This is a genomic window from Shewanella benthica KT99 (assembly GCF_000172075.1).
Classification (GTDB): Bacteria; Pseudomonadota; Gammaproteobacteria; order Enterobacterales; family Shewanellaceae; genus Shewanella; species Shewanella benthica_A.
Map to the genome: position 1 here is coordinate 1 of NZ_ABIC01000022.1, position 57,671 is coordinate 57,671.

The window sequence follows — 57,671 nt, forward strand, 5'->3', positions numbered from 1 at the left end:
TAAGTGGTACGCGAGCTGGGTTCAGAACGTCGTGAGACAGTTCGGTCCCTATCTGCCGTGGGCGTTGGATGATTGAAGGAAGCTGCTCCTAGTACGAGAGGACCGGAGTGGACGAACCGCTGGTGTTCGGGTTGTTATGCCAATAGCATTGCCCGGTAGCTACGTTCGGAATCGATAACCGCTGAAAGCATCTAAGCGGGAAGCGAGTCCTAAGATGAGTCATCCCTAGGGATTTAATTCCTCTAAAGAGCCGTTCGAGACTAGGACGTTGATAGGCAGGGTGTGTAAGTGCTGTGAGGCATTGAGCTAACCTGTACTAATGACTCGTGAGGCTTAACCATACAACCCAGATGGGTTTACTCTTGTTAAGAGAGAAGTATGTGGTTAATGAGTGATTACTTTACAAGCACAAAAGAATACCGACTTGATTTAAGTTGAACCAATTATTGCTTTTATTTAAAGCTGTTTAAAAGACTTTTTAAATAGCCAGCTTTCTAAATTCTTTTACCTTTAGCTTTTTGAAAAGCTGAAAGTAATCGCAAAATTAGTCTGGAAACCATAGCATTGTGGCCCCACCTGAATCCATCTCGAACTCAGAAGTGAAACGCAATTGCGCCGATGGTAGTGTGGGGTCTCCCCATGTGAGAGTAGGTCATTTCCAGGCGCTCATTAAGTGAAAAAGCCACCTGAATAAGGTGGCTTTTTTGCGTCTGGGATTTAATAAAGTGTTGGCTGTTTAGCTCGAGCTTATCAGTACAGATATCAGGTGACTTATCCACTTAGGATGGCATGAATGCCTACCCCCGATGTCGCCCCGCCGCTGAGCGGACTCTCCCGCTACGAAACGAAGTTTCTCCGCGTTCAATTAGGGCTGAATACTGCGTATTCAAAGCGCCGTAATTTCACCCCCATGTGTCCACTTCGTGGATCGAGTAGGTCATTTCCAGGCGCTCATTAAGTGAAAAAGCCACCTGAATAAGGTGGCTTTTTTGCGTCTGGGATTTAATAAAGTGTTGGCTGTTTAGCTCGAGCTTATCAGTACAGATATCAGGTGACTTATCCACTTAGGAAGGCATGAATGCCTACCCCCGATGTCGCCCCGCCGCTGAGCGGACTCTCCCGCTACGAAACGAAGTTTCTCCGCGTTCAATTAGGGCTGAATACTGCGTATTCAAAGCGCCGTAATTTCACCCCCATGTGTCCACTTCGTGGATCGAGTAGGTCATTTCCAGGGGGGTAATACCAATCTGGAAAATTAACTGGTCATATTCGCCCAATCCCTAGAACACATTTTTGTCACTCTTTCTGCACTCTCGGTGAAAGTGTTCCAGGCTTCACAAACACTATCAACAATGTCTATTAGGCGACAATTAACTTGTCCGGTTTTGGTCATCTTTAGGCATACATAATTCTTGAGAGATTTATATGCCTGGAAAACCCATAAACCAACTACAGGTTAACCTATATATGTCTTATCGTAATAAACCTAAACAGACTCAATCATCTGCTGCGGCAAAGGCGGGGTTTTCTTCCCGTTCAGCTAGACGAATTGATGCTAGCCAACACAACACCAGCAAATTACCACGTCAATACGCGACCAGAAAAGATCCTCTTAATGGTCTTTTCGAGCAGCATGTTGTGCCGTTGCTTGAAAAAGAACCCTCACTGCAGCCCATTACATTATTCGAAAAACTAGAGGAAATCGCACCGGGGCAATTGGAGCGCTCACAGCTACGCACTTTACAACGCCGAATTAAGACATGGCGCGTCATACACGGGCCTGAGCAAGGCGTCATTTTCAGGCAGAAACATACGCCGGGGGCAATGGGCATTTCTGACTACACTTGGGCCAACGAGCTAAATATAACCCTCGCTGGCAACACATTTAAGCACAAGCTTTATCATTACCGTTTGGTGTTCAGTGGCTGGACCTATGTCGAGGTTGTACTCGGTGGTGAAAGTTTTGAGTCACTGTCATCAGGGCTTCAAAATGCTTTTTGGCAGAGTGGTGGCGTGCCACTCACCCACCGTACAGACAGCTTAAGCGCTGCATTTAAAAACCACACCGAAGCTGAAGTTCTGACAGAACGCTACACCAAGTTATGCACACATTACGGGGTAAAAGCCACTCGAAACAACAAAGGTGTCGCCCATGAAAATGGCGCAATTGAGGGCCCTAATGGCCATCTAAAGCGTAAGATAGAGCAACAACTGTTATTACGCGACAGTCGTGATTTCACTGATTTAAAGCAATACCGAGACTTCATCAATGTCATTGTTGCAAAAATTAACCGTCAATGTCATACCGGTTATCTAGAGGAGTGCGCCTACTTGTCCTCCTTACCCGCTCGTCGAACTCATGACTTTAGTGAGCAATACGTCAAAGTGACATCCAGCAGCACGATTTCAATTAAGCGTGTGACATATTCGGTGCCATCACGACTCATTGGTGTGACATTACTGGCACACATTTTTGATGACCGTGTAGTGCTTTTCTATGGGCATGAACTCACATTAACCTTAGCGCGAATGCATACTCAAGGCGCAACTCGTGGTCGCTCAATAGATTATCATCATCATGTTATCCATGCATTGGCTAAGAAACGTAATGCTTTTAAAGCATCGCAAATCAGGGATGCTCTTATCCCTAAAGGCGGTTTTTGGCCCCGATACGATAGTTGTCCCTATCATCGATAGTCAGCAGCATAGCGTCTCAAGTTATGATGTTCTTCTAGGAGGGCAACATGGCTAGCACTCTCAGTTTACCCCTATTATTAAAAGAGTTACGACTGCCAGCGATAGCAAAGGCGTGGCCCGACATTGCCCTGAAAGCGGTGAAGGAGCAGTGGGAACCCGAGCTATTTCTCGCTCAATTATGTGAAATAGAGGCGACACATCGACAGGAAGTACGCCTAAAACGCTTACTCAAAGAAAGCCAGTTACCGATAGGGAAACAGTTGTCTCAATACGATTTCAGTGAAGTGGTCGGCATTAGCGCAGTTCAAGTTAAACGTAAGGCCAGTGAGTAGAGCTGGTTGAGACAAGGGCATAATATTTTATTATTCGGTGCGAGCGGCCTAGGTAAAACCCACATAGCAGCCGCGCTGGGTTATGCGCTTATTGAGCAATCTGTTCGTGTGAAATTCACGACAGGCACGGCGATGGTGCAGCACTTGCAGAAAGCCCGAGAAGGTTTAGGTCTGGAAGATGCACTTAAAAAACCCGATAAATATGAGCTACTCATTTTGGACGACATCGGTTATGTCAAAAAGAGTGATAGTGAAAGTCAGGTTCTATTTGAGCTCATTGCACATCGTTATGAGCGCAACAGCCTAGTGATCACAACGAACCAGGTGTTTAGTGAGTGGGACAGTATATTTGGAGACAATATGATGACAGTAGCCGTGATTGATCGACTGGTGCATCACGCAGAGATTTATCAACTTGAAGGAGAGAGTTATCGAAGAAAAGAAGCCATGAAAATAAACGGCAAAAGCGGCCAACTTAATTGACGCCTATAGGCCAAGCTAGTTGACGTCTAACATTGAGCGCTACTTGCTCTTTTTTCTATGTAGTCAGCCAGTTGCGCTCGTTGTTTAGTGCTAATAAACCAGTGTGTGGTTTCTCTTGTAAGCCTGCTAGGCCTTCTGTTAAATAGACATGTACCCACTTGTTGACACTGGTTCTACTCACTTTTAAAAATTGAGCAATTTGAGTCTGAGACTTTCCATCTTGAAAATGAGCGAGTGCAAGTAAGCGCATCTTCATTTGAATGGATGTCTGGCTACGAGCAAGAGCATTGAAATCTGTATTTTTAAAATTATCCATGAATACAAATGAAGAAGATATGATGATCACAATTAGATCATATTTTTACTTAGAATGGTATTACATCCTTGTGAGTCAACGAGGAGGATTTATCCGCAGCCGGGTCATTGGAAGGCGCCTTGGTTGCAGGTTAAAATTTTGCGCGAAGTGTGTCTTTTCCAGTTCAGCGACTGCATTGTTTCTCGCTACAAAGCATCTGAAAGGACAAGGCCACCACTAGAATTGGATGGCTGATATTCTTGCTGAGCTTAGAGCCCTATATCTTGAACTTGGCTACCAGTTCGTTGAGTCGAACAGCCATATCTCTCAGGTTGCCACAGTCTAATGATGTTTGCTGGACCGCTTGGCTGCTGGTACTGGAGATATCTGCGATTGCGGTGACATGCGGGCTTATCTCACCAACTACGTTTGATTGTTCCCCCGTGGCCGTGGTGATCTGGATGCTCATTTCGTTCATCACCTCGATATTTTTTGAGATGCTTTGTAGGTGTTCACCAGAAATAGTCGCCTCAGCCTGACTATTATTGCTTAGCTCTGTGCTTCTTTCGATAGCCTCTACCGCATCATGGGTCTTGGCTTGTAGCTTCTCGATAATGCCTTTTATCTCTTCTGTGAAGCCAGAGTCCTGACTTCATCTGCAACTACGGCAAAGCCTCTACCTTGCTCACCCGCTCTAGCGGCTTCGATAGCTGCATTGAGGGCGAGTAGGTTAGTTTGCTCTGACACGGCGCGGATAACTTCCAGCACTGTATCGATTGAATTAGCATCTTCTGCGAGCTGGCTGATGGTTCGGCTGGTGTTGAGTAATTGCTCACTCATGGTAGAAACGCTTGAAATCGTTTTCTGTACCGACCTGTTACCTTGTACGACAGCCTCTGCGGCTGTTTGTGCATTTTCTGCCGCGTTATTTGCGCTGCTGGCAATCTCCTCTGCTGTCATTCCCATTTCGTGAATTGCAGTGGCAATTTGTTCTATTTTACTGACTTGATCTGTGATGTCTCCCTCCATGTGTTTTGCTTGGTTATCTATCCTCTCAACGGCCTCATACAAGTCATGTCCCGTTGCTGATACACTCCTTAGGGTGCTACTCAGGTAGCTGACAAATTTGTTGTAACTCCTGCCATGTCACCTACTTCATCATGCCTAGAGTCATCCAAGCGTAATGTGAGGTCTCCTTCACCGTCTCCTATAGCTGCCAGCATGTTAGCTAGTTCACTGAAGGGGGAGATTAAGCGATTGATTAACCAGGCACTGATGACCATGAATAGGATAGCGATAATTAGCCCCATCACAGCCACAGACTTGGTGGCTCGATTCAAGGCGCCAAAAATCTCATCATGGGGAACTTGTGCGATAAGATACCAGCCAATTTCCGGTAAGTAGCGACTGGCAACTAACATATCTGTGCCGGCATCTTGATATTCTGTGGTTGAAAATGCTTGTTTTTGTAAGAGTGAATCAGAATCAATATACCCCAGATTCTTGATATTTTTGCCAATGTTACCTGTGTCCGGATGCAGCTTTATTATCCCTTGCTCATCAGTAAGGAAGACGATGCCATTAGTGCCTATCTTGTACTGTTTTATGTTGGTAGCTAAGCGCTGGAGTAATACAATAAGTGCAACAGGCTGAAATTTGAATAGTGAGCCAGCTGAAGGCACAATCTAAGCTCTCACACAAAAATTAAGTCCGTTATGAATAAACTCAACGAACAGTACCGACAGCTAACTCAAGAGCCACGATACCAGATTTCAGCCCTTCGTAAAACAGGGATGGGACTGAGAGGCATTGCCAAAGAGATCGGGGTACATTACAGCACTGTTAGTCGGGAGCTGAATAGAAATTCACCCCCTAATGGATACTCAGGTGCTGAGGCTCACCCGCTGAGTGATATACGGAAACGAACATCCTTAAAAGCGAACAAACGTCATAGCCACACAGATGACATCATCCGTGGCTCCGTCATTTTAGGCTGGTCTCCAGAGACTGTTAGTCTGCGAATGACGGTTGAAAGTAAAGTCACAGAGACGCTTAGCCATACGACGATCTACCGACGTATTGAAGAGAATAGGTTGCAAGGTGGTCACCTGTACCGTCAGCTGCCCAGGTTTGGTAAAACACGGTGGAAGGGTGGGAAACGTAATAAAAAAGCGGGAGTTAGGCTAATTCATGATCGAGTCGATATTACAGAGCGGCCTGATATTGTGGATGCGCGGACGCGATTAGGTGATTGGGAAGGAGACACGGTACACGGGCAGAGTGCCCACCTTGTGACACTCGTCGATCGCACAAGCCGCTTTACGCTAGCCAAACGTGTATTTAGCAAAACGAAAGAAGAAGTTGGCGATGCAATGATTGCTCTGCTGAAAACCGCTCACACGGTAAAGACAGTGACGTTAGATAATGGCGGTGAATTTGCAGGTCACGTTCGAGTGTCAAAGGCAACAGGTGCAGATATGTACTTTGCCAAGCCTTATGCCAGTTGGCAACGAGGAACCAATGAGAATACCAATGGTCGGATCAGGCGTTTTTGGCCAAAAAAATTCGATATGGGCAAACTGACAGATGATGAAATTGAAAGAAGGATCTTGCTACTTAATTTCACGCCAAGAAAAGTATTAGGTGGCCTCACTCCATTTGAGGTCTATATGGGACAGGGTGTTGCACTTATTACTTGAATCCAGCGCTAGCCAAGGATAACCCAACCCCAGTTACTGCGCTGGGTCTACCGTCGACTCTCATTAGGTAATTGATGAAGAGGGTTGGGATCTGATTACTTTCATCGATATCTAAACTCAGTTCGTAATCTTTGCCACTGGCCATAAAATTATAAAACCACTGATCCTTTGGATCTGATTTTGAGATGGTCTTAGCTAATCCATTTGCAGAGAAGTAACGTCCACTCTCGGATGAGACTAGAAAGGCTGTTATTGTGTCGAAATTCTGTTTAATATTTTTCAGGTAACGTATGATTTTTTGATGATTATCAGCCTTGTCACCTGAGCGAATCACATCCTGGTAATCGACGTTGTTGGCCATGACTTTTGCAATAGTAATTGGCATCAGCAACTGGGCATCTATGTCGTTAGCGACCTCTCCAAGGACAGCTGGGAGTTCCCTGTCTAAGGTGATCTCTAAGATTATCGAGTGACTGCTACTGAGTGAGTAGACGCTGATGATCAATATAGACAGAACGACAGAGACCAAAGTAGTGGCACTACCTTGCGGCGGATATTCAGTTTCAACATTTCAAGCTCTCCTATGCTGCTATAAGCATATGCTTATATGTTATTTAGACTGGTTTTAATAAAGTGCCGAAGGATTTGGTCCTATTGTTATAACTTTGCTTAATCACTGAATCCTTCATGCAGAAATAGATGTTTGGTTTGGTTAAATTTAGACTCATTGGCAGTGATGAAGTCTATGGCGAGATGGTATTTCTCTAGACGAAATTTTTCTTGTTTAGCGATTTCGTATTCATTCATAACTATGTTCATCGCCTCTTGAGTCCACTCAGGTTCACCGAGGCCAATATCATTATCATCAGGATCGTAGTTAGTCACCATCCAGCTCTGAAGTTGATCTGAGGTTATCTTCTGCTCTCCCCAAGTCTTAATTACATTGAGAAGCTGCTGTTTAGTGATATTTGGTTTAGTCATGAGATTTTCCATTTGTAAAAATATTTAAGAAATGGATAATAACTCAATTCAATCTGAATTCGGGGTAAGAAATTGAACTAAAAGCCCTCTTTGTGATTAGCGGTTTTGAGTAAAATAGATTTAATCACGGGCAGTGCAGATGATAATTTAGTGGATGTGTTTTATGATGTCGATGTTTTTTTGTTGTTTTTATCAACAGTGAGATCTAGAGCGTATAGCCGATTGCAGCCATAAATCCAATATTTAGGTCTGTTATAAATGATGAATTCCACGGTATTAAGCATCATCAGGCTCGCGAGTCGCAGAAAATTACCATGGACTAACCTCGTTTCCCAAGAACTAGTCTGATGGTTCAGTTTCTAATTCCTATATACATAGTTGATGGCTTAACACTCGATCAATAAAGCTATGACTTTCCTGGTACATCTAGCCATTAACGCGTAACACTCGCTCAACCTCTGGATGGCAATAATATGAATGATAGAGTCTCATCAAAACCTGAATTTCCTAAAATTTTTTAAGTAGATCCATATCTCCCTCTATACCTAAGCCTTTCATGGAATACCGAGGGAGTAGACATTAAGGATCAGTATCTCGCTGACAAGTATAGAGACATCCAATCCTATTCTGGCGGTTACTAGCAGCATATTAACAATCGGACTCGGGATTTCGACTATAGCTAAGGTGGTGACAGGAGCGCAAACCAATGTTGCTAGTGCCACCATAGAAATGATGTTAGTGACGCCAATAGCGGCGATCCTATTGTCGCGGTTATTGACATAAAAGTAGGCTCTAAGGATTTTTAGTACCATGATTGACTCCACTGATGATGCCAGTGATACGAGCAAGTTATTTCAATACTTGCTATACTCCGCCCATTATTATTAAGCCAAATTATCATCGATTTCACGGGGTGATATTTAGCTTAATAAACTCGATTTATCTCAGCGGCATATCAGTGATTTATTATTGGTAGTCGCTTTCATGACGAGTTTGTCGTCGTGATAAAAATAGGAATAGACCTTGAGCCAAGTTACCCCCAAAGCAGACACAAATATGTCATTTTCGACATTAACCTTGAAACCTGAGTTAATTGATAACCTTAAGACCATGGGTTATGACTCTATGACAGCCATTCAGGCGCAAAGTTTACCGGCTATCTTGAACGGTGAAGATGTGATTGGCCAAGGAAAAACTGGCTCGGGCAAAACCGCAGCATTCGGCTTAGGTTTATTGAATAAGTTAGATGTGAAGCGTTTTTGCATTCAGTCGCTGGTCTTGTGTCCGACTCGTGAGCTAGCCGATCAGGTAGCTAAAGAGATCCGTACTTTGGCTCGCGGCATTCACAATATCAAGGTGCTGACCTTATGTGGTGGTGTTCCTATGGGGCCGCAGATTGGCTCGCTCGAGCATGGAGCCCATATCATAGTGGGTACGCCGGGTCGTATTATAGATCACCTGTCACGTGAGCTTTTAAACCTGGAAAACGTCAACACCTTAGTGCTTGACGAAGCCGATCGAATGTTGGAAATGGGCTTCTTGCCAGATTTGGATTACATCATGGCCGAGATGCCACGTGAACGTCAGACCTTATTGTTTAGCGCCACATTCCCTAAGCAGATCCAAAAGGTAGCAGAACAGATCATGTTCGAGCCCGTGATGGTCAAGGTGGCATCAACCCATGATAGCAGCAGTATCGAACAGCATTTTTATCAGATCGACAGCAATAAGGATCGCCCAAAAGCGTTGCGCTTATTACTGCTACAGCACCGCCCTGATAGTGCGGTAGTTTTCTGTAATACCAAGCGTGAGACCAAAGAAGTGGCTGCCACATTAGCCAGTGATGGCTTCAGCGTAGTGGCACTCCATGGTGATCTGGAGCAGAGAGACAGAGATATCACCTTGATGCAGTTCGCTAACAAGAGTGCCTCTATCATGGTGGCAACAGATGTCGCCGCTCGCGGCTTGGATATTGAAGCATTGGATATGGTGATTAACTACGAATTAGCCTTCGATACCGAAGTGCATATTCACCGCATAGGTCGTACCGGCCGCGCTGGCAGCAAGGGCATGGCCTTGACCTTCTATACCTATGATGATGACTACAAGATCAAGTTGTTAGAAGAGTATCTGGAGCGTGATATTGTTAGCGAAGGTTTACCACCAGAGAATCTATTAGACACCTTTCCGACTCAGCCTAGGATGGTTACCATACAGATCGAAGGTGGTAAGAAGAACAAGGTTCGTCCCGGGGATATTCTCGGAGCACTAACGGGTGAAGATGGGATTCAGGGCTCAGAAGTTGGCAAGATAAAGATCACCGAATTTCGTTCATATGTAGCCGTTGACCGTAAAGTCGCTAAGCGTGCCCTGCATAAAATAGTCAACGGCAAGCTTAAAGGTCGCATGTATCGTGCATGGGAGATGCGCTAATCTGATAGTTGAGACTAGGTTTCAATTTTTGAAGGGGAGCGATTAAGGTCGCTCTCTTTTTTATTGCCATTAACTCCATCATGCAGGTACCACTCTCTAGCTCTATGAGTAGCGTATTTGTTCATAAGGGGGTGATCTTTACTGCGTTCCCAGGTGATGCCGCCGCGGTTATTTGCCCAGTTTTGCCAGAAGCTATCCAGACTAAGCCATTGTTGGCTCGTTACTTCCCATGCCTTAGATTGATCATTTACTAACATGAGCTGGCCGTTATGTTCGCTTTTTAGTGCTTCTTCTCATCCAGTCTCTTGGGTGAGTTTTTTGGTATCACCTGCTTGGACAGCGGCAGAGCTTCATTAGAAGCCTAGAAAGTGTTGTCCGAAAATATTGAATAAAAATGGTATAAGCGGAGGTGTAACTAATCCGCTCTTTCAAGCGCCGCTATACCTTGGTAAGTCATCTTCAATGGTCGGCATTAAAAGGCATTGCTGATACGGGATATCGGAGGGCACCGCATAAGCAGCCGCCCTCTAGCTGGCCTGTTGAATTTTGTTTCAAACGACCCTTTATATCTTGAACGCTATTGTGACGGTTCGTCTCATCTCAACTTCTGCCAATACTCAGCTATTGATTTAAAAATCATAGCATTTATCTATTGGAAAAGTCGCAATGGATATTCTACCTATGGGAATTACTTTCTGCCCCAGATGCTGCTGTCTGCAGGTTTAGAAGCGCCAGAACTCGCGCTATTGCTAGGGCGGGTTTGAGAGCCAGATCTACGGCGACTGTGACTGGCATTACTATCATTTGGCTGATGACCGCGAGCGGCTTCACCACTGCGTTGACCGTCTTTATGCTCGACCTTGCCTTGACTGCTGCGTGAGTCGCGAGAACGCGAACCCGAGTTGCCGTTACGACCATTACCGCGGTCATTGGCATTGCGTGGACCACGGTTTTGACCATGTTTTCTGTCATTGAGATCGGTTTCGGCTACAACTTGAGTAGGCACAAAACCTTCCACTTCTTTGCGTGGAATATTTTTCTTAATTAAACGTTCAATGTCCCTGAGAAGCTTGCTCTCGTCAGCACTGACTAGCGAGACTGCTTGACCACTGGCACCGGCGCGACCAGTACGGCCGATACGATGAACATAATCCTCAGGCACATTCGGCAGGTCGAAGTTAACCACGTTAGGCAGTTGGTCAATGTCGATACCACGAGCTGCGATGTCGGTTGCGACTAATACGCGAACGAGACCACTCTTGAAGTTCGCCAGCGCCTTTGTGCGTGCGCCTTGGCTCTTATTGCCATGGATAGCGGCTGCAGTGATATCTTTAGCTTCGAGATTTTTGGCGATACGGTTTGCGCCATGCTTAGTGCGGCTAAAGACTAATACCTGTTGCCAGTCATTTTGTTTGATCAGATGGATCAGCGCCGCAGTCTTCTGCTTCTGATCGACCATATAGATATATTGCTCAACGGATTTCGCCGTGGCGTTACGTGGGGTAACAGAGATCTCGACTGGATTGTTCACCAAGCCTTTAGCCAGCTTACGAATATCGTCGGAGAAGGTCGCCGAGAACATCAGGTTCTGACGTTTAGCTGGCAATGCTCTAAGAATTTTTTTGATGTCATGAATGAAGCCCATATCTAACATGCGATCGGCTTCATCGAGGACCAGCACTTCAAGTTGGTTGAAGTTCACCGCTCCTTGGTTATATAGGTCCAGTAAACGACCGGGTGTGGCGACTAATATGTCAACGCCTTTACCTAGCTTAGAAATTTGTGGACCTATGCCTACACCACCGAAAACTACTGCGGATTTAAGTGGCAGGTACTTTCCATAAGTATCGACACTCTCGGCGACTTGAGCTGCAAGCTCACGAGTCGGTGTTAATACCAGGGCGCGTACTTTTTTAGCTTGAGCACGATTGCCTCTGCTTAACAGCTCTAATAGAGGTAGAGTGAAGCCTGCGGTTTTACCTGTGCCAGTCTGGGCTGCTGCCATTACATCCTTGCCTTCGAGCACTGCGGGGATCGCTTGAGCTTGAATTGGCGTAGGTGTCTCATAGCCTTTATTGGCTACGGCTTTTAAAATCGGAGCGGATAAACCCAGGGAGGTAAAACTCATAGATTGGTCTCTTGACGCGGCTAAAACAGCGGCTTTCATGGAGCCAGATGGTCTGGCGGGCGTGCAGCTTACAGGATCCCCACTGAAAGCGCTAATTTATACCCGATATCAGCCCATAGCATAGTCGATTAAATGATGTTGTTTAAACTCTGTACGTGTTAGTCTCGCGCCCTAAACGCTCATCTTGGCTCCGCAACTTGGGCAATTGGTCTTTAGGCTCTATGAAACAGCCGATAATCTCTTATCTTAAAGATGATGAAAATCATTGGGTTGCTAAGCTTGCGTGCGGTCATAATCAGCATGTGAGACATATGCCACCTTGGGTTGTTCGTCCTTGGGTGATCACTGCCGAAGGCAGGGCGTCGATGCTTGGTCATAGGTTAGATTGCAAAAAATGTGATCTGGGTTTGCCTGAAGACGTGAATGAGTAAGTGAGCCGGAAACAAATTTTGTACTTAACGCTCGAGCCATTGGCCGGCGATAAGATTTTATCTGTAGGAAATAAGTAATATGACACAAACCAAAAAGTTCGATTTTCGCATCGTTCAAGACAAGCAAGTTTGGGCGGCCGAGATCACTCGTCGTATGACTGCGCGAAAAACTATCGTCTCAAAGCGTAAAACGGGTTTTGCGACCGAAGCCGAAGCAACTGTCTGGGGTGAGAAGGAGCTTAAATCTTTCCTCGAAAAGCTGATGCTGCGTAACGAGCGTAAGGCTAAGCAACGTGAAGAGCGTACCGAAGCCGCAGCGTCTAAAGAGCAAGCTGCTGATGCATGGCGTGATGCACGAGATGTTGCCGATGGCGAGTCTGTAGACTCAGGCTCTTTCGATGAAGACAGTGACGACTACGCGTCTGACGAGTCGAAGTAACGGGATTCAAACTTGCATATTGTCATGGTTCATTATCATGACTGATGAGAGAAAGGTCGGTGAAGCAGATGCTCACCGACCTTTTTTATATGATTCATTTTTATATAAGTCATTTTAATAAACTCATCGCCATTCACATTTACCTATTGGGTTCGTCAGCTAAATTTGGGCCTTATCTTGAGGCACATTCGCTAAGCACTGGTTCCCTCTTTTTTTGATCTAGCGCAATTTTTGTGAGTCTCTTAACATTTCCAAGCCTGCCAGTTTATTGTGCGAGCTATGCCTGCGATACTGCGTGAAATCTCACTTCCCACTATTTCATTAGAAATACAAATTTGCAGGAGCTGCATGGACAAATCGTTAGAGAAACAACTGACCTCTTGGTTGAGACAGCAGAAAAAAGCCTGTGGCTTCTATCTCAATTTGACTGTGTTGTTAGGCTTATTAACCGGATTTTCATTAATCGTTCAAGCATATCTTCTGTCGACGATACTGCATGGCATTATCATTCTCGAGCTAGACAAGTTTCACTACACTAATGAGTTTATATTCTTACTGGCGCTCATCCCAGTGCGGGCCCTGCTGGCGTTTGCCCGTGAGCGTGCGAGCTTCGAGTCGGGAAAACGACTCAGGTTACAGATCCGTAGTGCGGTTCTGGATAAACTAACCGAACTTGGCCCGGCCTTTATCAAGGGAAAGCCCGTCGGAAGCTGGGCGAGTATCGTGCTGGAGCAAGTCGAAGACCTGCACGACTTTTATGCCCGTTATCTGCCGCAAATTATCTTGGCGGGCTTCATTCCCCTGACCATTCTCATAGTGGTATTCCCGTTAAATTGGGCAGCCGGATTAATCCTGTTGACCACGGCCCCTCTCATTCCCATGTTTATGATCTTAGTCGGTATGGGCGCCGCAGACGCCAATCGTAAAAATTTCAGTGCCTTGGCTAAACTGAGTGGTCACTTCATGGACAGATTAAAGGGCTTGGCGACCCTAAAGCTTTTTAATCGAGGCGACGCCGAAGTCAAAGAGATAGAAACCGCGTCAGAAGAGTTCCGTGAAAGAACCATGTCCGTGCTGAGGATGGCCTTCTTAAGCTCCGCCGTGTTGGAGTTTTTTGCGGCCGTGTCTATCGCAGTTCTGGCGGTCTATTTTGGTTTCAATTATCTGGGGCACCTTAACTTCGGTGATTACGGTGGGGGTATCAGTCTGTTTGTCGGCTTGTTTGTACTCATGCTGGCTCCGGAGTTTTATCAGCCACTGCGCGACATGGGCACTCACTATCATGCTAAGGCCCAAGCCATTGGGGCCGCCGAAGAGTTGATGGCGCTGTTAGAATATAAGCTTGAGCCTGATGCCAGTGAAAGAAAGGCGGGTGGCATTGAATTAGACTGGCGCACTGGAGTCGAGATTATTGCCACAGATTTAACTGTGATGAGTCACGATGGGGGCCAATTAGTGGGTCCATTGAGTTTTCACCTTAAACAAGGCCAGCATGTGGCACTGGTAGGGCCGAGTGGCTCGGGTAAAACTTGTCTACTCAACGCTTTACTTGGCTTTCTGCCTTATCACGGCTCATTAAAAATCAATAATGTTGAGCTCAATGAGTTAGATAAATCTCATTACCGCAGACATCTTGCCTGGCTTGGACAAGATCCTCTGCTATTTCATGGCACTGTGCGTGACAATGTGGCTATGGCAAATCCCGATATGGGGGACGCTGAGGTGGAGGCATTATTGGCTAAGGCCATGGTGTTGGGTTTCGTCAAGGAGCAAGCCTTAGGTTTACAACATCCTATCGGTGAGCAGATGGCTGGAGTCTCTGTCGGTCAGGCCCAGCGCATCGCGTTAGCCAGGGCTTTAGGACAAGGAGCTAGCCTGTTTCTGTTAGATGAACCTACGGCAAGTTTAGATAGCCATAGCGAACAGGCGGTATTAAGTGCGCTGCGAGATGCTATGTCACAATCTTTATGCCTGATGGTGACCCATAGGCTAGATCAGCTCGATCAGATGGACTGTATTTTCGTGCTGGATGAAGGCAAGATCGTTCAGCGAGGTAGCTTAGATGAGTTGAATCGAGAACAAGGACTATTTAGGCAGATGCAACAAGATGAGTGCGAAGTAGTGACTCGTATCGATAAGGAGTCACATTCATGAAAGCCTTATTACCTTTTATCAAATTATTTAAGCATCAGTGGCTGATGATGTTCACCGGTCTAATACTGAGTATTACGACTCTGATGGCTGGTATAGGTTTACTTTCGCTTTCAGGTTGGTTCCTCTCGGCCGCTGCAGTAGCCGGATTAACCGCGGCTACTGCTATGATGTTTAACTATTTTACTCCGGCTGGTGGGGTGAGATTTTTCTCCATTGTCAGAACTGCAAGCCGTTACGGTGAGCGCTTAGCCTCCCATGAAGCCACCTTTAAACTACTGACTCAGTTGCGAACTTGGGCGTGGCGGAAGTTAATGCCCCTCAGTGCCAGCAACATGCAAGGGATAAGGCAGGGGGATCTGCTTAACAGACTCGTCGCCGATATCGATACCTTAGATCATCTCTACCTCAGGTTGATCACGCCTATGGCCGCCTCATTGCTGATGTTAGGGGCTCTCTATCTGTTCGTCTCTTGGTTCGATGCCCATCTGGCGCTGATCTTATGTGGCAGTTTACTCTCAGTATGGCTGGTTTTACCTTGGGTTTTCTATCACCTGGGGCGTAAACCCGGTGTCGAGCTTCTGGAGAGTAAACGTGTCTACCGGGTACAAGTGCTGGAGTTTGTACAGGGACTGGCTGAGATCTCCCTCTTCGGTGCCAATGAGCGCTTTAGGGCCCAGCTTGCCGAGTCTGAAGCTAGGCTTTTAGCCAGCCAGAGTGCGATGGCGACTGTCACAGCCTTGAGCCAGGCTGCACTTATTTTGTGTCATGGTTTAGTCGTCATGGCGATCCTCTATTTGGCATCATCCGGGGTCGGTGAGCATCTGCCACCTGGGCCTATGCTTGCCATGATAGTGTTTATGACTCTGGCCTGCATCGAGATGTTGATGCCAATCGCCGGCGCCTTTCAGCATCTATCTTCTTGTGTCACAGCAGCCGAGCGAGTCAATGAGCTGGTGGAGCAGGAGCCGAGCATAGTATTCAATAATGCCAGCGATATTAGCGTTCACCATGGTGAGCTGACACTCAAAGGGATCTGTTTCTCCTATGATCAAGACGCTCAAGTTGAGACTAAACAAGTGGTGCTTAGAGACATTAACCTGAGTATTAAGCCCGGTGAAAAAGTGGCCCTGCTGGGGCAGACTGGCTGTGGGAAGTCGAGCCTGCTGTCTATGATCACCCGAGAGTGGCAAGCTAGCTCAGGCAGTATCAGGCTCGATGGTGTCGAGATTGATCAATATAGTCAGCAAGCTTTGACCGATGGCATCACCCTTATGAGTCAACGTATCTATCTATTTAGCGGAACATTAAGAAGTAATTTGGCCTTAGCACAGAAACCTGTTGCTGACTTACCGACACGGGCCGAACGCAGAGTCGCACAAGCCGCTAATGATGAGATTCTGATAGGGGTATTAAATAGGGTTGGATTATCCAAGCTGACCCAAGGTGATAAGCCACTGGATATTTGGATTGGTGAGGGGGGCCGGCAGCTCTCTGGCGGTGAGCAACGTCGTATCGGAGTGGCCAGAGCCTTGCTGCGCGATGCGCCGGTATTATTACTCGATGAACCCACCGAAGGATTGGATAAGCGTACCGAGAGAGAGATATTGGCCCTGCTGTTTGAATTTGCTAAGGACAAGACCTTGCTGATGATCAGCCACAGGCTGACAGCGATGCCCCAGATGGATACTATCCATTTGATGGAAAATGGGAAGTTAAGAGCCTCAGGCTGCCATGATGATTTATTAGTGGCTGATGAATACTACGCAAGTCTCAATCATAAACTGAGTTAGTTCAAACTACTGCCAAACCTAGGTTAAGCAGAGATAAAAAATCCACCCTAAGAGGTGGATTTTTTTATCGGTATGATTAGCTAAAGAGCCATTGAAGGATTCAATTAATCCTCACTATCACCCAAGGATAGAAGCGTGGCATTACCCCCTATGGCGGTGATGTTATTGGTACGGGTTTTCTCAGTGATGAAGCGAGTCAAATAGAGTGGTCCACCGGCCTTTGGCCCTGTGCCCGACAGGCCTTGTCCACCGAAAGGTTGTACGCCAACAACTGCGCCAATCTGATTACGATTGATATAGACATTGCCTACCTTGACCTTGTTGGCGATTTCCTGAGCATGACCCTCGTTACGGCTATGGATACCGAGTGTCAGACCGTATCCCGTGCTGTTGATCTCATCGATCACCTTGTTCAGTTCGTTAGCCTTGTAGCGAATCACATGTAAGATAGGACCGAAATGTTCCTTCTCCAGCACCTTGATAGAATCAATCTCTACAGCAGTCGGTGCGACGAAGTAACCCTTCTCTGTACCTGCCGGCAGATCGAGCTGCTTAAGCAGAGTTCCGACCTGTTTGATATGGTCGATATGGGCATTAAGGTTAGCCTGAGCCGTTGCATCTATCACAGGGCCTACATCAGTCTTGATTGAGCTAGGGTCGCCTATGGTTAGCTCATCCATCGCACCTTTCATCACCTCAAGCACTCTGTCTGCGATATCTTCTTGAAGAAAGAGTACCCGCAGCGCCGAACAACGTTGTCCTGCACTGGTAAATGATGAATCAATAATGTCATGGACGACTTGTTCAGGCTGTGATGTCGAGTCGACAACCATGGCATTTTGACCGCCGGTTTCGGCGATAAGAGGGATAATGGCACCTTCACGGTTTGCCAGGGTACGGTTAATCAGCTTGGCCGTTCCCGTAGAACCGGTGAAACAAACGCCACCGATACGCTCATCTGAAGTGATTGCCGCACCGACTGTTGCGCCAGTGCCGGGTAGGAATTGCAGCACATCTTTAGGAATGCCCGCTTCATGTGCCAGTTGAACTGCACGGAAGCCAACGATAGACGTCTGCTCTGCAGGCTTAGCGATAACGGTATTACCCGCAGCTAGGGCTGCGGCTACTTGACCAATAAAGATAGCCAGTGGGAAGTTCCATGGGCTGATACAGATGAAGATACCGCGACCTTGAAGGAACAGCTCATTGAGCTCTCCCGTTGGGCCTGGAAGCAATTCAGGCTGAGCCATCATCTTCTTGGCTTGAACGGCGTAGTAGCGACAGAAATCTACCGCTTCACGAACTTCATCGATTCCATCTTGAATGCTCTTGCCCGCTTCACGGGTACAAAGGACGATGAGTTCTTCACGGTTTTCTTCGAGTAGATCGGCAAGCTTTTGTAGTGCATTAGCACGTACTTCGACTGGTGTATTACACCAGTCGTTAAAGGCCGAGTCTGCGCTGGAAAGGGCCTTCTCTATAGCTTGATCATTAGCGAAAGCTAACTTACCCACGACCTTAGTGGTGTCGAAGGGACTGACGACGTCATGCGTTTCGCCGCTTAATAGCTCGCCATTGACCAGAGGGCCAGCGTTCCAGCTGGTGTCTTTAAATTTCTCGATAGCCGCGAAAAATGGCTTAGATTCAGAGATGATGTTCATATTGAGTCCCTTGGAGTTTTTACGCTCTGCGCCAAAAATATCGGCGGGTTTAACGATCTTATTATTAGACAGGGTTTTATATTTCTGCAGTGTCTTTATCGGGTGAACGACAAGTGACTCGATGGTGACTTTAGGATCGACCAGCTTATGGACAAATGAGGTGTTGGCGCCATTTTCGAGTAAGCGACGTACCAGATAGGGTAGTAGCTCTTTATGTTCACCAATAGGTGCATAGATGCGAATACGTGTTGTTGGGCTTTCGGCGATTAACGTATCGTAGAGCTCCAGTCCCATGCCGTGAAGGCGTTGGAATTCATACAGGCGGTCGCCTGCCATATCCATAATAACGGCAACAGATTGGGCATTGTGTGTGGCAAACTGAGGATAGATGGCGCCTCTAGTCGCGTCTGAAAGAAGGTAACGTGCAGATGCAAGATAAGAAACATCTGTGCCTGCTTTACGAGTAAAGAGGGCGTATCCGCCTTCACCAGCTTGTTGAGCCCACTTTAATTCGCTATCCCAGTATGCGCCTTTAACGAGGCGTACAGGGATCTCATCACCTTGGTCTTTCGCTAGGCGAGTTAGCCAGCAAAGTACAGGGAGGCCACGTTTGGCGTAGCTCTGTACTACTATACCTAACAGGCCCCAGCCCTTAGCGGCATCTGAGTTATAGAGTTTCTGGAACAGCTTTAGCTGAAGCTCGAGTCTGTCCATCTCTTCAGCATCAATGGAGATGCCGACATTTAACTCACGCCCTTGCTTAATTAGCTTGATGAGTGTGTCGTAAAGTTCTGAGAGAACACGATCTTCATTGGCTACTTCATATCTTGGGTGAAGGGCTGATAACTTGATAGAAATAGTGGGTCGGGGCGCTAGGCTCTCATCATAGCTTTGCGCACCAAGCGCAGTGATCGCGGATGAATATTCATCAAAATATTTATCGGCGTCAGTTTTAGTGAGAGCCGCTTCGCCGAGCATGTCGTAACTATGTGTATAGCCCATCTTGCGGTTAGCTTCACTGTTCTTAAGACCATCTTTGATACTGGTACCCAGAACGAACTGCTTGCCCATGATTTTCATTGCTGCAAGCATAGCTTGGCGGATTACAGGTTCACCGACTCGATTGATCAGACGGTTTAGCAGGCTACTGGGTTTGCCGTCGATATTCTTATCGAGAGTGACAATCTTGCCCGTTATCATTAAGCCCCAGGTGGAAGCATTGACTAACGTAGAGTCGCTTTGACTCATATGTTTATCCCATTTCGCACCCGATAGCTTATCCTGGATTAGGGCATCGGCAGTCGCTGCATCTGGGATGCGCAGTAGCGCTTCGGCAAGACACATCAGGATAATACCTTCTTGTGTCTCTAGACTGTATTGTTGCAGAAATGCATCAATACCAACCATTAAACCTTTCTTGTCATATTGGCGAACTTTGGCTACCAAATCGTGAGCTCTTTTAGTAACACGCTGAATATCTTCGTCACTAGAAGACACAAGTTTGATCAGTTCAGATAGATATTCATCTTCATCGACAATGTAGTTATCGGTGATGGCTGTAAACAGCTCATCGAGGTTGGCTGAGTCATAAAGACCAGTCAGAACTTCACTTGCTTTGAACATAGTAATCACTTCCATCTGGGCCAGTTAAGGACAGTTTGCTTGAACAAAATCTTCTCTAATTACGGCTTTGAAGAGCCTTTTAGATAAGAGTATTAAGATGCATCTTATTTTTTGTATACAATCTGGCATCTTTCCGCGGGATAGTATCATCAAAGTGTGACGAGGAACACTATAGCGAGGGTGATCACGGCTAGCGCATTTTAATCCCTGACTCTAACAGGGTTGAGCGATACTCGTCGTCCAACCCTGCCATCTTCTTTTTAGCCACTATACTCGCGCGTTTTGTCTGGTCTTGCTTGAACAAGGTCATTGCTATTTTTCTCATCACATTAAAAGCAAGCGGACCTCGGCCTTTACGGAACCGTGATTCATCTTCTCTGAATGTCATCTCTAACACCCAATGCATACTTTCTACTTGCCAGTGATGTCGCACAGAAGATAACGCCTGCTCTGCATTTAAATCTAATGAGCTAATGTACCAACGTGTTTCAGTGGTCTCTTTACCTGTCGTTTTTTCATGTACGTCTGATGTTACTTTGATAATGCTTTTTAAGCCAACCCACTGATATTTATTATTTAACCAACTTTTATTAACCAGCACTTGCTGACAACGTCTTGTTTCAATTCACCCTGTAGACCAGAATGATGACCTTTAAGCGCTAGAATATAATCAGCCTTTTGCTTAACGATTAGCTTTGCTATCTCTTTTTGACATCCCATAGCATCGAGCGTGATGATGCTGACAACTCCAGGCGCTCACAGTATGAAGTGCAGTTTTGCCGTCAATGGCAATGACATCGCAACCAGTACCTTCTAGGAGAGAAGAAATCCAAGCTTGAAAAGCTTTCTCTATTTCATCCGCTTTTAATCGGCAGATAACACGGGCAATAGTGTCATGCCGAGGAATACCTGCTTTAAAAGGACGATACTGACGAAGCCAATCAAGCTTTAGATGTCCAAAGTTTTCAATATCTTCCCATCCTTCAGAGCCTGACATAACCGCACTTATAGCGAGTAAAATAATCTCTAATAAGTTATGTTTTTTACAACGCTCAATACGAGGATCCGCAATCGAATCAAAATGTTTTAAAAAAGTAGCAGTCATTAACATCACCAAAAAAGAGTATTTGGTGATCTGATCGCTACTTGAGCATAAAGTTCAATTTATAATGATCTTGCCGTGCGAGGGTGATACCAACCCTATCAAATATGTGTCTGAACTGAGCAGATATTTAATGAGGTTGGTATTTATGTGACTCTTGTTTGATCTTGTTCGACCGGATGGTGTGCAAAGTCACTGTCTATGCGGCTTGGCCAAGGTGAAAATTAAAAAGCCAGCATTTGAATGCTGGCTTTTTGGGGAGACTCTTGTGGGGAATAGACTGTTTACCAGCGATTTTTCTGCTTACGTCTGGGTCTGGGGAGATAGACTAAGACGACACCTATCAGTAAACCGATAGCGGCAATAATGCCGCCTTCTTGCCACATCTGGAAACGTTCGTTCTTTTTGATGTTAGCTAGCTTGCTAGTGGCGTGATCACGCTCACTGCTTGCTTTAGTGAGGTCTCGTCGTGCACGGCTAAGATCTGACTTGAGCTGACTGAGTTGCGCATCATTGTTATCGCTGGAACTAAGGGCTTGCGCTAACTCAGACTGGGTCTTATTTAATTCTGCCTGCACTTTGGGGAGCTGTTGACGGAAACTCTTTTGGCGAGTCACCATTTTTTCTTCTACCCAGCCTTCACGGCCCTTATGGTCGATGATCTTAGTGTAGTCGCCTTGGGTCTCGCCCAATAGTGAGATTGCCTGGCCTGCCTCTACACTGCCCAAGATACGGAATTGGGTACCCGGTCCACCATGAAGATAGAGATAAACGTTATCGGATATGTATCCAGGTTGACCTGCGGCCAAAAGGCTTGGAGAGAGTAATAACAGTCCCACTAAAGCAAAGAATCTTAACACTTTGAATTCTCATCAACGAAATATAGCCACATGCTAGGGATTTGCAGGGCGTTTTGCAAGGGCTAGATGCAAGAGATATGTCTGTGAGTGGATGAAGCTTAATTAATGTCAAAAACTGGCTGAAACTAGGAGGGTATGTCGTGAAAATGACGGATAAATAAAATCTTACTTCAGAGGTTGAGGGCTGAGGCATAAAAAAGGGAAGCGCTAGCTTCCCTTATTATTTTTGTCTACAGGCTAAGTTTAATGCCTTAGCTGAAGATGCCTTTTATGGTGAAGAAGAACAGAATTGACAGTGCAGCACCCGCAGGCAGGGTGATAACCCAAGAGATGACAATGTTTCTGACCACACCCATGTTAATCGCTGCGATACCACGGGCCATACCGACACCTAAAACAGCACCGACTAAGGTTTGTGTCGTAGAAATGGGTAGACCGGTACCCGATGCAATCACTACGGTTGAAGCTGCTGCAAGTTCTGCGGCAAAACCACGGCTCGGAGTTAGGTGAGTAATGTTCTTGCCTATGGTCTGCATCACGCGCTTACCGAAGATGGCCAGACCCATGACAATACCTACCGCACCTAGTGGAAGGATCCACCATACGATAGCGGAATCGCTGCCGATCTCGCCACCACTGTTGACGATTGAAACGACCGCAGCTAGTGGACCAATCGCGTTGGCGACATCGTTAGAACCGTGAGCAAATGCCATACAACTCGCGGTGACGACCATCAAGACAGCGAATACTTTCTCGACGTTGCCGAACTGAGTCTGGCGATCGGCCTGGCTGTCCATCTTCAGGCGTCTAATCGCTAATGAGCCGCCTATCCCCACCATAACCGCAATACCCAAGGCTAATGCATATGCCTCGGCTGTACTGAAGTGTAGACCGATATGTTTGAGGCCTTTCTGAATGGTCACCAGAGACATCATAAAGCCTGCCAGCGCCATATAGCAGGGCACGTAACGTTTAGCGTTTTCCAGTGGGTTATCTGTATCGAAGATAAGTTTCTGCACGCTCTGGAATATCATGAAGGCGATAAAGCCGGATATTGCCGGAGTGACGACCCAGGAGCCCACGATAGCAGCAACCTTGGCCCATTCAACAGCGTCTGTGCCCACACCTACCGCGGCAAAACCAACGATGGCGCCTATGATAGAGTGAGTGGTTGATACTGGCCAACCAAGAGCAGATGCTGCTATCAACCAAATGCCTGCGGCTAAGAGCGCCGAGATCATACCGTAGACCAGTAGTTCTGGTGAGTCGACGAAGTAGGCCGTGTCGATGATCCCTTTACGGATCGTGCTCGTTACTTCACCGCCTGCTAGATAAGCACCGGCAAATTCAAAAATCATCGCTATGATGATCGCTTGTTTAATCGTAATAGCGTTAGAACCTACTGAGGTTCCCATCGCATTGGCTACATCATTTGCGCCAATACCCCATGCCATTAAAAAACCACAAGTAGCCGCAATTGCAATCAGCAATGGGCCATTGGTGACTAATACATCAACCATGTTGTTACCTTGATAACTTTGTTATTAGACGCGAGCTAGCATTAGCTCTAAGCGAGAACCGACACGTTCGGCAAGATCTGCCAGGTCGCCGACCCATTCAATTATTTTATAGAGGAACATCACATCGATAGGATTCATATCATTTTCGATAGCGAATAACTGACGACGGATCTTGATTTGAAGAACATCGGTATCCTCTTCGATTTTATCGAGTTTGGCGATCATCTTTGCGACTAAGTCCACTTCACGACCACGGAAACCGGTTTCTAACAGGTCGTCGAGTTCGTTGATTGCTTGTTTGGCCAGAATGACTGCATCGAGGCAGCGGGACAAATAAGCTTTGAAGGGGACTTGAATCGGTTGGGGGATAACTAACTGACGGCCTATGATACGACCTGAGATATCTTTTGCTTTGTTGGCGATCTTATCTTGCTGGATCAGAAGTTCCAGAAGATCGGTTCGCTCGACGGGCATAAACAGACCACCGGGAAGTGTTAGGCGGATCTCACGTTTTAGCGAGTCAGCTTCACGCTCCGTAGCACTGATCTGCTTACGTAGTACTATTGCCTCATCCCAATCTCCGGCAGCAGTTGCGTCAAAAAATGGGATAAGTATCGATGCACATTGGTGCACTTTGTCTATATGCTCTTGTAGAGGCTTAATTGGCGATTTTGCAAACACGCCCAAAATAGAGTTTACTGGCATTGCCGTGTACCTATTTAGGTTATTCCACTGTTGGAAAAAGCGGGCGCATGTTAACCCAAGCGACCGCGTATTGAAACTGTGATTTAAATTAAAACTATTAGTTTTTATTCTAACGAGTTATATCTGAACTGCAAAGCGCAATCCTACGGTTTATTTGTGACAGTTATATTACATTTTGATCGGCAGTTGAAATTTTGATGAATTATTAATGAATTTTTGGTGACGGATTTATTGCGTCGTAAAAAATATAGATCTAAACCTGACCACAGAGCGAGCAATTGGCGAATGAATGCCGAGATAGAACTAAAATTATTTTTCCATTTAGAACAACAACAAGTCTTGATTGAACTGCTTGATAGTCTGCCAGATAGTGAGCAGAAAGCCTGCCGTAAATTGTCGAATGCTTATTTCGATACCCCTGATCTACAGCTGCGACGATGGGACATGGGTCTCAGGGTTCGTGGCTGTAATGGTAAGCGTGAACAGACGATAAAAACCGCAGGGACAGTGATCGGCGGGATCCATTCGCGACCAGAATACAATATTGATATAGATATAAACGAGCCAAAATTAAATTTATTTCCTAAAAATATATGGCCAAATACGGCGAATATTGCAGCAGTGCAATCTCGGCTGGCCTGTTTGTTCGATACGGATTTTGAGAGGCGAACCTGGCATATCTATGTGGATGAGAGCCTAGTAGAAGTCGCCTTAGATATTGGTAAAGTGAGTGTCAGCAGAGAGGGTGAAATAAAATCTGAGCCAATTTGTGAGTTAGAATTCGAGTTGATGGCAGGCAAGACTGGGGCGTTAATTGACCTGGGTCTCAAGGTTGCCGAAACCATTCCCGTGCGCTTAGGCAAGGCGAGCAAGGCTCAAAGAGGCTACCGATTAGCGGCTCAATCGAGTCCTTTGAGTCTGGAGGTGCTAGAGTTTATCGCTTTGGAACCAGGTCAAGACCTCAAGCAGACACTGATTTCTCTTTTAAGCACAGGTCTGGAACGTTGGCAGCAGCTAGAAGCCATGATATTAGAAACAGACGCCTATAGCCTGAAGCAAGAACCTATGCTTTGCTATCGTCTGCGCGCTTGTGTTCGATTGCTTAGATGTACCTTAGGGCAGTTTAATCTACTTAGTGAGAGCCTTGTTGCTAAGTTTGATGCTATTGAGGGCCACTTGGGTTTCGTCGAGACTGGACTGAGTCTGGCCGAAATATTGAGTCAAAATTGTCAGCTTATTGCCAGGCAACCGCAGAAGGCTAAATTAGCCGAGCAGGCCTTGAGCTCACTGCAGCAGTTATCGATTTCGAGTCTTATGCAGAAGATGCTAGCCGATACTGGTTATGGCAGCTTGCAACTTAGCTTAGTCGATCTCTTGTTCGCAATACGAGCAGGAGAGAGTCGAGTCAATTTTAACATTAATGCTAAAACAGATCTTAAGACCTTTGCCGATCAGCTACAGGAATCCTCCTGGCAGAAGATCTTAGCCTTGATGCCATCGGAAGCCGACTTGAGCAGTCGAGAATATAAGTCCTTCGCTCGTGCATTGGATGACAGTATTTTCGTCGGCGTGGCTTATGGCGAGCTTTATACTAAGCAAAGCAGAGATATGTTCAGAGCCCCTTGGCAAGATCTGGTTTTAGGGATCAGAACCTTGGCCGCCTATCGACAGTTGGCTCAGATCGGTGAATCGCTGGATATCGATATCTCGGATTGGCTACAGAGCAAAGAGGAAAGTCTGGTGTTTGCCATGGAGCACTCGAGGCGCTCGGCACTGAGCAATCAGCCGTATTGGCGCTAGGACCGGCTTTAACCGAGATAGAATTATTGATTGAACCTCGATAGATTGAACTTCGGGGCTAAAGCCCCTCTTACAGTAGGACCGGCTTTAGCCGGGAGAGAATTATTGATTGAACCTCGATGGATTGAACCTCGGGGCTAAAGCCCCTCCTACGGCCTAGGATCTTCTTTCCCTTCTCTTATCTCTTCACGCAAGTGATTTATCTCTGCCAACAATAAATTCTGGTTCTGCTCCATGCGATCGATGGCCATTTTCAATTCACACTTTATCTCTTCACTCTGCAGCTCGAGTTTTTCTGACTCATCGGGGGCGATGAAGATAGATGCCATATAACCTGAGATCACCCCGAAGAAGCTGACTCCACAGATGATGACGACTGCACCGATAACATGTCCTGCTGTCGATACCGGGTAGAAGTCACCATAGCCTACGGTGGAGATAGTCACTAATGCCCACCAGATAGCATCTTCTGCCGTATGAATATTCGCATCGGGTACGCCACTCTCGACGATCAACATTAATACCGATGAGAAGGTCAGGATAGTCACCATGGCGACTAGCAGGCTAGCTAAGGTCGCTTGCCTGCGCTGTTTCATCATAGGGATGATCAGCGAGTGTGTCATACGAATGAGGCGGATCACTCGCAATATCTGAAATAGACGGGCTAGCCTCAGGGGTTCTATGGCAGGAATACTGGCAACCAGATCGATCCAATTATGTTGAAAGTATTGAAGTTTGTTTTCGGCTCTAAACAGGTTTAAAAAGAAATAGCTCAGAAATATCATGCAGATACTAAAATCGATTATCAGCAGTAAGCGGCGGGTTTCCTCATCGACTTTGGCAAAAGTGAGCACCAGCACCACGATGACAGACAGAAAAGACAGTACCATCATGGCTAACTGAAAGGGGGTCGGGTGAGTCTCTGTTTCGGGGAACCATCGACTTAATTTTGCCATTTCACATACATCCGTTTTTCATCCTATCGCTAGGTTCGTGATGAGATACTCCATAGGTATCTGACGGAGTGTACTAGTTTTTATCACTAAAGTGGATGAGATCGTCCAGTACACGCTTCTTTATTTCTAACTGGGACTCAGGAGATAGGCCATATTTATTGGCTAGTTGCACATAATCTTCAGGGTTGAGAGACACGGTCAGGCGTGGACGTTTAGGCCGCTTAGTGACAGAAAGTCCTAAGATGGTGCGGATCTGATCCGAAGGACTGAAACCTGAGTCTAGCGCGGCTTTACGAATTGAATACTGAATTTTTTCATCTAAGTCGAACGCCACCTGAGTCGCTTTCGCGGCTTTCTGGTTTTGTAACCATTGCTCCGGAAGCGAATTCTTTTTCTTAGTCATTCGGTATTACCTTAACAATTAAATAGTATCTTGAAACCTAGTTCCTAGGTTCTAGAACCTAGGAACTGTAGAGCTTATTTCCCGGGCCAATAATCTCGAATATCGGCAAGCGGGCGGTACAAGGTTAACATGACATCGGTATCGCCATCGGCATAGACCTCCACATCGACGGCATATTTCTCATCTTCGTCAAGTAGATGATAGGACTCAAATTCATCGCCCGTGTGGCCATCTGCATCCTGTGGCGGCTTCTTACCGCGGTAATCTTCCCGATGGAAGTAACCAAATTTAGCGAAATTGACCTGATGATAATCTTTACCTAGCCACTGAGAAAATTCTGCAACCAGCTCACTCGGTAGCTTTAATGTGGTTAATTGTGCCTGTTCATCTTCTTCGAATATGGTGCCAAACTGGTCGAGATCGAAAATATGCTCAACTATAGAACGGTTGATCTTAATGGAAAAGGCCAGATAAGTTTCATCGTCTTCATCGAGAGACAAGAAAATCGTGTCATTGCCATGCCCCTTGAGTGCCCATTCAGTCTGTTGTTTACGTTGGTATTCATAGGTACTGATGGATTCGACTCTTAGCTGTTGACCTCTAAGTTGTGGCGGCAGGGCAAAGCTATCATCCAGAGAGATCATATCTCCCTTGAGGAGCTTAGAGGGATGATCTAGCTGACGCTGGGGTGCCTCTTTTTTACCAAAAAGACTTTTTAAAAAACTCATCATCACTCCTGATTAGTTAATATATTTCAAGTGGGGTTTCCCCTAGGATAATTCACTGGAGAAACGACTTTGATGGTTAACCTGCTATAGGCTATAAGACAAAAGAGCGCCTTTCTTTATGAAAAGAAAAGCGCTGCATTCTTAGCCAAGGCATGAGAGGCTAGTCGCTAGCTTCATGTGCAATCTAATCGCGATTACTTACGTGCCTTGAGGCGTTCCAATACGGCATTCGCGTTGGACTTCTGCTCACCGATACCGGCTTCTGCTAACTTAGCATGCAGTGACTTATCGCTGTTTTCATCTTCTAAAGCTTCGGATGCTTTCAGGCGGTCATCGAACTGCTGTTGACGGGCCTTGATACGCTCCAGCGAATCTTTAGCATTTAACAGCTTAGAGTTGCTGCCGGCGAAAGAGTTAGTTATCGACGCCGTGGCCTTCTGTACGCTCTCTGTGGTCTTTACCATAGTGAGTTGACGCTGGTAGTCGGTTAACTGACGTTCAGTCTTACGCACCAGGTCTTTAAGACGTGTGGCATGAGAACTGAAGCTGTCGTTAGCGGACTGCTGCTCGGCTAGCTCTTGATCGAGCTGAGCTATTTTCTCGGCAACTTCTAAGGCAAGCGTTTCATTTTCTTGCTGTAGAGCTTGAGTCGCAAAACCTTCATGTTCTGTGACTGAACGCTTCAAGCGGTCGATTTCACGGCTGGCTTGCATCTCTTTTGCCATGACATCAGTCAGTTCACGCTTAGCCTTGGTTAGGTGCTTCTCTGCATCTCGGATCTCCTGTTCGAAGATACGGGTTGAGTTTGCGTCGACTATGGTCTGACCAACTTCGTTGGCGCCGCCACGGAAAGCGGTTAAAATCTTGTTTAGTATGCCCATGATGTGGCTCCTTAAAAATTTAGTGTAAGTAGATAAAAAATTACTTGAGGAAGTTGCTCATCTCATCGATGACTTCCAGGCAGTTATCAGACAGGACTGAAAGCTCCTGTTCGATCTCCAGCATATCCGAGTGCACCGATAGCGCACCATAAATCACGTACTTGTCATCTATTTTTGCGAAAGATGACAATGGCATTGGGATGTTAAGTTCCAACATTGTCTCAAACATTGCCATGCGACTTTCTTGTTTGACTTCGTCTTCACCCCAAAGGTAACTGATACAGAGAACCTGGTTTTCTGTTACCGATACGAATACGGGTATCTCTTCACGACCGACGATATTGACCTGCAATACTTCGACCTCACCATCGATTGGGTAACAATCGAACTGAAGGCCTGTTTGACTCTTGTCAGCAAGATCATTGAGGTGGTTAGCAATATTGTGGATATTCATATTTGTCCTCTTTGACATATTATGTCTGCGATTAAAGATAGCATTGAGACATAATATGTCAAGTGCTATCTTTGAGAAAAATCATAAGTGATAGATTCTTGTTTTTGTAGCAGCTTGCCTGTGATAGTCACCGATAATCAGAATAGTGTCACTCCCTGATTTTCTCTCCAGGCCTGCTGATGGTACTGGTATAACTGCATCGAGCCAATTCTGTTGGCTTGAATCTTGTCTATATCTTGATAGAAGTTCCCTGGAAACTCGAAAGCGCCCTTGATCAGCCCAGGCGTCAACCAGTCATCCGTTATCGACAGCTGTTCGATGTCACTCAGTCTTGCTTTGGCATTTTTGCCAGATGCCGTGGCTATACTCCAGCCCCATTCACCGAAACTCGGTACATTGTGGTGGTACTGGCTAACATCGAAGCCCGCAAGTGCTAAGGTTTTTCCGACTGAAATAAAGGCCTTAGGCGCATGGTAGGGCGAGGTCGATTGTACAGTTAGAGCACCATCTGCATTCAAGAGTTCCTTTAGTTTCTTATAAAAAAGATCTGAGTACAGCTTGTTGAGATCTGGATGGCTTGGGTCAGGCAGGTCGACGATGATGACATCGTATTTTTCACCTTTCCTCAGTAGTTTATCTACGCCATTGAAGGCGTCGTCTACCAAGACTTCGACTCTGGGGTCGTTGAGAGCATCACCATTGAGTTTGAGTAAGGTCTGGCTTAATCGCTTTGGCATATCGGTGTCGTGAGAGGCGAACAGGGCCAGCAGATCTTTATCGAGATCCATCAAGGTGACGTGCTTAGGCTGCCACTTTAATACTTGTTTTAACCCTAATCCATCGCCGCCACCTATGATCAACACCTTGTCGTGGCGAGCTGCTGCTTCCATGGTCGGATGGACCAGAAATGCATGATAGATATGCTCATCGATACTGGAGAACTGTAATCGTCCATTGATATACAAAGAATAGACAGGATCTATGCCACTGCCTCTCAATCTCTCGGTAAAGGTGAGCTGCTGAAAACGGGTCGACTTGGCATAGATAACATTATCTTTATAGAGCAAGTTATTGAAATTTTGTTCCCAGCCGGGACCGTGCCAGGCCAACAAGAGCAAGATACCCGATGCGATAAAATGGCCAACTAATAAGATCTTTACCCACTTTATGCGATCCCAGAACCGCCAGATGAAGATAAAACCTGCCAATAAGTTAAAGCTGGCTGTCAATGCAGCCGCAAGCTGAATATCTATGGCTAGCATGAAGGTCACCCAGATGGCGGCTCCTATGCCCGCACCTACGTAGTCGGCGCCATAGATGGTGCCAGCATTGTGCATCAGGTGCTCATCACACAGAGACTGACGGACACGAGCGATGAGGGGGATTTCCATGCCGATCATCAAGCCGAGCAGTATGCCCCAGAAGTAGGGCAGGTATTCACTCAGGTGCTGTAACAGGCCGATGAAGCCGCCTTCGGGGAGTTGATCCGGCGGTAAGCCTAATGTGCTGGCTATGATCTGAGGCAGTTGTTGGCCGAAGCCGATAACGGCGGCGGTGATTAATATGGCCAGTGAGCCACACAGGGCTACGCTGAGTTCGAGTATGGCAAAACCTGTGAAGGCACAACGTATCTTTCTGGCGGCGAAAGCACCTATGCCCATGGAGACGATCATCAGGCCAATCATGGTATAGATGGCGGCTTCTAATGCTCCCAGGATACGACCTGCATAATGGGACAGTAGATATTCGTAGATTAAACCACAGCCGGCGAGTACGGCCATGATGCCTAGCAGTAAGGTATCGTCAAACCAGCTGAGTTTTCTTTCTTGGTTTGTTGAGTCGGTATTAAGCGCTGTTTCAGTCACTTGTATCTCTTGCATCAAGGAAAATAAAACGGTTAATCAGATGATTAACCGTATTTGTGGAGCAGATAATTAATTTAATACATCAAGCTGGTGAGAATGAGCGCCACGGCGACACTGATGGCTAACTCTACGGTAGCAATACCAATATTGTGTTGCTGCTCCACTTCCTGGGCCAAGTTGATGTTAGCAAGTACTAACTTCTTCACTATCTTTATCAGCACTGTGAGTGCCACTAGCATGATCACCGAGAAGACTAGCCAACCTATGAGGTTGGCTATGTAAGCCTGGGGGTTATAGATGATGAAGTGACTGGCGGCGTTGAAGCTCAGTGCCATGGCTAGCATATAACCGCTATGACGAATCGCCACGGCAGTATGACCCTGAACTAGGGCATCTTGCATGGAAGCGTCTTGATTACGCTTGGCATATCTGTACTCACGAAAACGGGTCAGCAGCACCAACATGAGCTGAGAGATAGCGAAGGCACTGAATATGGCAATAAAGGTATCGACAGTCAGATCTTCCGCCCAGATGAGTACCGCGCGGATGATGATCGCCGTGGCTATTGCGGCGCAGGCATCGACGATGGCAACTGAGATATTGCCTTTAAGGATCTGCTCACCTTTGTTGAACTCATTGAGGGCAATCTTATCGTGAAGATATCGACCTAGCTTGATCAGTATCAGACCAAATAGGCCGTAGGCACTCATGCCTATCGCTTCGGCAGCATAAGAAGTGGCAGCCTCTCCCGAGATAGCACCTGTGAGTACGATACCCAAGCCCGCTATAGCGCCAGCAGTACTGATGCCGAAGGCAAAGTTATCTCTCTCAGCCAGTTCAACACGGCTATCGACCTTAGCGGTCCAGCCTTGTAGGTGACGCATCAAGGTGAGTAGAATAATGGCGATAGTGAGATCGATCACTAAGATGATCGCGAGATCGGTAGTTATGCCGAAGTTTTGAAATAATGTCATGTGAATTCCTTACCTATTTGCCTCGGCGTACACCGCGAGTCGTGCGACTGTTAGAATTGCGGAAGTTACTGTTCTTAGAGTAATTAGAACGGAACTTGCTGCTACTTTTACTGCGAGTACCTGTGGTGCTCGCCTTAGGTGTACTTGTGCTTTGTCTCGATAGGCTGGTTGAGCCTGAGCGTGACTTGGCATAGGGGCTATCGAACTTCTTCCCTTGGGAGTTGAATTGTTTCTTGGTGCGCTCGAAGGTCTTATTCTGTGCACTAGCCTGTTTAGGTGAGGTATATCGGTATCGACCTACATCATTGTAATAGCTGTAGTTTCTTCTTCCAGACCAACGATCGTAACCGATAGGCCCGCGCATCACATTGGAGAACATGGAATACATACCGTACCAGGCCCAGAAGGACGTGCCGCTAGAACCCGTCTGCCAACTGCCATAACCTGGGTTACCCACAAGTTGACTACCTGCACCGAAATCATCGGCTCCGTTGGCCAGGGCTGAGGCCTCACGGCTAATGGAGTTCACTCTGGCTAGCGCGCCATTAGACATGTCGGCGACCACATTGAGTGGGTCCGAGATCATATCGTTATATAGTCTAGAGTCGGCGGCATAATAGATATTCTCGGCTTCGGCTAATTGCTGATCGAGATCTACATAGTTACTGGCATTATTGAGATCTCGATATCGACTCACCAGAGAGGTGTACATGGGGCCTTTGGTGGTCGCATCTTTGGCAAGTTCACCAAATAGTGGTGCCATGTCCGGATTCTGCCTTTCCATAATACTCGTGTACTGCTTGAGTAACATTGCATTACGGATCTGGCCGTTATTGAGCATCTGGCCCAAGGTATCGATTCTCTTGCCGGCTAATTGCTGAAATTGAGCAATCTTGTCGGGCCTGTCATCGCCACAACCGACTAAGGTTAATAGCAATGTTAGGGTGAGAATACGCATAAGCATCGCTGCCATGTTTTCTCCATTATCAGGTGGTGGTACTGAATTATATACTCAGCGCAAGATTCACTACCCAAGGTAGTGCTTGCTTAAGTTATAGTAACCTCTCAACTGAGATTATAAATAGTCATTTTATCTAAGATATCAGTTAGCTGTTCATCTTAGTGCAAGATGATGACTAATATATATCATTCGGGACATAAGCAGATCATTTAAGATATCTATATCACCAAAGACATAATATGTCGACAGCCAAAATTGTTAAGGATTATTATTGCCATGGGAAATATCAGTAACAAGCCCTTGTCTGCCATTATTGTTAAAGTTGCAGATCGTTACTGGCAAAGGCTGAATGAAGTCTGGCCTCAGCGCTCTGAAGAGCTCAGCCAGCAGCAGAGCGGCGAGCTTTATCGCATCATGGGACTCAGTGATTTTATTGCAGAGCAATTATGTCGCCATCCGGATTGGATCTCTCCGCTTTTTAATGGACTGCTCGATAATCTGCAACGTCAAAGTTTCGATAGAGAGGTGCATGAGCTGCTAGAGGCCTGCGTCAGTGAAGATGAAGTTAAGCTTCATCTGCGACGTTATCGAAATCGACAGATGGTGCGTTTAGCTTGGCGGGATTTCTTCGGTTATGTCAGCCTCGAAGACTCATTGTTAGATCTGTCGGCCCTGTCTGAGGCCTTGATCATTGCCGCTCGAGACTGGCTATATACTGATATGTGCAAGCAAGTCGGCACCCCCTGTGACAGTGAAGGCAATCCTCAGCCTTTACTCGTGTTAGGTATGGGTAAGCTGGGGGGGCGTGAGCTTAACTTCTCTTCCGATATCGATCTTATTTTTACCTTTCCTGAGCATGGTGAGACTCAGGGAGGACGCAGAAGCTTAGCTAATCAGCAGTTCTTCATTCGCATGGGCCAACGTCTGGTCAATCTGCTACACCAAGTTACCGTCGATGGTTTCGTCTATCGCGTCGATATGCGTCTGCGCCCCTATGGCGAGAGCGGTCCGTTAGTGGTGAGTTTCAGTGGTCTTGAGGATTATTACCAGGAGCAGGGGCGGGATTGGGAGAGATATGCCATGGTCAAGGCTAGGGCGCTTGGTCCCTGGACAGCATTTTCCGATGAGCTCCATGCCATGTTAAGGCCTTTCGTTTACCGTCGCTATATCGATTTCTCAGTCATCGAATCCCTGCGTAAGATGAAGCAACTGATCACTCAGGAAGTGAGACGCAGACAGCTCGTCGACAATATCAAGTTAGGCGCAGGTGGCATTCGAGAGGTTGAGTTTGTTATTCAGAGTTTTCAACTGATCCGTGGCGGCCGTGAGCCTTCTTTGCGTCAGCAGAGTCTGTTTGCGGCGATAGATACCCTATATAGCTTAGGACAACTCGAGTATCTGGTGGTAGATGAGCTCAAGCAGAGTTATCTACTGTTAAGGCGAGTCGAGAACCTGCTACAGGCAATAGGAGATAAACAGACCCAAACCTTGCCGGATAATGGCTTGGACTGGTATCGACTATGTCACGCTATGGGTATGGCTTCGGAGGCTGAACTCAGGACTCATATCGAGTCGGCCATGAGTAAGATCCACCGTCATTTCAAGGATACCGTTGGCGGGAATGAGCAAGATGAGAACACCGAACTTTGGACCCAAGATCTTTGGAATGTCCAGGAAGATGATCATGCTCAAAGCTTGATAAGTGAACAAGCCATTGAAGATCCCGAGCTCTGGCCCTTGCTTAAGCAATGGCGTGAAACCATAGTTAACCGTAGCATAGGCCCCCGTGGCCGGGATACCTTAGACAAGCTTATGCCTTGGCTATTGCGTGAATTTACCCATTTAGATTCTCCATCCAAGGCTTTTGCGGCAGTTTCTAAGGTGCTGGATCAGATCTTGACTCGCACAACCTATCTAGAACTCCTCTATGAAAATCCCGGGGCCCGTCAACAGTTGGTGAGTCTGTGTCAGGCGAGTCCCTGGATTGCTGAGCAGTTGTCTAAGTTTCCCATGTTACTCGATGAGCTTATCGATCCGACTCAGCTATATGACACCACTTCTCTCGATGATTATGCTAGTGAATTGAGGCAATACTTGCTGCGCGTCCCAGAGGAGGATATGGAGCAGCAGATGGAGGTTCTCAGACAGTTTAAGTTATCACAGCAGTTAAAAATTGCTGCCGCGGATGTCACCGGAGTTTTACCTGTGAGCGAGGTGAGCGATCACCTCACCCTACTTGCCGAGGCCGTTATCGAGCAAGTTGTTACTCAGGCCTGGTTACAAATTACCAGTCGTCACGGGATTCCGACTCACCTCGAAGGCGGTGATATGGGCTTTGCTGTCATAGGTTATGGTAAAGCTGGTGGGCTAGAGCTTGGGTATGGATCGGATCTCGATCTGGTGTTTTTACATAATTATTCTCGTGAGCGATGTCCTGAGCATAGTGAGACAGATGGCGCTCGTCCCATAGAGATAGGGCACTTCTATCTCAAGCTCGCTCAGCGGATTTTGCACCTGTTCTCTACCCGAACCACATCAGGTGAACTCTACGAAGTGGACATGCGTCTACGGCCATCAGGATCATCGGGTTTACTCGTAAGTGAAATAGAAAATTTTGGTTTGTATCAGCAAGAGGAAGCTTGGACCTGGGAGCATCAAGCGCTGGTTAGAGCCAGGTTTATGTTTGGTGCAAATGATCTCTCGAGTCGCTTTAGCCTGATACGTTCTCAGGTTATCGAACAGGCGCGAGATAAGCATACCTTAGCCAAAGAGGTGAGAGATATGCGAGTCAAGATGCGTGAACACCTGTTAAAAGTTGATACTAACATGTTCGATCTTAAGCAGAGTGAAGGGGGCATTGCCGATATCGAATTTATCGCCCAATATCTGGTGCTAGCCTATGCCCATGAACACGAGGAGCTGTCTACCTGGTCTGATAATCTGAGAATTTTTGAAACCTTGGGCGAACTAGAACTCTTACCTCTCATCGATGTTCAGTCACTCATTCAAGCCTACTTATTTTTGCGTGATGAGAGCCATAGGCTGGCCTTGCAACATCTTCCAGCTAAGATACTCAAGACTAAAGCTGAGGAACATGCACACCGGGTGATGGATATCTATCGCCGGGTCTTGCAATAATGCTCATTCATTTAATTTGGCTAAATTTATCATGTTTTCACTTCGCATTTTGCCATGCAATTTGTCGAAATCTAAGGGATGTTAATTTTAACTTATTACTAATATTCTGAAAAATAACTAGTAAATAACTGGCCTGCTCTATGCAACCAAGTTGAATGGTATCCTCTTCAACTTGGGGTGAACGATGAAACTTGATCTCATATATCCATGGATTATCCTGTTAACTCGATGGGTTAGCAGTTTCTTCTTGCTGTTATTCTCTGACAGACATCATCTCTCTAAACTCATTTCGAAACTCTTTTTCCGAGAAGGTGACAAGGTCACTTATCTGAGTGGTTTATTGGTGCTCATTACCTGCCTTCTGGCGGTACAACAGGCGAAAGCGGTGGAGCATAAGACTGAGTATTTACCAGCCAATATTGCTGAAACGGAGTTGATCATCATAGACTCAGCGGTGCATGATCCTTACATGCTTTATCAAGCATTAAAAGCCAAATTTAAGCAACATCTAGGTCAGAATAATAAAACTAAAATTGTCTTCCTCAGGCCTGAGCTGGAGCCCTTGCAGCAGATAAGAAACGCGATTAAAGACACCGCTGATATATCTCAGCTGTCTATCGTCTCCCATGCATCTAACGGCGCGATTTTCCTGGCAGGTAAATGGATAGATAAAGATTATATTAATCAGCATCAAGCTATGATGAGTGAGATAGGATCTAGTTTGAAAAAGGGGGCAGATCTTAAGTTATATGGTTGTAATTTAGCGTCGGGAGTGTCGGGTAAAAGTTTCGTCAACAGGGTGGCCGAACTAACTCAATTGGATGTGGCCGCTTCTACCGATACCACAGGTGGAGTTAAACAGGGTCATAACTGGAAGCTTGAGTATCAGGTGGGAAACATAGATTCTCGTTCGCTTTTTTCTGAAACACTGCCAAGGTCCTACTCATCTGCTTTAGGTTTTTCTCGCTAGTGCATTGGCATGACATTATTTGCAGTTTGCGTTGCAGGCTGATAACACCAAAATATTCTTCCTCATGTTGGGAGCCTTTCGAGTTTTATTATTTTTTTCCGAAATAAACCGTTGAAAAGCTTAGTTCATGAAATGAGCTGGCTCGTCTATTGCTTAATATTTCTTACTGCATATGATTTTTGAGGTGCATGATGAAATCGGTAACTTCGAGTAATAATAGTGACTACAAGCTAGCGCGTGACCTGGCTGTATTAAGTCTCATCAGTACCGGAGAGAAGCTCAGCTGTCGCGGCTTTCCTCAAAGAAAAAATACTCAGAATAAGAGAGAAAAACCTAGATTCACTTTTCCTTATGCTTGGCTCGGGATCTTGTGTTGTCTTTTAGGTGTGACGCTCTTGTGACTTGGGTAGAGGGCAAAAACTTTTGACTGTTCACATTGCCACCCTGGCAGTATATGTAATACCAATTCCATTAAATTTATGATCACTTATTTAATAAAACTGGTATAAGCCTGCCATCAACAATGGCTTCATCACATAAGTAAGCGGACAGCTATTTACCAAGGGACGCACTTCGTTTGTTGGCCTGGATGGCAGCTATGGCAAGGCCTTAATCGGTCATATGCCAGCTCTGGATCAGTGGGCCAATGACTATAATTTGTTTGCCGACCAGGTCGGTGATTTGGGTAATCTTTGGGAGGGCTCAGGGCTACCCGGACGTCTGGATAATGTCATCTATTATTCGACTCCTGAATTCAGTGGTTTCAATATTGCGGCAACCTATAAGTCTGAAGAAGGTGTCGACAACTCTTCCGATGAAATTATCAAGGGTAACTACGTCAATGATAATTTAAAAGTGGGCTTAGCCTACGCCAGTATAGGCCAGGGGGGCATGAGCTCGAATGATCACATCGCGGTGGCGTTCACTCTTGGCGATGACTTCGGCGATTTTACTCTGGGTGGTGGTTACCAAAATGAATCTGACATTTGACATCATCTACAAGTTTGACGTTATTTTAGCAAATTAGTTGGCTCGGCAGAGCTTGAATTTATTTATTGAATAGCCTGATTTTGATTAATCCACTGGGATCGATGCAAGATCTGATGGATAAGATCAATGACAATGTGACCGAGACTGTCAGCATCACAAATATGGCAACGAGTATGACTAGCTGATACTTAATTGCCACCATAGGGTCGCTGCCAGCTAAAATTTGCCCCGTCATCATGCCCGGCAGTGTGACTAAGCCAGTGGTGGTCATAGAGGCGAGAATGGGGGCGAAAGACTGCTTCAATGCCGACTGCATAAAGGGAAAAGCTGCCTGATAGGGGGTAACCCCTAATGCCAGCGCTCCTTCATATTGATCTTTTTGTTCCTCGAAGGCGGAAAACAATCTCTGTAGCGCGACAATATTACCGCTCAAGCAATTTCCCAATAACATGCCAGCCATAGGGATCATATATTGGGCGCTATATAGGGGGGTAGGTTGTAATAGTGCCAGCAGCAAAATGGCGATTAAAGGCGTTACTCCTACTACTAGTCCGGTAATGACGGGGAGATAGAGGCGTCGCTTTGGCAGCTTGGCACTATCGATTATGGCGCTGGCACCGATAAGCAACATTAAGGTAAGCCAAATTAAGTTGAGCGGTAAACTGTTAAGTTCAAACAGGAACTGCAGATAAAGTCCTACAAGGATTAGCTGTACTGTCATGCGTAAAACGGCTGAAATTATCTCCTTGCCGAGCGCTAACTTTAGATATCGGTTGATGAAGAAGGGAATGACCAAGATCAGCATAAACAGGGCGAGTTGAACCCAGGAGATATCAATAGTCGACTGCATATGTAAAGTTAGGGACTTATTGGTGGTTAAGAAGATCAATATCTTCTATGTCGAGCTTCCTAGCAAGGTGTTTCTTGGATTAGATACGTTTATTTGACGATATTTTTTGCATCATCGTCTTGCCTAGATCATTTCATATTTATCATATGCGTCTGGCTCCTAGCGACATTAAACCATAGTTAACTGACAAGGGTCTCCCATCCCGCTAGAATACCCCTCAGATAATTTTTCATCAGAGCCAACTCCATGCATGTACACATCTTAGGCATCTGCGGCACCTTCATGGGGGGCCTTGCACTCCTAGCAAGAGCAACCGGTCACAGGGTGACCGGTTGCGACGCTAATGTTTATCCGCCCATGAGCACTCAGCTCGAAGAGCAAGGTATCGAGCTTATTCAAGGCTTCGATCCCAGTCAGCTTGGAAAAAATGAAGATGATGCGCCGGACTTGGTGGTGATTGGCAACGCTATGAGCCGGGGAAACCCCTGCGTGGAGGCCGTGCTTAATCGCGGTATCCCTTATACCTCAGGGCCACAATTCTTGGCCGAGCATATTCTTAAGGATCGTTGGGTGCTGGCGATATCGGGGACTCATGGCAAGACCTCTACTTCGAGTATGTTGGCGTGGATCTTAGAAGATTGTGGCTATGAACCTGGCTTTCTGATTGGCGGCGTGCCGCAAAACTTCGGCGTGTCTGCGCGTCTGGGCGGCTCAGCGTTTTTCGTGGTGGAAGCCGACGAGTATGACAGTGCCTTTTTCGATAAACGCTCTAAGTTTGTCCATTATCAGCCGCGTACTCTGGTCATCAACAATCTTGAGTTCGATCACGCCGATATTTTCGATGATCTTAAGGCGATCCAACGCCAGTTTCACCATGTGATCCGTACCGTACCTGGAGAGGGTAAGATCATCTGGCCCAAAGACAGCGAGGCGGTGCAGCAAGTGATCGATATGGGCTGTTGGAGTGAGCAAGAGACTTATGCTAGACACAGTGACAGTGACAGCGGCATAGTGAGCGGCAAGGGATCGTCCGCTGCAGACAACCAAGGAACTTGGTCTAGCAAGCTTATTGCCGCTGACGGCCACCAGTTCGAGTTATTCCTCGACGGTGAATCTCAGGGGATCTTAGATTGGAGCTTGATAGGTCAGCACAATGTGGAGAATGCCACCATGGCTATTGCTGCGGCGCGTCATGTGGGCGTTAAGCCTGAATCGGCTATCCAAGCCTTGACTCAATTCGAGCCTCCTAAGCGTCGCATGGAGCTGATTGGTGAGGTAAATGGTATTGAGGTTTATGATGACTTCGCTCATCACCCTACCGCTATCGCTACCACGTTGCAGGGCTGTCGTGCCAAGGTGGGAGAAGCCAAGATAACCATTATCCTGGAGCCACGCTCCAACACCATGAAGAGTGGTGTCCACAAGGATACCTTGGCGGGTTCCATGTCCCTTGCCGACCAGGCTTATCTCTATCAGGCAGACAGTATAGATTGGGATATCGAAGCTGCGATGGCAAAAGCCGAGCTACCCGTATCTGTGCTATATGACATAGATGAGATAGTGGATGCCGTCGCTAGCAAGGCGAAGAGTGGCGACACCATCATCATCATGAGCAATGGCGGTTTCGGTGGATTGCACAAGAAGCTATTAGAGAAGTTGAATGATTCGAGTTTTAAGTCATAAGTTTTAAGTTTAAGTTGAAAAAGCTCACAGGGAATCAAGAGTGTACTGCCAATTGCCCATGCTTTGCTTACCGCTTACCGCTTACCGCTTACAGCTATAACAATTACCATTTATCGAGATTTTATGAGTTACCCAAAAAAACAAAAGTCGATCAGTTTGGCCTGGACGGGGGCCTCGGGGGCACCTTATGGGCTCAAGTTACTCGAGTGCTTGTTAGTCGCCGATTATCAGGTTTTTTTGATGATATCCAGTGCCGCACGCGTGGTGCTGGCCACCGAGGAAGGTGTTCAGTTGAGTGCCAATGGCAAAAAAGCCGAGCAACAGTTGCTTAAATTGTTTGCCGAGAGGGCCGAGTCTTCGCTTAAAGGTTCGCTACATGTGCTGGGTAAGGATGAGTGGTTCTCGCCGCCTGCATCGGGTTCGGCCGCGCCTAAGCAGATGGTGATCTGCCCTTGTAGTACAGGCACTCTAGCGGCAGTAGCCACGGGAATGAGCAATAGTTTGCTCGAACGTGCCGCCGATGTAGTCATTAAAGAACGAGGTCAGCTTATCTTAGTACCTAGGGAAACGCCCTTTAGTTCCATACATTTAGAGCATATGTTATCTCTGTCTAAGTTGGGGGTGACCATAATGCCGGCGGCTCCCGGATTTTATCATGATCCCAAATCGGTGCAAGATCTGGTAAACTTCATGGTCGCCCGAATTCTTGACCATCTGGGCGTCGAGCATGATTTAACAAATCGTTGGGGTTATGATAAATATAGCGCCGAAGATAGTAATAAATAAGACACTTTATAGAGTCAGTTGCAAGCAAAGTTGAGAGAGTTATGAAACACACAATTGAAGAGATGATCTCCGCCAAGGAGATTGAGCTAATACTGAATCAGTTAGCCGAGAAGATTAATGCTCATTATGTTGACAGCGAGCGCCTGTTGATGGTGGGCCTATTGAAAGGTTCTGTGATCTTTATGGCTGATCTCTGTCGTCTCATCAAGGGCCATGTTGAGATCGATTTCATGTCGGTTTCCAGCTATGGCAATGCCATGACTAGCACACGTGAAGTGAAGATCCTCAAGGATGTGCAGTCTGACATCAAGGGGCGTGACGTGCTGATTGTCGAAGATCTTATCGATTCGGGTCACACACTCAATAAGATCCGCGAAATGTTATTACTGCGTGAGCCAAAAAGTCTGGCGCTCTGTACTCTGCTCGATAAGCCCGAGGGCCGCGAGATTGATGTACCGATAGACTTTATCGGTCTTACCATTCCCAATGAGTTCATTGTTGGCTATGGTATCGATTATGCTGAGCAGTACCGTAATTTGCCCTATATTGCTAAAGTGATCCCTGCAGAATAAGTGCTCCAATCGGTTATCGAAGAGAGTGTTATTTTAAAAAACCCGTACTTGGCGGGTTTTTTTGTGCAAGTGTCCCAATATAAGTTCATTCAGTCTCTGAGTATCGATGCAGGTATAATGACTAGCGGCATTTACTGATGACAATAAGTTATACAATAGGACACATTCAGATTTTTCTGCCCAGTGACATAGTGGAATTAGGATATACATGGCGAATACAAAGAATCCCCCGGTTTACGCACTCGAGATCAAAGATCTAAAGAAAACCTATAAAGATGGTGTCGAGGCAGTAAAAGGGATCAGTTTGACGGTGGAAAAGGGAGACTTCTTCGCCCTGCTTGGCCCCAATGGTGCAGGAAAGTCCACCATAATCGGTGTGATTAGCTCACTGGTACAGAAGTCTTCGGGTAAGGTGTCTGTGTTTGAACACGATATCGACAAGGAACTGGAATTGGCCAAGTTGTGTATTGGCCTGGTACCTCAGGAGTTCAACTTTAACCAGTTTGAAAAAGTGCTGCAGATAGTGGTTAATCAGGCCGGCTATTATGGGGTGAAGAAAGATGTCGCCTTGCAACGCGCCGAGAAGTACCTGACTCAGCTGGATCTTTGGCAGAAACGTGATAGTCCGGCTAGAGCCTTGTCTGGTGGCATGAAGCGCCGATTGATGATAGCGCGTGCCTTAATGCATGAACCGCAACTGTTGATCTTAGATGAACCGACTGCGGGGGTCGATATTGAGCTGAGGCGCTCCATGTGGGCCTTCCTCACCGAGCTTAATGAGCAAGGTGTAACCATTATCTTGACCACTCATTACCTCGAAGAGGCCGAAATGTTGTGCCGTAATATCGGTATCATAGACAAGGGGATCTTAGTCGAATGCACCAGCATGAAATCCTTGCTGAGCCGATTAAATATGGAAACTTTCGTGTTGGATCTGGGGGCAGATTTGCGTGTCGAACCGAGTCTTGATGGTATCAAGTGTCGCCTGAGTGACCGCCATACTTTGGAAGTGGACGTGGCCAAGGAGCAGAACCTTAATGGCGTATTTTCTCAGCTCAGCGAGCTGGGCATTGAGGTGTTATCTATGCGTAATAAGGCTAACCGATTGGAGGAGCTGTTTGTGGAGCTGGTGGAGAAGGGATCCATTGAGCCAAACAAGAGTCGTGAGCAGCAGTCTGGTAAAGGAGCTTCAGCCAGTAAAGGAGCGTCATCATGAACATGAGAGCCCTGTATGCTACGGCATTTAAGAGTATTTTGACCAAAGAGATCAATCGTTTTACTCGTATCTGGGTACAAACCTTAGTGCCGCCGGCGATCAGCATGACCTTGTACTTCCTCATCTTCGGTAATCTGGTGGGTAAGCGTATAGGGGAGATGGGCGGTGTTAGTTATATGGAGTTTATCGCTCCCGGTCTGATTATGATGTCGGTGATCACCGCCTCATATTCCAACGTGGCTTCGTCATTTTTTAGCGCCAAGTTTCAGCGAAACCTGGAGGAGTTGATCGTGGCCCCCGTGCCGCACTACGTGATCATTGCCGGTTATGTGGGGGGCGGCGTTGTCCGCGGTCTGTGCGTCGGCACGATCGTGACCTTAGTGGCTATGTTCTTCGTCGATATCAGCCTGCATCATGCGGGTTTAGTGGTGCTGACTGTGTTGCTCACCTCGATCTTGTTTTCACTGGGCGGGTTAATCAACGCTATATTCGCTAATAGCTACGATGATATCAGCATAGTGCCTACCTTCGTGTTGACGCCCTTAACCTATCTCGGTGGCGTGTTCTATTCACTGTCGCTGTTACCCGATTTTTGGCAGGGCGTGTCTAAGCTGAACCCGGTGGTGTACATGATCAACGTATTTCGTTACGGTTTCTTGGGTTATGCGGACATGAGCGTGCCATTCTCCATCGCCGTGATGCTGGGTTTCTGTGTCGGCTTATGGACCTTAGCTTATTATCTGATAAGCCGTGGAATAGGCTTACGTAGTTAAAATCAGCGAGTCATAAGGTATGAGGTCCTAGGCCTCATTTCCTGTTACCTACTGGCCTTCTGCTAGCTTTCTTCTAAATACCTCATTATATCGAATACCTGCTTGACCGTATTTGCGCCTAGCTTAGCCGTGCAGCAGTGGCCTAAGGTACTGGCGTGATGTCTGACACTGCTTAGCACTTGTTTCAGTTCAAGTGGCTCGGTGGCGATTAGCCAGTTTAGATGCGGGTTCAGCTTGCCATTGTCTATGTCCTCTAATTTGAGGCGATAGGTTATCCCCGATGAGTCGAACAACTGGCTCATTGCGTCGATGTGTCCTTGGGCTTCTATCTCCCAGTCTTGTTCATTAGCAAGATAAATTAAATCATCATGGCCAGTATGGATCAATATAGCGGGCCAATGGATCTTGCTATGAATTGTCGAGGTAAGCTGAGTCGTATCTTTCATTTTATCAGTATTGCTTATTTTCTGGTGTAGGCTCGGCCTCTATCTGCATTTTATGGGTCTTGAGAAGCTTTATGCTAGTTTGATTTTTGTTGATTAGGTCGTCAAAATAGCTATTCATCTCTTCGATCGCAGTAAGATATTCTCGGTCACTTTTATCCTTTTTTTCCCAATAGTGCTTACGTTCAATTTTTTGTAATTCACTGGATTTTACGATATCAAAATAACTGAGTTCCTGGTTTAATCGGTAGATTTCGCCATCGAGTCGATGCAGTAATTTCTCCTTCGAGATTGCATGCATACTCATTAGAGCTTGCATAGGGTCGAGTTTATGCTCGCGTTTATCTGAATCTGTTTCTGTGGTGATCCCGAGTGCATACTCTATCTTATACTGACTAAATTCTTTTGGGCATATCATCTGGCTAAAGATCACTTTATTGTCTTTGACGCATTTGTAAATACTATTGGCCTGAGCCGAATTAACCAGAATAATCGATAATAGACAAGCCAGCAAAAGGTAACTGAACCTAAATTGATTGGGGAGGAATTGGGTTATTTTAGTTTGGATCTCTCTTGCCATTAGGCTTAACTTCCTTTGTTATACCATTCCATGTCCCGATCAATAATTTAAGGGCCAAGGTTTAGCTGACTGTTTATTGGGTATACGTCCAAATATCCTTCAGTCGTGCCGTTATTTTAGCATTATTATTTTCATTGATAATGAGAGCAATACTATGACGTAAGTTTTTCGATAAAACCAGCTTTTAAAAGTTGAAATTTGTTCTGCTGAGCCAAGTTTTAGATTAGTTTTTAACAGAAATATTTAAGAATAATCAGGAGGATGTGAGCACAGATATTTACCAAGAAAATTAAAGGGCACCCTTTGATGCCCTGAACTGATGCTACTGCGGGAAGTTCGTTAGCGCTCGAAGCAGAGATTATCGATCAAGCGGGTTGTGCCCATATAGGCTGCGGCAACAATCACTAAGGCTTGTTGTTCTGCACTGACTGGCGATAGGTCGGTGGAGCTGCGCACCTCTAGATAGTCAGGCTTGAAACCTGCCTCTATGAGTTTAGCTAGGGCCTTGGCAATAACGTCTACAATAGCCTGACCAGATTGAATTTCTGCAGACATGGTATCCATTACCTGTTTTAGTGTCGCGGCGCGCACTTTCTGCGACTGATTCAGGTAACCATTGCGAGAACTCATGGCCAGGCCCGACTCTTCACGTATGGTTTCTACGCCTATTATTTCGATAGGCATAGAAAGATCTTCGACCATGGTCTTGATAATCAGAAGCTGCTGAAAGTCTTTTTTGCCAAATAGGGCAACATCGGGTTGGACGATATTAAATAGCTTGCACACTATGGTCGCGACGCCGCGAAAGTGACCCGGACGGCTTACGCCACACAGTTCATCACCGATCTTGGGAACTTCGACATAGGTCTGCTGTTCCATGCCCTTGGGATAGATGATTTTGGGGGTAGGAGTAAACAGCAATTCAGCCCCAGCATCTGTCAGCGCCAGTTGATCGGCGACCAATGTTTTAGGGTAAGCATCGAGATCTTCATTCTGACCGAACTGCATAGGGTTAACGAAAATAGAGGCGACCACATGATCGGCTCGTTTTACCGCTTCTTTGATCAGAGTGATATGGCCTAAGTGCAAGTTGCCCATAGTGGGGACGAAGGCGACGGTTTCGCCCTTTGCGTGCCAGGCACGAACTTGCTCACGTATTTGTGTTATCTCTTGGGTGGTGATCATCTTGATTGGGCCTGTTACTGCTCTAAGATAAGGCCTGCCTGATGGCAATCCTTAGCTATCGTCTTATTCTTAGTTATCAGTATCACCGACTAGAACTTGTGTCATGCCGGCAACGTTGTTTCATTTTTTAGCTAAAGGAACAAAATTGTTGTCTAGCTAAATGTATGCTCACTGCCGGGGAATATTCCTTTCTCGACTTCATCGATATAAGCACGAATGGCCTCACGAATTTCACCGGTCTGCTTAAGATAATTCTTAGAGAAGCGAGGAATATAGCCACTGGAGATCCCGAGTAGGTCATGCATGACCAAGATCTGCCCATCTGTATCGGCGCCAGCACCTATACCTATCACAGGGATCGTCAGGGCTTCACTGATGGCCTTTGCTAATGGCGCCGGAATACACTCGACGACCAATAGCTGAGCGCCGGCGGCTTCTATCGCTTTGGCTTCATCTAAGATGCGCTGAGCATTGTTCGCATCACGCCCCTGGATCTTAAAACCACCGAATACATGTACTGACTGAGGCGTAAGACCCAAGTGAGCACACACTGGAATGCCACGTTCGGTGAGTTTTGTCACTGTTTCTAACAGCCAGTGGCCGCCTTCAACCTTGACCATGTTGGCACCAGCTTGCATCAGAATAGCGGCATTGGTCATTGCCTGTTCTGGAGTGGCATAGCTCATAAAGGGCATGTCGGCAATAAGTAGAGCACGCTTTACTCCGCGACGAACACAGCGAGTGTGATAGGCGATATCTTCGACCGAGACCGGCAGAGTATCATCATGTCCTTGAAGCACCATGCCCATAGAGTCACCTACGAGTAATACATCGACGCCTTCACTGTCGAAGGCGCTGGCAAAACTTGCATCATAGGCCGTGAGTGAAGTGAACTTTTTACCTTCCTGCTTAAACTTGAGCAGGGTAGAGCTAGTTATCTTAGACATAGTGACTTTCTTAAATCTGATTAAAAAACGGTTATGAATTCTTGCTAGAGAGTTGTTATAAGCTAACTCCCATCAGAGTTCAATACTATCTGACTATTTGTTCTAATTCTGCTGCCAAACCCGCATCGATAAGTTCGTTGAGTGCTGTGCCACATGGCAGTGTTAGCTCAGGTGCTATCTCGGCGAGGGGGATAAGCACGAAGCTGCGCTGTTTCATACCATAGTGGGGAACTGTGAGTCTGGGAGTCTCTATGGTCTGATTGTCGTAGAGTAAGAGGTCGAGATCTAAAGTGCGTGGTCCCCAACGTGCTAATCTGACCCGCCCCTGCTCATTCTCTATCTGCTGTAATGCGTCCAATAGCTCGAAGGGATCTAGGCGAGTATGGAAGCAGGCAACGGCATTAACATAATCGGGCTGGACTACATCGCCCATGGGGGCCGAGCGATAGTAAGAGGATATTGTGAGTGCGGGCGTAATATTCGAGTCAGCCAGCTCGAGCAGAGCCTTACAGGCGCTGTCGAGCTGAGATTCGGGCTCTGTCAGGTTTGCCCCGAGAGCAAGATAAACCTTGGCCATTAGCCGGCTGGCTTATCCGTTGATGGGGAGCTAGCTTGATTGTCCGCTGGCTTCTCGGTCGATTGGCTGCTTGACTGCTCGCCTGAGTCAGGTGATGTCCTCTTGGCCGATGGCTTACGACGACGGCGCTGATTCGAGCTACGATTTCGACTGCCATTGTTGACTGAGCGAGCGATGACGCTACGTTGCTCTTCGCCACCTTCGACAAAGCTCTTCCACCAAGCGGCAGATTTAGCCACTGCGCTACCTTCTGCGCTTGCTCTAAGCAATAACAGATCATAGGCTGCGCGGAATTTAGGATGTTCGATAAACTTGAAGGCACGCGTACCTTGGTTACGATCGAACCTTAACTGTAGCTGCCAGATATCTTTCGCCGGGGTACTAAAGCGGCGTGGGATACTGATGGTACTACACTGCTGTTCCATCACGTCGCCCATGGCGGCATAATAAGCATCGTAGAGACTTAAGCCACCCTCTAAGGCGATGTCATCGGCACGTTGGCTGAGAGGGTACCAGAGAATAGCGGCGTAGAAGAATGCTGGAGTGACCGTTTTTTCGGCTTTTACCCGAGCATCGATGCTCTCCATTATGCTCTGCATCATCTTGGCCGCCGGGCCTTCAGGCTCATCGACTAGCAGACTATTGACCAGAGGGAATAGCGGTTCAAACAGGCCAAAGTCACGCATCATGTTGAAGTTGTTCTGTGCTTGGCCATTGAAGAAGAGTTTAAGGATCTCTTCATACATGCGGGCTGCAGGAATATCTTTCAGCAGAGGTGCCAATTCAGAGATAGGTGAAGCTGTGTCTTTCTCTATGGTCATACCAAGCTTAGTAGCGAAGCGCACGGCTCTGAGCATACGCACAGGGTCTTCACGGTAGCGGGTATTGGGATCGCCTATCATTCTGATGGTACGAGACTGAAGGTCTTGTAGGCCACCACCATAACTGTGAATGGAGAAGTCACTGATGTCGTAATAGAGGGCATTGACGGTGAAGTCACGACGCTCGGCATCTTCATCTATGGTGCCGTAGACGTTATCACGCAGCAATCGCCCTTCGGCATTGGTCTTGGAGATCTTTTCACCCGAGTCCACATGATGGCCACGTAGAGTGGCGACTTCGATCACATCACGGCCGAAGACGATATGGGCCAGACGGAAGCGTCTGCCAATGAGTCGACAATTACGGAACAGCCCCTTGATCTCTTCAGGCGTGGCATTGGTGACCACATCAAAATCTTTAGGTTGAAACCCCAGGAGAATATCACGCACGCCGCCACCGACCAGATACGCCTTAAAGCCAGACTTATGTAGGCGATAGAGTACCTTTATGGCATTTTCGCTCATCTGTCTCCGAGAAATAGTGTGATCTTGTCTCGGGACAACCTCCAGACTTAGGCCTGAATTTATCGTTTCTTCAGTCGTCTGTTTGTTATCAAATAACTGTTTACAGAATTTGCTAATACGGCGAAAAATGGGACACCTCGGAATTGCATCAGTGCTGTGCAAAAGTACTATGGGTTACAACAAGGCGGCTATGATACCCCAAATGTAACCTAATGAGTATATTCTTACGTTTGGATGATTTCTGTTTGATTGGGGACTAAGGATAGCTCGAATTGTGCGACGGCTTGAGTGACCATTTTTGCCATTTTCTGCTCCGGGGTTACCTGGGCCTGGCCTAAAAAAGCTAAGGCGGCATTGAAGCTTGCCTGGGGCTGCGCTTTATCTATGGCGGGGGCATGGTTCTGTTTCGAGAGTTTCATGCCTGGCTCTGTGCAGACCAGAGGTAAGTGAAGCCATGTTGGCGGCGTCTGCTCAAACATCTGAAACAGACTTATCTGTCTGCAAGTGGGGATGAGCAAGTCACTGCCTCTTGTCACCTCGGTGATTTGTTGGAGGGCATCGTCCATTACCACTGCCAATTGATAGGCATATAAACCGTCGCTACGCTTGATGATGAAGTCTTCGGTGGCAAAGTCTTTATCTACTTTGATCTCTCCCATCAGCAGATCATTAAACCTGTCAATACCAGCACTATTGCGGATGCGAATGGCGCCGCGGTGGTGTGGCTTAGTGAGTCGACCACAACGTCCATCATAGGTACCGCCCATGGCTTTGATCTGTTTACGGCTGCATTGACAGAAATACGCCTTGTCCTGTGCCATCAACGTGTCTATTTGGCTCTGATAAGCATAGATACGGTCACTTTGATACAAGACATCGCCATCCCAATGAAGTCCGTAAGCCTCTAAGGTGCGTAAGATATCATCTGTTGCCCCAGCTATTTCACGAGGAGGATCGATATCTTCGATACGAACCAGCCATTGGCCGTTTTGTGAGCGGGCACGCAAATAACTGCCCAGAGCGGCAACGAGAGAACCAAGGTGTAGGGGGCCCGAAGGAGAGGGGGCAAATCGGCCAATATATTGTTGGTGATTCAAATCATTTCACCTAAGAAAAAATAACTAAGGCTGAATTATTGAGGGGAGGAATTAGAGCGGGGAGGACCCCCGCTTTATTTGCTTATGCTTACTTAGAGATTTAAGTAAGTAAGTAAGAAAGCAAGATTAACCAGCCATCTGCTTTTCTTTAATCTCGGCAAGTGTTTTACAGTCGATACACTGATCGGCTGTTGGACGGGCTTCTAAACGGCGGATGCCGATTTCGATACCACAAGAATCACAGAAACCAAAATCATCGTCTTCAATCTTTTGCAGTGTTTTCTCGATCTTCTTGATCAATTTACGTTCTCTATCACGAGCTCGAAGTTCGAGACTGAACTCCTCTTCTTGTGCTGCGCGGTCTACAGGGTCTGGAAAATTAGCCGCTTCGTCTTGCATGTGGCTAAGAGTACGATCGACCTCCTCACGCAATTGATTACGCCAAGCATCCAGAATCTTTCTGAAGTGGCTCGACTGATCTGCGTTCATGTATTCCTCACCAGATTTTTTCTGATAAGGTTCTACACCTGCGATAGCGAGCACGCCGAGTTTTTTAGTGCCTTCTGGCATAACGCATCTCCTGTTAATCATTTGCGTTGTAGGGCGCTTGTATTTTAAGGCCGATATCTATATCAGAAACTGATAGAGCAAGCAAACTTTTTATGTTGCAGTAATGATATTCCTTGACTATGTTCCCTATTGTTAATTAATTCAACTTATACTACCGATTTAGAGTTTGACAGGACAGGATTTAATCAAGGAGGAGCAATTTGGCGACATTTCTGCACAATATGCTAATATTTCGACGCCAGATTGATGTGCCTTGGTGAGGAGTCGAGCATATTCCGCATCGATATGCGCGGCCGCCTGTACCGAGTCGATTCCTGTGTGCTGCACCACAAAAAGCAGCACGCCTCTATGGCCTAAAGTGACCATCTCCATCAACTCGCGAAGATGCTTCTGTCCGCGGCTAGTGACAGCGTCGGGAAAGTAGCCTTGGCCCTCCTCTAATAAGGTGCAACTTTTTACCTCTATATAACAGTCTTGCTTAGGACTCGTTGTCGATTCGTCCCGTAACAGAATATCGATACGGCTATTTTCACTGCCGTATTTTACTTCACGCTTAAGATAACTATACCCCTGCAGCTCGGTGATGACACCAGCTCTAATGGCATCCTCTGCCAGCTGATTGGCTCTGCCGGTATTGATGCCGATAAGGTGACCTTGGTCGGACTCGGCCAGCTCCCAGGTGCGTGAGTATTTACGTTTAGGGTTATCCGAGATGGAAAACCAGACTCTTTTACCCTCAAACAGACAGTTTCTCATGGAGCCGGTATTAGGGCAGTGTATGGTGACCTTGCTGCCATCTTCGAGTTCGATATCCGTAAGGAAGCGTTGGTATCTTTTTATTAATTTTCCTTGTTGGAATGAGGGAGTGAATTCCATGAGTTGAGATCCGCTATTATTGGAATAATGGCACAAGGTTATCAGCTTTTAACTGTCGGTATCTGACTCTATGAAGTAAACTTCGTGCAAAATGAAATAAGCAATAGTCTAGGAAGGAACACCCATGACAGATTTAATGAAAGTTATCCTTACCAAAGATGCACCGGCCGCTCATTGGGGTAAGGCTGATGTTACTTTTAGTAATGATCTGGCGACGATTCATCTCCAAGGTGACGATGAGTTGCGTCAGATCCAACAAGCGGCACGTAAACTGCGTAGCCAAGGTTTATCGACCATAGCCCTTGAAGGTGAATTGTGGAATGTGGACTCTCAGTGGGCCTTCTCCCTGGGTTTTACCACGGCTAAATCTGAACCTGAGATTCGTTGGACTGGTGATGATTCGGTTCAAACTGAACTGCAAAACCGCCTTGAGAGTGCTGGTTTTGCGCGCTATTTGATCAATGAAACCCCTGAAAATTTAGCGCCCGTTAAGTTAGCTATTCTAGCAGCCCATTGGTTATCTGAGATCGGCGGCACCAAGGTGACTTACCGTATCATCGAAGGCCAAGAGCTTTTAGAGCAGAAATGGGTAGGTATTCATGCTGTGGGTCGTGGCAGTGAACGTCCACCTGCCATGCTTGAACTCGATTACAACCCGCTAGGAGAAGATGCTCCAGTATCTGTGGCCTTAGTGGGTAAAGGCATTACATTCGACTCCGGCGGCTACAGCATCAAGGCCTCGGAAGGCATGTTGGGAATGAAGTGTGACATGGGCGGCGCATCTACCGTGACCGCGGCGCTCGGTTTGGCGATGAAACAAGGCTTGAACAAGCGTGTGAAGCTGTTCCTTTGCTGCGCCGAGAACCTGATCAGTGGTCATGCCTATAAGCTTGGCGATATCTTGACCTATAAAAATGGTGTTACCGTCGAAGTGGTCAATACCGATGCCGAAGGACGCCTGGTGTTGGCCGATGGCTTACAAGCGGCATCAGCCTCGGGTGCTGAATTGATCATAGATGCAGCGACCTTAACTGGCGCGGCTGTGATGGCGGTCGGGACTAATTACAATGCTATCTTCTCTCCATCGAGTGAAGTGCTTGCTATGGCACAAGCAAAAGCTGCCGAAGTGGGTGAGCGTGTTTGGCCTCTGCCGTTAGATCCTTGGCATCGTGAGATGTGTCCATCTGCCTATGCCGATACGGCGAACAGTCGTCCGATGAAAGGTGGCGGCGCCGGTGGCGCCTCCAATGCTGCAGGCTTCCTGTGGCATTTCGTGTCACCGGATGTGAAATGGCTGCATATGGATCTGGCTTCTGCCTTTGCCGACTCTGCAAATAATCTTTGGGCCGCAGGTGGTACCACACACGGTATGCTGACCATAGCGAGCATGCTTCAGGACTAATCTTAAACCGGAGCCCAGTGGCTCCGGATTTTTTGCACACATTTTTCATCTTAAACTGAAAATTGAGCTTGTTAGATATCATAGGTGCGGCGACGGTGCGTTTAGTGGCGACTGAGCCTCACTCGAATGCAGATAGTCTTGTGGCAGGGTGAATTTCATCGGTCTCTATTGTGTTGGATAGCAATTCAATATTTGTCATTCCCGTAATGCTTGTGGGCGGGAATCTATTGATTTTATATAGGGCAAGTTCGATAAAATATGTCCATATACAAGTGCCAGTTCAGCCAATTATGTCCCTATAAAAATGCCAGTTCAGCATCCATGCTTCTCGTTCATGAAAAATAGAGACGAAAAATAGAGACAGGCATTGTTAATTGATGAATCAAGGGTCACCTACTAAGCTTTAGATATTGGTTGATATAGGAGGTTATTATGCCCCGTCCGCGAAGCACACAAATTAGTATTGAAGACACTCTATTCTACCATTGCTGCAGTCGAACAGTCAGACAAGCATTCATCGCGGGAGTCGATGCTTTTACAGGGAAATCTTATGAACATCGACGTGGCTGGATTGAAACTCAGCTACTCAACTTAGCGGGCGTGTTTGCTATTGATGTGGCGGCTTATGCGGTAATGAGTAATCATCTTCACTTGGTGCTGCGTATTGATATCGAACTTGCCAATAGGTGGAGTGACAGAGAGGTGGTAGAGCAGTGGCATCAAATCTTTAAGGGCACTGATCTAAGCCAGCAATTTGCTAAAGGTGAGGTAATCGAAGCATACCAAGTCTCTCAATTGAAACACTTAATAGCCCAGTACCGGAGTCGATTAAGTGACATAAGTTGGTTTATGCGGTGCCTCAATGAGCCTATTGCCAGAAAAGCCAATCAGGAAGATAACTGCACTGGGCATTTTTGGGAAGGGAGGTTCAAAAGCCAAGCGTTACTCGATGAAGCAGCAGTATTGGCTTGTATGGCTTATGTAGAGCTCAATCCTATTAGAGCCCAAATGGCTAAAACCCCGGAAGACTCTGACCACACGAGTCTCCAATTGCGAGTTAACGCCGCTTTAAAAGGTAAACAACCAGAAAAACTCCTGCCTTTTATTGGTAATGAGCGCCTCAATCAACTTAAAGGCATTAATTTTTCACTCAAAGACTATCTTGAATTAGTTGATGAAACTGGCAGGGTTATTCGTGATGATAAACGAGGGGCTATTTCTTCGAGTGGGGCTAAGATATTAATCAGATTAAATATTTCCAGCGATAACTGGATAAAAATCACTTCTGAATTTGGCAAGCTGTTTCATGGGCCTGTAGGCACACTACAAGAACTGACCAGCTATGGTGAGCACTTGGGTAAGCGACGACGGCACTTTGCTAAGTGTTGTCAATATCTAGAAACTAGCAGATAACTCGACCCAATCAACAGACTTTATCTCCTTTCCCTCCTCAATCATTGAGGTAACAAGCTCTGCCTAAAAATCTCTCTTTTGTTTCAAATACATCAATTTTATGGAGTTAGACAGGTTTTATTTAGATGTTATCGGCAATATCCAGCCATTTACTCTAGGTCAAGTTGAAAGTTAGATTCTGTATCGTTAAGTTACTGATTAGTAATGGCTGGCTCTGATTTTATTCATCATTCTGGCAGATCTTTTGAGCCAGAATTCAATGACCGAACTGGCCTTTTTATAGAGACATAATGGACTGAACTGGCATTTTTTATCCAGAGATATTTAGACGAGTGGCCAGGAATGTAAAATATGGTATTCGACACCACGTTCGCCACTGACTGATTGATATAAGTGCATCTGATTTGGCGTTAGTGTGATCGACGCTAAACCCATTTGCATCAGAGTTTGCTTGGGCAACAACTTGGCTTTCCTGAGCAAGGTGATGTGGGGAGTGAAATGTAGATGGGGTTTAATTAGCGGCTCGGCGCCATTCTCCGTCGAAGGGGTCGGTGGCGATTTTGACTGTGTCGAATCAATAATCTTCTGACAATGCTCCACGGCAGAGTACAACTCAGGATTGAGTGATACCTGAGTCAAGGAAGGCGCGGATAAACACAGCACCTGAGGTTTACGCCATAGGGTGAACTTGTCTAAGGTGATGCTAAATTTTGTCCAGTTATCGGTGAAAGCCATTGCATCGATAGCGTTAATTAACTGAGCAAGAGAGGCATCATCGGTTTGGCCGAGAAAGGCAAGGGTCATATGGAAATTGTATCGATTGACCGGGCGACCATAGCCTTTGTGACCTGCCGTACCCAGCAAAGACTGAATATCGCTGAGCTGATTAATTTGCTGCTTTGTTGGTGAGACGCCTAAAAATAGTCGCTGCATATTACTTCCTTTAACTATGGCTAAGGGAAATAGCTCTTCTTTATATTACATGCCTCTGCATATGAGTCAGTTTCAGTCTATTCTTATTGTATAAATCACGACTCATACGTAGGATCTTAAGCAAAAACTCAATATCTACATGATTAACCAATGTTATTTAATAAAAGTTGGAAGTTGTACTCATCTCATGATCAAATAGTAAGTGCGAACCACTAATCAATGAATTTTAACGCGATTCCTAAGCAACTGACAAGTGTTCTTAACTCATGCAACATCACTCAATTAGCCAAACAGTGTCATTTCATGCAGCGGATGCGCAACATTTCACCCATGCAGTTGGTGCTGGCAATCCTCAATACTTTGGGAACCAGAACCAATATTAACCTTGCTGATATTCATAAGAATTTATGCAGCCAACATGACATCGGGATCAACTATAATCCCTTTCATAATAAACTAAAAAACCAGAGTTAACTCAACTACTTAGAACTCTTGTCGAACAAGCCGCTAACGAGTGGCTACTCGAGTTAGTGCATAGAGTATTACCGAGTGAATACCCCTTTAAGTCGATAGAGGCTCATGATGCTAGCTCCCTCAAATTGCACATTGGTTTAACTAAAGAGTTTCCCGGCCGATTCACCAAGACTCACCCGGCAGCCATGGAGTGACACGTGACCACGGATTTGATGTCTGGTCATTACAATTATCTGGGTATTTCTCCCGATTCAGAAAGTGAGCGGCACTATAATCCCTTTGCTTATGAAATACAGGACACCTTGCTGCTCATGGACGCGGGTTACTTTAATATTGATTACTGCTATCAAGCAGACAAACACGGTGGTCATGTAATTATGCGAACCAATGGTAAAATTAATCCCGATATAAAAGCGGCTTTTGATAGCCAAAGACTTGCGATAGAAGGGTTAATCGGTAAAAAATTAAAGCAACTTAAATGGCATCGAGAGCAAATAATCGACCTCGATGTTCAGTGGAAAAGCAAGCCAGGAACTCATCGATTAATCGCCTTCTGGGATAGAAATAAATCGGCGATTGGTTACCTCATCACCAACCTAAAGTGAGCACAATTCAGCGCTGATAAAGTAAGTGAATTATATGGATTACGCTGGCAAATAGAATTATTCTTCAAGGAGTTAAAGTCATACAGCGGTTTAAAAACCTTCAATACTCGAGATAAAAGCATTGCCGAAAGTCTCGTGTGGGCGAGCATGCTTACCTTACTATTAAAGCGCTTTATCGCGAGGGCGAGCGGCCTAATACACCAAGTGACTATATCTACGCAAAAAGTCGCACGGTGTGCAAACGATTGGCTGCCTGACATTTTAAAAGCACTGTTATCTGGACGTGAATACAGGATCAAAAAGACACTAAGGAAATGGTGCCGTTACTTCAGTGAGTATGCTTGCCGCGCTCATCCTAAAAGAGATAATCAGACGCTTTTTGTACAACTAACAGAAACTCATGTCTGAGAATCCAGCTATAACCCCTCATATTTAAAGGGCTACAGCTCCTTAAGGACTAACATATGAATCACGACTAGAAGTGAGATTGACGATGAAAACGCCTGAAGCTAGTTTTTTTGAATGGCAACGCCAGTTTGGTTCTGAAATTGATTGTTTAAACCACCTTCCCTTAGCGAAGTGGTTTTGGGCCATCTACTTTCTCGGCTCAGATAAAGGCAGCATTTCAGCATTGAGGCTCAGTAAACTCATTGAGGTTAATTGGCGAACGGCACGCTTAATATTGAGCAAGTTGAGAACGGCAATGGGTCATAGAGACAGTCTATATAGGCTTTCAGGTCTCATTGAAATTGATGATGCCTTCGTTGGGGGAAAAGAGAAAAGGTAAACGCGGACGTGGAGCCGCAGGGTAAACGCCTGTGTTAATTGCTGTTGAAAGCAAAGGGAAACGCGCGGGATTTATCGCTATGCAGGCCGTCGACAGTGTTTGT

51 protein-coding genes, 2 rRNA genes and 5 pseudogenes (1 of these 58 running past the window's edge) are annotated in these 57,671 nt (G+C 46.3%); 25 read left to right on the forward strand and 33 right to left on the reverse strand.

Translation table 11 applies throughout. The features are described 5' to 3' along the window. From KT99_RS22315 to istB, 4 genes and pseudogenes are all read left to right on the forward strand, one after another. A 23S ribosomal RNA gene (locus tag KT99_RS22315) occupies positions 1-341 on the forward strand; the annotation flags it as partial. Positions 342-548: 207 nt separating this feature from the next. Continuing rightward, positions 549-664, forward strand: a 5S ribosomal RNA gene (rrf, locus tag KT99_RS11345). 803 nt (positions 665-1,467) lie between these two features. Then, positions 1,468-2,697: an IS21 family transposase gene (gene istA, locus KT99_RS11350; RefSeq protein ID WP_005500119.1), complete on the forward strand. Its 1,230-nt coding sequence runs from the start codon at positions 1,468-1,470 to the stop codon at positions 2,695-2,697. A 47-nt stretch (positions 2,698-2,744) separates the two neighbouring features. Continuing rightward, a pseudogene (gene istB, locus KT99_RS11355) lies at positions 2,745-3,512 on the forward strand (IS21-like element helper ATPase IstB). A 55-nt stretch (positions 3,513-3,567) separates the two neighbouring features. On the opposite strand, the gene KT99_RS11360 reads toward istB, so the two are convergent. The 4 genes from KT99_RS11360 to KT99_RS22035 all read right to left on the reverse strand — a co-directional run bounded on the left by KT99_RS11360 (position 3,568) and on the right by KT99_RS22035 (position 5,489). Beyond that, positions 3,568-3,858, reverse strand: a complete 291-nt coding sequence (locus tag KT99_RS11360; RefSeq protein WP_198402022.1) for a helix-turn-helix domain-containing protein — start codon at positions 3,856-3,858, stop codon at positions 3,568-3,570. A gap of 226 nt (positions 3,859-4,084) precedes the next feature. Further along, the gene (locus KT99_RS22320; RefSeq protein ID WP_050774351.1) at positions 4,085-4,276 is read right to left on the reverse strand and encodes a hypothetical protein; all 192 of its coding nucleotides are present in this window, start codon (positions 4,274-4,276) and stop codon (positions 4,085-4,087) included. Between the two features lie 152 nt (positions 4,277-4,428). Next, on the reverse strand, positions 4,429-4,878 hold the full coding sequence (locus KT99_RS22030; RefSeq protein WP_005500128.1) for a methyl-accepting chemotaxis protein: 450 nt from the start codon (positions 4,876-4,878) through the stop codon (positions 4,429-4,431). Between the two features lie 38 nt (positions 4,879-4,916). Beyond that, positions 4,917-5,489, reverse strand: coding sequence for a Cache 3/Cache 2 fusion domain-containing protein (locus tag KT99_RS22035; RefSeq protein ID WP_005500129.1), 573 nt, complete (start codon positions 5,487-5,489; stop codon positions 4,917-4,919). A 33-nt stretch (positions 5,490-5,522) separates the two neighbouring features. Between KT99_RS22035 and KT99_RS11370 the strand changes: the two genes are divergently transcribed. After that, on the forward strand, positions 5,523-6,506 hold the full coding sequence (locus KT99_RS11370) for an IS30 family transposase (RefSeq protein ID WP_005500130.1): 984 nt from the start codon (positions 5,523-5,525) through the stop codon (positions 6,504-6,506). On the opposite strand, the gene KT99_RS11375 is transcribed toward KT99_RS11370, so the two are convergent. The 3 genes from KT99_RS11375 to KT99_RS23710 all read right to left on the reverse strand — a co-directional run bounded on the left by KT99_RS11375 (position 6,499) and on the right by KT99_RS23710 (position 8,299). Continuing rightward, complete coding sequence (locus KT99_RS11375; RefSeq protein ID WP_005500131.1) at positions 6,499-7,035, reverse strand: PDC sensor domain-containing protein; 537 nt, start codon at positions 7,033-7,035, stop codon at positions 6,499-6,501. The genes KT99_RS11370 and KT99_RS11375 overlap by 8 nt on opposite strands. Before the next feature lie 140 nt (positions 7,036-7,175). Next, a complete protein-coding gene (locus tag KT99_RS11380) occupies positions 7,176-7,487 on the reverse strand; it encodes a hypothetical protein (protein ID WP_040571905.1) in 312 nt (103 codons plus the stop codon). Between the two features lie 554 nt (positions 7,488-8,041). Beyond that, positions 8,042-8,299: a hypothetical protein gene (locus KT99_RS23710; RefSeq protein ID WP_005500133.1), complete on the reverse strand. Its 258-nt coding sequence runs from the start codon at positions 8,297-8,299 to the stop codon at positions 8,042-8,044. Positions 8,300-8,543: 244 nt separating this feature from the next. Between KT99_RS23710 and dbpA the strand changes: the two genes are divergently transcribed. After that, complete coding sequence (gene dbpA / locus KT99_RS11390; protein WP_005500134.1) at positions 8,544-9,920, forward strand: ATP-dependent RNA helicase DbpA; 1,377 nt, start codon at positions 8,544-8,546, stop codon at positions 9,918-9,920. A 14-nt stretch (positions 9,921-9,934) separates the two neighbouring features. On the opposite strand, the gene KT99_RS11395 is transcribed toward dbpA, so the two are convergent. Continuing rightward, a complete protein-coding gene (locus KT99_RS11395) occupies positions 9,935-10,177 on the reverse strand; it encodes a hypothetical protein (RefSeq protein ID WP_005500135.1) in 243 nt (80 codons plus the stop codon). 431 nt (positions 10,178-10,608) lie between these two features. Further along, entirely contained in the window at positions 10,609-12,048 is a 1,440-nt protein-coding gene (locus tag KT99_RS11400) for a DEAD/DEAH box helicase (protein WP_040571906.1), read from the reverse strand. A 221-nt stretch (positions 12,049-12,269) separates the two neighbouring features. Between KT99_RS11400 and KT99_RS11405 the strand changes: the two genes are divergently transcribed. From KT99_RS11405 to cydC, 4 genes are all read left to right on the forward strand, one after another. Continuing rightward, the gene (locus KT99_RS11405) at positions 12,270-12,479 is read left to right on the forward strand and encodes a DUF3565 domain-containing protein (RefSeq protein ID WP_040571911.1); all 210 of its coding nucleotides are present in this window, start codon (positions 12,270-12,272) and stop codon (positions 12,477-12,479) included. A 79-nt stretch (positions 12,480-12,558) separates the two neighbouring features. Then, positions 12,559-12,918, forward strand: coding sequence for a DUF3622 domain-containing protein (locus KT99_RS11410; RefSeq protein ID WP_005500139.1), 360 nt, complete (start codon positions 12,559-12,561; stop codon positions 12,916-12,918). A gap of 348 nt (positions 12,919-13,266) precedes the next feature. Beyond that, positions 13,267-15,072 carry a heme ABC transporter permease/ATP-binding protein CydD gene (cydD, locus tag KT99_RS11415; protein ID WP_005500141.1) on the forward strand — a complete coding sequence of 602 codons (1,806 nt, stop codon included), beginning with the start codon at positions 13,267-13,269 and terminating at the stop codon, positions 15,070-15,072. Then, positions 15,069-16,862 carry a heme ABC transporter ATP-binding protein/permease CydC gene (cydC, locus tag KT99_RS11420; RefSeq protein ID WP_005500142.1) on the forward strand — a complete coding sequence of 598 codons (1,794 nt, stop codon included), beginning with the start codon at positions 15,069-15,071 and terminating at the stop codon, positions 16,860-16,862. The genes cydD and cydC overlap by 4 nt, the downstream gene beginning before the upstream one ends. 104 nt (positions 16,863-16,966) lie before the next feature. On the opposite strand, the gene putA is transcribed toward cydC, so the two are convergent. The 5 genes and pseudogenes from putA to KT99_RS11450 all read right to left on the reverse strand — a co-directional run bounded on the left by putA (position 16,967) and on the right by KT99_RS11450 (position 24,333). Further along, positions 16,967-20,161 (reverse strand): bifunctional proline dehydrogenase/L-glutamate gamma-semialdehyde dehydrogenase PutA, encoded by a 3,195-nt coding sequence (putA, locus tag KT99_RS11425; protein WP_005500143.1) that lies wholly within the window; start codon positions 20,159-20,161, stop codon positions 16,967-16,969. Positions 20,162-20,336: 175 nt separating this feature from the next. Further along, positions 20,337-21,251 (reverse strand): annotated as a pseudogene (locus KT99_RS20850) (ISAs1 family transposase). Positions 21,252-21,532: 281 nt separating this feature from the next. Further along, complete coding sequence (locus KT99_RS11440) at positions 21,533-22,108, reverse strand: TIGR04211 family SH3 domain-containing protein (protein ID WP_005500149.1); 576 nt, start codon at positions 22,106-22,108, stop codon at positions 21,533-21,535. 251 nt (positions 22,109-22,359) lie between these two features. Beyond that, positions 22,360-23,628 carry an inorganic phosphate transporter gene (locus KT99_RS11445; protein WP_005500150.1) on the reverse strand — a complete coding sequence of 423 codons (1,269 nt, stop codon included), beginning with the start codon at positions 23,626-23,628 and terminating at the stop codon, positions 22,360-22,362. Positions 23,629-23,652: 24 nt separating this feature from the next. After that, positions 23,653-24,333, reverse strand: a complete 681-nt coding sequence (locus KT99_RS11450) for a TIGR00153 family protein (RefSeq protein ID WP_005500152.1) — start codon at positions 24,331-24,333, stop codon at positions 23,653-23,655. A gap of 285 nt (positions 24,334-24,618) precedes the next feature. On the opposite strand from KT99_RS11450, the gene KT99_RS11455 reads away from it, so the two are divergent. Next, positions 24,619-26,133, forward strand: coding sequence for a CYTH domain-containing protein (locus tag KT99_RS11455; RefSeq protein ID WP_005500153.1), 1,515 nt, complete (start codon positions 24,619-24,621; stop codon positions 26,131-26,133). Positions 26,134-26,282: 149 nt separating this feature from the next. Here the strand turns inward: KT99_RS11455 and KT99_RS11460 are convergent, their stop codons facing one another. The 8 genes from KT99_RS11460 to KT99_RS11495 all read right to left on the reverse strand — a co-directional run bounded on the left by KT99_RS11460 (position 26,283) and on the right by KT99_RS11495 (position 33,367). Next, on the reverse strand, positions 26,283-27,089 hold the full coding sequence (locus tag KT99_RS11460; RefSeq protein WP_005500154.1) for an ion transporter: 807 nt from the start codon (positions 27,087-27,089) through the stop codon (positions 26,283-26,285). Between the two features lie 73 nt (positions 27,090-27,162). Further along, entirely contained in the window at positions 27,163-27,492 is a 330-nt protein-coding gene (locus tag KT99_RS11465; RefSeq protein WP_005500155.1) for a hypothetical protein, read from the reverse strand. A 74-nt stretch (positions 27,493-27,566) separates the two neighbouring features. Further along, positions 27,567-28,220 carry a hypothetical protein gene (locus tag KT99_RS11470; RefSeq protein ID WP_005500156.1) on the reverse strand — a complete coding sequence of 218 codons (654 nt, stop codon included), beginning with the start codon at positions 28,218-28,220 and terminating at the stop codon, positions 27,567-27,569. Positions 28,221-28,414: 194 nt separating this feature from the next. Continuing rightward, positions 28,415-29,101 (reverse strand): PspA/IM30 family protein, encoded by a 687-nt coding sequence (locus KT99_RS11475; protein ID WP_005500158.1) that lies wholly within the window; start codon positions 29,099-29,101, stop codon positions 28,415-28,417. A gap of 40 nt (positions 29,102-29,141) precedes the next feature. Further along, positions 29,142-29,555, reverse strand: coding sequence for a YjfI family protein (locus tag KT99_RS11480; RefSeq protein ID WP_005500160.1), 414 nt, complete (start codon positions 29,553-29,555; stop codon positions 29,142-29,144). A gap of 137 nt (positions 29,556-29,692) precedes the next feature. Beyond that, positions 29,693-31,435: a polyamine aminopropyltransferase gene (locus KT99_RS11485; protein WP_005500161.1), complete on the reverse strand. Its 1,743-nt coding sequence runs from the start codon at positions 31,433-31,435 to the stop codon at positions 29,693-29,695. A gap of 59 nt (positions 31,436-31,494) precedes the next feature. Continuing rightward, on the reverse strand, positions 31,495-32,394 hold the full coding sequence (locus tag KT99_RS11490; protein ID WP_005500164.1) for a DUF350 domain-containing protein: 900 nt from the start codon (positions 32,392-32,394) through the stop codon (positions 31,495-31,497). A 13-nt stretch (positions 32,395-32,407) separates the two neighbouring features. Continuing rightward, the gene (locus KT99_RS11495; protein ID WP_005500166.1) at positions 32,408-33,367 is read right to left on the reverse strand and encodes a hypothetical protein; all 960 of its coding nucleotides are present in this window, start codon (positions 33,365-33,367) and stop codon (positions 32,408-32,410) included. Between the two features lie 264 nt (positions 33,368-33,631). Between KT99_RS11495 and glnE the strand changes: the two genes are divergently transcribed. The 3 genes and pseudogenes from glnE to KT99_RS11510 form a co-directional block, all read left to right on the forward strand. Then, entirely contained in the window at positions 33,632-36,493 is a 2,862-nt protein-coding gene (gene glnE / locus KT99_RS11500; RefSeq protein WP_005500168.1) for a bifunctional [glutamate--ammonia ligase]-adenylyl-L-tyrosine phosphorylase/[glutamate--ammonia-ligase] adenylyltransferase, read from the forward strand. A gap of 184 nt (positions 36,494-36,677) precedes the next feature. Further along, complete coding sequence (locus KT99_RS11505; RefSeq protein ID WP_005500169.1) at positions 36,678-37,463, forward strand: DUF4347 domain-containing protein; 786 nt, start codon at positions 36,678-36,680, stop codon at positions 37,461-37,463. A gap of 573 nt (positions 37,464-38,036) precedes the next feature. After that, positions 38,037-38,453: pseudogene (locus tag KT99_RS11510) on the forward strand (porin); the annotation flags it as partial. 58 nt (positions 38,454-38,511) lie between these two features. Here the strand turns inward: KT99_RS11510 and KT99_RS11515 are convergent. After that, positions 38,512-39,303, reverse strand: a complete 792-nt coding sequence (locus KT99_RS11515; RefSeq protein WP_005500171.1) for an ABC transporter permease — start codon at positions 39,301-39,303, stop codon at positions 38,512-38,514. A gap of 246 nt (positions 39,304-39,549) precedes the next feature. On the opposite strand from KT99_RS11515, the gene mpl reads away from it, so the two are divergent. The 5 genes from mpl (at position 39,550) to KT99_RS11540 (ending at position 44,333) form a co-directional block, all read left to right on the forward strand. After that, positions 39,550-40,986, forward strand: a complete 1,437-nt coding sequence (gene mpl / locus KT99_RS11520) for a UDP-N-acetylmuramate:L-alanyl-gamma-D-glutamyl-meso-diaminopimelate ligase (protein WP_005500172.1) — start codon at positions 39,550-39,552, stop codon at positions 40,984-40,986. A 123-nt stretch (positions 40,987-41,109) separates the two neighbouring features. Further along, complete coding sequence (locus KT99_RS11525) at positions 41,110-41,772, forward strand: flavin prenyltransferase UbiX (protein WP_005500173.1); 663 nt, start codon at positions 41,110-41,112, stop codon at positions 41,770-41,772. Between the two features lie 41 nt (positions 41,773-41,813). Further along, complete coding sequence (hpt, locus tag KT99_RS11530) at positions 41,814-42,344, forward strand: hypoxanthine phosphoribosyltransferase (protein WP_005500174.1); 531 nt, start codon at positions 41,814-41,816, stop codon at positions 42,342-42,344. Positions 42,345-42,552: 208 nt separating this feature from the next. Next, a complete protein-coding gene (locus KT99_RS11535) occupies positions 42,553-43,560 on the forward strand; it encodes an ABC transporter ATP-binding protein (RefSeq protein WP_005500175.1) in 1,008 nt (335 codons plus the stop codon). A gap of 2 nt (positions 43,561-43,562) precedes the next feature. Further along, entirely contained in the window at positions 43,563-44,333 is a 771-nt protein-coding gene (locus KT99_RS11540; protein ID WP_040571913.1) for an ABC transporter permease, read from the forward strand. 62 nt (positions 44,334-44,395) lie between these two features. Here the strand turns inward: KT99_RS11540 and KT99_RS11545 are convergent, their stop codons facing one another. The 9 genes from KT99_RS11545 to sfsA all read right to left on the reverse strand — a co-directional run bounded on the left by KT99_RS11545 (position 44,396) and on the right by sfsA (position 51,954). Continuing rightward, positions 44,396-44,779 (reverse strand): DUF4144 family protein, encoded by a 384-nt coding sequence (locus tag KT99_RS11545; RefSeq protein WP_005500177.1) that lies wholly within the window; start codon positions 44,777-44,779, stop codon positions 44,396-44,398. A 4-nt stretch (positions 44,780-44,783) separates the two neighbouring features. Next, the gene (locus tag KT99_RS11550) at positions 44,784-45,356 is read right to left on the reverse strand and encodes a hypothetical protein (RefSeq protein ID WP_005500178.1); all 573 of its coding nucleotides are present in this window, start codon (positions 45,354-45,356) and stop codon (positions 44,784-44,786) included. Between the two features lie 339 nt (positions 45,357-45,695). Then, on the reverse strand, positions 45,696-46,541 hold the full coding sequence (gene panC, locus KT99_RS11555) for a pantoate--beta-alanine ligase (RefSeq protein WP_005500183.1): 846 nt from the start codon (positions 46,539-46,541) through the stop codon (positions 45,696-45,698). 152 nt (positions 46,542-46,693) lie between these two features. Beyond that, a complete protein-coding gene (panB, locus tag KT99_RS11560; RefSeq protein WP_005500184.1) occupies positions 46,694-47,488 on the reverse strand; it encodes a 3-methyl-2-oxobutanoate hydroxymethyltransferase in 795 nt (264 codons plus the stop codon). Between the two features lie 85 nt (positions 47,489-47,573). Beyond that, entirely contained in the window at positions 47,574-48,065 is a 492-nt protein-coding gene (gene folK, locus KT99_RS11565) for a 2-amino-4-hydroxy-6-hydroxymethyldihydropteridine diphosphokinase (RefSeq protein WP_005500190.1), read from the reverse strand. Beyond that, a complete protein-coding gene (gene pcnB / locus KT99_RS11570) occupies positions 48,065-49,540 on the reverse strand; it encodes a polynucleotide adenylyltransferase PcnB (protein WP_420038547.1) in 1,476 nt (491 codons plus the stop codon). The genes folK and pcnB overlap by 1 nt, the downstream gene beginning before the upstream one ends. A gap of 95 nt (positions 49,541-49,635) precedes the next feature. Next, a complete protein-coding gene (gene gluQRS / locus KT99_RS11575; RefSeq protein ID WP_005500192.1) occupies positions 49,636-50,508 on the reverse strand; it encodes a tRNA glutamyl-Q(34) synthetase GluQRS in 873 nt (290 codons plus the stop codon). Positions 50,509-50,634: 126 nt separating this feature from the next. Then, positions 50,635-51,078 carry an RNA polymerase-binding protein DksA gene (dksA, locus tag KT99_RS11580; RefSeq protein WP_005500194.1) on the reverse strand — a complete coding sequence of 148 codons (444 nt, stop codon included), beginning with the start codon at positions 51,076-51,078 and terminating at the stop codon, positions 50,635-50,637. Between the two features lie 159 nt (positions 51,079-51,237). Continuing rightward, entirely contained in the window at positions 51,238-51,954 is a 717-nt protein-coding gene (sfsA, locus tag KT99_RS11585; protein WP_005500196.1) for a DNA/RNA nuclease SfsA, read from the reverse strand. A 124-nt stretch (positions 51,955-52,078) separates the two neighbouring features. On the opposite strand from sfsA, the gene pepB reads away from it, so the two are divergent. Continuing rightward, positions 52,079-53,356, forward strand: a complete 1,278-nt coding sequence (gene pepB, locus KT99_RS11590; RefSeq protein WP_005500198.1) for an aminopeptidase PepB — start codon at positions 52,079-52,081, stop codon at positions 53,354-53,356. Positions 53,357-53,788: 432 nt separating this feature from the next. Further along, positions 53,789-54,769: a hypothetical protein gene (locus KT99_RS11595; RefSeq protein WP_005500199.1), complete on the forward strand. Its 981-nt coding sequence runs from the start codon at positions 53,789-53,791 to the stop codon at positions 54,767-54,769. Between the two features lie 324 nt (positions 54,770-55,093). Here the strand turns inward: KT99_RS11595 and KT99_RS11600 are convergent, their stop codons facing one another. Continuing rightward, positions 55,094-55,702, reverse strand: a complete 609-nt coding sequence (locus KT99_RS11600; RefSeq protein WP_005500200.1) for a 2'-5' RNA ligase family protein — start codon at positions 55,700-55,702, stop codon at positions 55,094-55,096. A gap of 530 nt (positions 55,703-56,232) precedes the next feature. Between KT99_RS11600 and KT99_RS22040 the strand changes: the two genes are divergently transcribed. The 4 genes and pseudogenes from KT99_RS22040 to KT99_RS11615 form a co-directional block, all read left to right on the forward strand. Beyond that, positions 56,233-56,370 carry a hypothetical protein gene (locus KT99_RS22040; RefSeq protein WP_005496481.1) on the forward strand — a complete coding sequence of 46 codons (138 nt, stop codon included), beginning with the start codon at positions 56,233-56,235 and terminating at the stop codon, positions 56,368-56,370. Positions 56,371-56,373: 3 nt separating this feature from the next. Continuing rightward, positions 56,374-56,781 (forward strand): hypothetical protein, encoded by a 408-nt coding sequence (locus KT99_RS21665; protein WP_040571909.1) that lies wholly within the window; start codon positions 56,374-56,376, stop codon positions 56,779-56,781. A gap of 18 nt (positions 56,782-56,799) precedes the next feature. After that, a pseudogene (locus KT99_RS23580) lies at positions 56,800-57,189 on the forward strand (transposase); the annotation flags it as partial. An 85-nt stretch (positions 57,190-57,274) separates the two neighbouring features. After that, positions 57,275-57,671: pseudogene (locus tag KT99_RS11615) on the forward strand (IS1595 family transposase) (it continues 339 nt past the right edge of the window).

Bases quoted from the DNA above. Each gene is read 5' to 3' on its own strand.
- istA (WP_005500119.1), top strand. From the start codon at position 1,468: ATGTCTTATCGTAATAAACCTAAACAGACTCAATCATCTGCTGCGGCA.
- KT99_RS22320 (WP_050774351.1), bottom strand. From the start codon at position 4,276: ATGAGCATCCAGATCACCACGGCCACGGGGGAACAATCAAACGTAGTT.
- KT99_RS11370 (WP_005500130.1), top strand. From the start codon at position 5,523: ATGAATAAACTCAACGAACAGTACCGACAGCTAACTCAAGAGCCACGA.
- KT99_RS11380 (WP_040571905.1), bottom strand. From the start codon at position 7,487: ATGACTAAACCAAATATCACTAAACAGCAGCTTCTCAATGTAATTAAG.
- KT99_RS23710 (WP_005500133.1), bottom strand. From the start codon at position 8,299: ATGGTACTAAAAATCCTTAGAGCCTACTTTTATGTCAATAACCGCGAC.
- dbpA (WP_005500134.1), top strand. From the start codon at position 8,544: ATGTCATTTTCGACATTAACCTTGAAACCTGAGTTAATTGATAACCTT.
- KT99_RS11395 (WP_005500135.1), bottom strand. From the start codon at position 10,177: ATGTTAGTAAATGATCAATCTAAGGCATGGGAAGTAACGAGCCAACAA.
- KT99_RS11400 (WP_040571906.1), bottom strand. From the start codon at position 12,048: ATGAGTTTTACCTCCCTGGGTTTATCCGCTCCGATTTTAAAAGCCGTA.
- KT99_RS11405 (WP_040571911.1), top strand. From the start codon at position 12,270: ATGAAACAGCCGATAATCTCTTATCTTAAAGATGATGAAAATCATTGG.
- KT99_RS11410 (WP_005500139.1), top strand. From the start codon at position 12,559: ATGACACAAACCAAAAAGTTCGATTTTCGCATCGTTCAAGACAAGCAA.
- cydD (WP_005500141.1), top strand. From the start codon at position 13,267: ATGGACAAATCGTTAGAGAAACAACTGACCTCTTGGTTGAGACAGCAG.
- cydC (WP_005500142.1), top strand. From the start codon at position 15,069: ATGAAAGCCTTATTACCTTTTATCAAATTATTTAAGCATCAGTGGCTG.
- putA (WP_005500143.1), bottom strand. From the start codon at position 20,161: ATGGAAGTGATTACTATGTTCAAAGCAAGTGAAGTTCTGACTGGTCTT.
- KT99_RS11445 (WP_005500150.1), bottom strand. From the start codon at position 23,628: ATGGTTGATGTATTAGTCACCAATGGCCCATTGCTGATTGCAATTGCG.
- KT99_RS11450 (WP_005500152.1), bottom strand. From the start codon at position 24,333: ATGCCAGTAAACTCTATTTTGGGCGTGTTTGCAAAATCGCCAATTAAG.
- KT99_RS11455 (WP_005500153.1), top strand. From the start codon at position 24,619: ATGAATGCCGAGATAGAACTAAAATTATTTTTCCATTTAGAACAACAA.
- KT99_RS11460 (WP_005500154.1), bottom strand. From the start codon at position 27,089: ATGGCAAAATTAAGTCGATGGTTCCCCGAAACAGAGACTCACCCGACC.
- KT99_RS11465 (WP_005500155.1), bottom strand. From the start codon at position 27,492: ATGACTAAGAAAAAGAATTCGCTTCCGGAGCAATGGTTACAAAACCAG.
- KT99_RS11470 (WP_005500156.1), bottom strand. From the start codon at position 28,220: ATGAGTTTTTTAAAAAGTCTTTTTGGTAAAAAAGAGGCACCCCAGCGT.
- KT99_RS11475 (WP_005500158.1), bottom strand. From the start codon at position 29,101: ATGGGCATACTAAACAAGATTTTAACCGCTTTCCGTGGCGGCGCCAAC.
- KT99_RS11480 (WP_005500160.1), bottom strand. From the start codon at position 29,555: ATGAATATCCACAATATTGCTAACCACCTCAATGATCTTGCTGACAAG.
- KT99_RS11485 (WP_005500161.1), bottom strand. From the start codon at position 31,435: ATGCAAGAGATACAAGTGACTGAAACAGCGCTTAATACCGACTCAACA.
- KT99_RS11490 (WP_005500164.1), bottom strand. From the start codon at position 32,394: ATGACATTATTTCAAAACTTCGGCATAACTACCGATCTCGCGATCATC.
- KT99_RS11495 (WP_005500166.1), bottom strand. From the start codon at position 33,367: ATGGCAGCGATGCTTATGCGTATTCTCACCCTAACATTGCTATTAACC.
- glnE (WP_005500168.1), top strand. From the start codon at position 33,632: ATGGGAAATATCAGTAACAAGCCCTTGTCTGCCATTATTGTTAAAGTT.
- KT99_RS11505 (WP_005500169.1), top strand. From the start codon at position 36,678: ATGAAACTTGATCTCATATATCCATGGATTATCCTGTTAACTCGATGG.
- KT99_RS11515 (WP_005500171.1), bottom strand. From the start codon at position 39,303: ATGCAGTCGACTATTGATATCTCCTGGGTTCAACTCGCCCTGTTTATG.
- mpl (WP_005500172.1), top strand. From the start codon at position 39,550: ATGCATGTACACATCTTAGGCATCTGCGGCACCTTCATGGGGGGCCTT.
- KT99_RS11525 (WP_005500173.1), top strand. From the start codon at position 41,110: ATGAGTTACCCAAAAAAACAAAAGTCGATCAGTTTGGCCTGGACGGGG.
- hpt (WP_005500174.1), top strand. From the start codon at position 41,814: ATGAAACACACAATTGAAGAGATGATCTCCGCCAAGGAGATTGAGCTA.
- KT99_RS11535 (WP_005500175.1), top strand. From the start codon at position 42,553: ATGGCGAATACAAAGAATCCCCCGGTTTACGCACTCGAGATCAAAGAT.
- KT99_RS11540 (WP_040571913.1), top strand. From the start codon at position 43,563: ATGAGAGCCCTGTATGCTACGGCATTTAAGAGTATTTTGACCAAAGAG.
- KT99_RS11545 (WP_005500177.1), bottom strand. From the start codon at position 44,779: ATGAAAGATACGACTCAGCTTACCTCGACAATTCATAGCAAGATCCAT.
- KT99_RS11550 (WP_005500178.1), bottom strand. From the start codon at position 45,356: ATGGCAAGAGAGATCCAAACTAAAATAACCCAATTCCTCCCCAATCAA.
- panC (WP_005500183.1), bottom strand. From the start codon at position 46,541: ATGATCACCACCCAAGAGATAACACAAATACGTGAGCAAGTTCGTGCC.
- panB (WP_005500184.1), bottom strand. From the start codon at position 47,488: ATGTCTAAGATAACTAGCTCTACCCTGCTCAAGTTTAAGCAGGAAGGT.
- folK (WP_005500190.1), bottom strand. From the start codon at position 48,065: ATGGCCAAGGTTTATCTTGCTCTCGGGGCAAACCTGACAGAGCCCGAA.
- dksA (WP_005500194.1), bottom strand. From the start codon at position 51,078: ATGCCAGAAGGCACTAAAAAACTCGGCGTGCTCGCTATCGCAGGTGTA.
- sfsA (WP_005500196.1), bottom strand. From the start codon at position 51,954: ATGGAATTCACTCCCTCATTCCAACAAGGAAAATTAATAAAAAGATAC.
- pepB (WP_005500198.1), top strand. From the start codon at position 52,079: ATGACAGATTTAATGAAAGTTATCCTTACCAAAGATGCACCGGCCGCT.
- KT99_RS11595 (WP_005500199.1), top strand. From the start codon at position 53,789: ATGCCCCGTCCGCGAAGCACACAAATTAGTATTGAAGACACTCTATTC.
- KT99_RS11600 (WP_005500200.1), bottom strand. From the start codon at position 55,702: ATGCAGCGACTATTTTTAGGCGTCTCACCAACAAAGCAGCAAATTAAT.